At 61.1% G+C, this 57,030-nt stretch carries 45 protein-coding genes; 27 read left to right on the top strand and 18 right to left on the bottom strand.

Translation table 11 applies throughout. The features are described 5' to 3' along the window. Positions 1 to 82: 82 nt before the first annotated feature. Genes PLJ71_04835 through PLJ71_04810 form a run of 6 tightly spaced genes read right to left on the bottom strand, consistent with a single transcriptional unit; the run spans position 83 to position 6,559 of the window. Complete coding sequence (locus PLJ71_04835; protein ID HQM47990.1) at positions 83 to 979, bottom strand: 1,4-dihydroxy-2-naphthoate polyprenyltransferase; 897 nt, start codon at positions 977 to 979, stop codon at positions 83 to 85. A 55-nt stretch (positions 980 to 1,034) separates the two neighbouring features. After that, entirely contained in the window at positions 1,035 to 1,856 is an 822-nt protein-coding gene (menB, locus tag PLJ71_04830) for a 1,4-dihydroxy-2-naphthoyl-CoA synthase (GenBank protein HQM47989.1), read from the bottom strand. A 32-nt stretch (positions 1,857 to 1,888) separates the two neighbouring features. Continuing rightward, positions 1,889 to 2,704 (bottom strand): 2-succinyl-6-hydroxy-2,4-cyclohexadiene-1-carboxylate synthase, encoded by an 816-nt coding sequence (gene menH / locus PLJ71_04825; protein ID HQM47988.1) that lies wholly within the window; start codon positions 2,702 to 2,704, stop codon positions 1,889 to 1,891. A gap of 21 nt (positions 2,705 to 2,725) precedes the next feature. Continuing rightward, the gene (gene menD / locus PLJ71_04820; GenBank protein HQM47987.1) at positions 2,726 to 4,480 is read right to left on the bottom strand and encodes a 2-succinyl-5-enolpyruvyl-6-hydroxy-3-cyclohexene-1-carboxylic-acid synthase; all 1,755 of its coding nucleotides are present in this window, start codon (positions 4,478 to 4,480) and stop codon (positions 2,726 to 2,728) included. Next, complete coding sequence (locus tag PLJ71_04815) at positions 4,473 to 5,858, bottom strand: isochorismate synthase (GenBank protein ID HQM47986.1); 1,386 nt, start codon at positions 5,856 to 5,858, stop codon at positions 4,473 to 4,475. Before PLJ71_04815 ends, menD begins: the two co-directional genes overlap by 8 nt. 17 nt (positions 5,859 to 5,875) lie before the next feature. Then, entirely contained in the window at positions 5,876 to 6,559 is a 684-nt protein-coding gene (locus PLJ71_04810) for a ubiquinone/menaquinone biosynthesis methyltransferase (protein HQM47985.1), read from the bottom strand. 398 nt (positions 6,560 to 6,957) lie between these two features. Between PLJ71_04810 and PLJ71_04805 the strand changes: the two genes are divergently transcribed. Next, complete coding sequence (locus PLJ71_04805; protein HQM47984.1) at positions 6,958 to 7,785, top strand: metallophosphoesterase; 828 nt, start codon at positions 6,958 to 6,960, stop codon at positions 7,783 to 7,785. Between the two features lie 87 nt (positions 7,786 to 7,872). Here PLJ71_04805 and PLJ71_04800 read toward each other — a convergent pair whose 3' ends face one another. Then, entirely contained in the window at positions 7,873 to 11,493 is a 3,621-nt protein-coding gene (locus tag PLJ71_04800) for a homocysteine S-methyltransferase family protein (protein HQM47983.1), read from the bottom strand. Positions 11,494 to 11,706: 213 nt separating this feature from the next. Beyond that, complete coding sequence (locus tag PLJ71_04795) at positions 11,707 to 12,414, bottom strand: metallophosphoesterase (GenBank protein ID HQM47982.1); 708 nt, start codon at positions 12,412 to 12,414, stop codon at positions 11,707 to 11,709. 104 nt (positions 12,415 to 12,518) lie between these two features. Between PLJ71_04795 and PLJ71_04790 the strand changes: the two genes are divergently transcribed. Together PLJ71_04790 and PLJ71_04785 are read left to right on the top strand one after the other, a co-directional pair. After that, positions 12,519 to 13,466 (top strand): SDR family oxidoreductase, encoded by a 948-nt coding sequence (locus tag PLJ71_04790; protein ID HQM47981.1) that lies wholly within the window; start codon positions 12,519 to 12,521, stop codon positions 13,464 to 13,466. 40 nt (positions 13,467 to 13,506) lie between these two features. Further along, a complete protein-coding gene (locus tag PLJ71_04785) occupies positions 13,507 to 14,895 on the top strand; it encodes a sulfatase-like hydrolase/transferase (GenBank protein HQM47980.1) in 1,389 nt (462 codons plus the stop codon). A gap of 29 nt (positions 14,896 to 14,924) precedes the next feature. Here the strand turns inward: PLJ71_04785 and PLJ71_04780 are convergent, their stop codons facing one another. Together PLJ71_04780 and PLJ71_04775 are read right to left on the bottom strand one after the other, a co-directional pair. Continuing rightward, positions 14,925 to 15,836, bottom strand: a complete 912-nt coding sequence (locus PLJ71_04780) for a sensor domain-containing diguanylate cyclase (GenBank protein HQM47979.1) — start codon at positions 15,834 to 15,836, stop codon at positions 14,925 to 14,927. A 127-nt stretch (positions 15,837 to 15,963) separates the two neighbouring features. After that, positions 15,964 to 16,650, bottom strand: a complete 687-nt coding sequence (locus tag PLJ71_04775; GenBank protein HQM47978.1) for a DUF1080 domain-containing protein — start codon at positions 16,648 to 16,650, stop codon at positions 15,964 to 15,966. Positions 16,651 to 16,933: 283 nt separating this feature from the next. Here PLJ71_04775 and PLJ71_04770 point away from each other — a divergent pair, with 283 nt between their 5' ends. Beyond that, positions 16,934 to 17,635, top strand: coding sequence for a DUF1080 domain-containing protein (locus PLJ71_04770; GenBank protein ID HQM47977.1), 702 nt, complete (start codon positions 16,934 to 16,936; stop codon positions 17,633 to 17,635). 32 nt (positions 17,636 to 17,667) lie between these two features. Next, positions 17,668 to 19,563: a glycosyltransferase family 39 protein gene (locus PLJ71_04765; GenBank protein ID HQM47976.1), complete on the top strand. Its 1,896-nt coding sequence runs from the start codon at positions 17,668 to 17,670 to the stop codon at positions 19,561 to 19,563. Positions 19,564 to 19,807: 244 nt separating this feature from the next. On the opposite strand, the gene PLJ71_04760 is transcribed toward PLJ71_04765, so the two are convergent. The 4 genes from PLJ71_04760 to PLJ71_04745 all read right to left on the bottom strand — a co-directional run bounded on the left by PLJ71_04760 (position 19,808) and on the right by PLJ71_04745 (position 24,485). Next, a complete protein-coding gene (locus tag PLJ71_04760; protein ID HQM47975.1) occupies positions 19,808 to 21,178 on the bottom strand; it encodes a hypothetical protein in 1,371 nt (456 codons plus the stop codon). A 9-nt stretch (positions 21,179 to 21,187) separates the two neighbouring features. Beyond that, positions 21,188 to 22,588, bottom strand: a complete 1,401-nt coding sequence (locus PLJ71_04755; GenBank protein ID HQM47974.1) for a neutral/alkaline non-lysosomal ceramidase N-terminal domain-containing protein — start codon at positions 22,586 to 22,588, stop codon at positions 21,188 to 21,190. A 46-nt stretch (positions 22,589 to 22,634) separates the two neighbouring features. Continuing rightward, entirely contained in the window at positions 22,635 to 23,666 is a 1,032-nt protein-coding gene (locus PLJ71_04750) for an NAD(P)-dependent alcohol dehydrogenase (protein ID HQM47973.1), read from the bottom strand. Positions 23,667 to 23,915: 249 nt separating this feature from the next. Beyond that, complete coding sequence (locus PLJ71_04745) at positions 23,916 to 24,485, bottom strand: hypothetical protein (GenBank protein HQM47972.1); 570 nt, start codon at positions 24,483 to 24,485, stop codon at positions 23,916 to 23,918. A gap of 307 nt (positions 24,486 to 24,792) precedes the next feature. On the opposite strand from PLJ71_04745, the gene PLJ71_04740 reads away from it, so the two are divergent. From PLJ71_04740 to PLJ71_04720, 5 genes are all read left to right on the top strand, one after another. Continuing rightward, complete coding sequence (locus PLJ71_04740; protein HQM47971.1) at positions 24,793 to 26,460, top strand: response regulator; 1,668 nt, start codon at positions 24,793 to 24,795, stop codon at positions 26,458 to 26,460. Then, positions 26,457 to 27,878, top strand: coding sequence for a sigma-54 dependent transcriptional regulator (locus tag PLJ71_04735; protein ID HQM47970.1), 1,422 nt, complete (start codon positions 26,457 to 26,459; stop codon positions 27,876 to 27,878). Before PLJ71_04740 ends, PLJ71_04735 begins: the two co-directional genes overlap by 4 nt. Before the next feature lie 1,002 nt (positions 27,879 to 28,880). Further along, positions 28,881 to 29,594, top strand: coding sequence for a PEP-CTERM sorting domain-containing protein (locus PLJ71_04730; protein ID HQM47969.1), 714 nt, complete (start codon positions 28,881 to 28,883; stop codon positions 29,592 to 29,594). A 415-nt stretch (positions 29,595 to 30,009) separates the two neighbouring features. Next, on the top strand, positions 30,010 to 30,630 hold the full coding sequence (locus tag PLJ71_04725; GenBank protein ID HQM47968.1) for a dockerin type I domain-containing protein: 621 nt from the start codon (positions 30,010 to 30,012) through the stop codon (positions 30,628 to 30,630). 64 nt (positions 30,631 to 30,694) lie between these two features. Next, positions 30,695 to 33,241, top strand: a complete 2,547-nt coding sequence (locus PLJ71_04720) for a DUF5011 domain-containing protein (protein ID HQM47967.1) — start codon at positions 30,695 to 30,697, stop codon at positions 33,239 to 33,241. A gap of 108 nt (positions 33,242 to 33,349) precedes the next feature. On the opposite strand, the gene PLJ71_04715 is transcribed toward PLJ71_04720, so the two are convergent. The 3 genes from PLJ71_04715 to PLJ71_04705 form a co-directional block, all read right to left on the bottom strand. Then, entirely contained in the window at positions 33,350 to 35,185 is a 1,836-nt protein-coding gene (locus PLJ71_04715; GenBank protein ID HQM47966.1) for a helicase-associated domain-containing protein, read from the bottom strand. Positions 35,186 to 35,404: 219 nt separating this feature from the next. Then, the gene (locus tag PLJ71_04710) at positions 35,405 to 35,929 is read right to left on the bottom strand and encodes a DinB family protein (GenBank protein ID HQM47965.1); all 525 of its coding nucleotides are present in this window, start codon (positions 35,927 to 35,929) and stop codon (positions 35,405 to 35,407) included. Positions 35,930 to 36,018: 89 nt separating this feature from the next. Next, positions 36,019 to 36,171 (bottom strand): hypothetical protein, encoded by a 153-nt coding sequence (locus PLJ71_04705; GenBank protein HQM47964.1) that lies wholly within the window; start codon positions 36,169 to 36,171, stop codon positions 36,019 to 36,021. A 168-nt stretch (positions 36,172 to 36,339) separates the two neighbouring features. Between PLJ71_04705 and PLJ71_04700 the strand changes: the two genes are divergently transcribed. From PLJ71_04700 to PLJ71_04630, 15 genes are all read left to right on the top strand, one after another. Continuing rightward, positions 36,340 to 37,338, top strand: a complete 999-nt coding sequence (locus PLJ71_04700; protein ID HQM47963.1) for a zinc-binding dehydrogenase — start codon at positions 36,340 to 36,342, stop codon at positions 37,336 to 37,338. 27 nt (positions 37,339 to 37,365) lie between these two features. Further along, complete coding sequence (locus tag PLJ71_04695) at positions 37,366 to 38,349, top strand: alcohol dehydrogenase catalytic domain-containing protein (GenBank protein ID HQM47962.1); 984 nt, start codon at positions 37,366 to 37,368, stop codon at positions 38,347 to 38,349. Then, positions 38,346 to 39,545, top strand: coding sequence for a DegT/DnrJ/EryC1/StrS family aminotransferase (locus PLJ71_04690; GenBank protein HQM47961.1), 1,200 nt, complete (start codon positions 38,346 to 38,348; stop codon positions 39,543 to 39,545). Before PLJ71_04695 ends, PLJ71_04690 begins: the two co-directional genes overlap by 4 nt. Before the next feature lie 244 nt (positions 39,546 to 39,789). After that, complete coding sequence (ffh, locus tag PLJ71_04685; GenBank protein ID HQM47960.1) at positions 39,790 to 41,127, top strand: signal recognition particle protein; 1,338 nt, start codon at positions 39,790 to 39,792, stop codon at positions 41,125 to 41,127. Positions 41,128 to 41,228: 101 nt separating this feature from the next. Next, positions 41,229 to 41,573, top strand: a complete 345-nt coding sequence (gene rpsP, locus PLJ71_04680; GenBank protein ID HQM47959.1) for a 30S ribosomal protein S16 — start codon at positions 41,229 to 41,231, stop codon at positions 41,571 to 41,573. A 92-nt stretch (positions 41,574 to 41,665) separates the two neighbouring features. Continuing rightward, positions 41,666 to 41,896: a KH domain-containing protein gene (locus PLJ71_04675; protein ID HQM47958.1), complete on the top strand. Its 231-nt coding sequence runs from the start codon at positions 41,666 to 41,668 to the stop codon at positions 41,894 to 41,896. 19 nt (positions 41,897 to 41,915) lie between these two features. Then, the gene (locus PLJ71_04670; GenBank protein HQM47957.1) at positions 41,916 to 42,443 is read left to right on the top strand and encodes a hypothetical protein; all 528 of its coding nucleotides are present in this window, start codon (positions 41,916 to 41,918) and stop codon (positions 42,441 to 42,443) included. Beyond that, entirely contained in the window at positions 42,433 to 43,185 is a 753-nt protein-coding gene (trmD, locus tag PLJ71_04665) for a tRNA (guanosine(37)-N1)-methyltransferase TrmD (protein HQM47956.1), read from the top strand. Before PLJ71_04670 ends, trmD begins: the two co-directional genes overlap by 11 nt. After that, on the top strand, positions 43,182 to 43,568 hold the full coding sequence (rplS, locus tag PLJ71_04660; GenBank protein ID HQM47955.1) for a 50S ribosomal protein L19: 387 nt from the start codon (positions 43,182 to 43,184) through the stop codon (positions 43,566 to 43,568). Before trmD ends, rplS begins: the two co-directional genes overlap by 4 nt. Before the next feature lie 154 nt (positions 43,569 to 43,722). Beyond that, positions 43,723 to 44,541, top strand: coding sequence for a ribonuclease HII (locus tag PLJ71_04655; GenBank protein ID HQM47954.1), 819 nt, complete (start codon positions 43,723 to 43,725; stop codon positions 44,539 to 44,541). Further along, positions 44,529 to 46,214, top strand: coding sequence for a tetratricopeptide repeat protein (locus tag PLJ71_04650; GenBank protein ID HQM47953.1), 1,686 nt, complete (start codon positions 44,529 to 44,531; stop codon positions 46,212 to 46,214). Before PLJ71_04655 ends, PLJ71_04650 begins: the two co-directional genes overlap by 13 nt. Before the next feature lie 165 nt (positions 46,215 to 46,379). Further along, the gene (locus PLJ71_04645; GenBank protein HQM47952.1) at positions 46,380 to 47,810 is read left to right on the top strand and encodes a hypothetical protein; all 1,431 of its coding nucleotides are present in this window, start codon (positions 46,380 to 46,382) and stop codon (positions 47,808 to 47,810) included. 226 nt (positions 47,811 to 48,036) lie between these two features. Further along, complete coding sequence (locus PLJ71_04640; protein HQM47951.1) at positions 48,037 to 48,783, top strand: TetR/AcrR family transcriptional regulator; 747 nt, start codon at positions 48,037 to 48,039, stop codon at positions 48,781 to 48,783. A 243-nt stretch (positions 48,784 to 49,026) separates the two neighbouring features. Next, positions 49,027 to 51,135: a hypothetical protein gene (locus tag PLJ71_04635; protein ID HQM47950.1), complete on the top strand. Its 2,109-nt coding sequence runs from the start codon at positions 49,027 to 49,029 to the stop codon at positions 51,133 to 51,135. Positions 51,136 to 51,146: 11 nt separating this feature from the next. After that, entirely contained in the window at positions 51,147 to 51,986 is an 840-nt protein-coding gene (locus PLJ71_04630) for a hypothetical protein (GenBank protein HQM47949.1), read from the top strand. 23 nt (positions 51,987 to 52,009) lie between these two features. Here PLJ71_04630 and PLJ71_04625 read toward each other — a convergent pair whose 3' ends face one another. Next, complete coding sequence (locus PLJ71_04625) at positions 52,010 to 52,345, bottom strand: hypothetical protein (GenBank protein HQM47948.1); 336 nt, start codon at positions 52,343 to 52,345, stop codon at positions 52,010 to 52,012. A 167-nt stretch (positions 52,346 to 52,512) separates the two neighbouring features. Here PLJ71_04625 and PLJ71_04620 point away from each other — a divergent pair, with 167 nt between their 5' ends. Together PLJ71_04620 and PLJ71_04615 are read left to right on the top strand one after the other, a co-directional pair. After that, the gene (locus PLJ71_04620; protein HQM47947.1) at positions 52,513 to 55,137 is read left to right on the top strand and encodes an alpha-N-acetylglucosaminidase TIM-barrel domain-containing protein; all 2,625 of its coding nucleotides are present in this window, start codon (positions 52,513 to 52,515) and stop codon (positions 55,135 to 55,137) included. A 409-nt stretch (positions 55,138 to 55,546) separates the two neighbouring features. Continuing rightward, positions 55,547 to 57,030, top strand: a 1,484-nt coding sequence (locus PLJ71_04615; protein ID HQM47946.1) for a hypothetical protein, incomplete at its 3' end; no start/stop codon positions are given.

Genomic DNA, 57,030 nt, shown 5'->3' with positions numbered 1-57,030 from the left:
CGCGAAGTGCAGATGCCGTTGGGCAGCACCAGCGGCCGCATAAGCGGCAGATCGTAAAGGTAGGTCTCTGCGCGGACAATCCTCATACGAGCCAACCCAGGGAGAATAGAATGCTGAAGAGCAGCAGCAGACCGCCGGTCTGGGCCAGGGTCCGGTTCAGCGCGAGACCGTCACGCTGTGTGAACACGGTGCGAATCGCCGGCGCGGCGAGAAAGACCAGCGCCGCCGGCGTGACCATGAACCACAGGTTGTTCTCGCGCACGTAGAAGTACACCGGCACACCCACGCACGCGCCAATTACGCAAAACAGGTACTCGGCGCGCGCGAATCCCGGGCCGAATCGGACGGCCAGGGTCTTTTTGTTCGCCTTGCGGTCTTCGTCCACGTCCCGCAGATTGTTCACGGTAAGCAAGGCCACCGAGAGCAGGCCGGGGCCTAGACTCGCGACAAATGGCGCCGCGCCGCGCAACTGGAGCGTCTGCAGGTAATACGTCCCGACGACAGCCACAGGCCCAAAGAACACCAGCACAAACAAGTCGGCAAGACCGGTATACCCTAGTGGATATGGTCCCGCCGTATAGAGAATGCCCGACGCAATCGAAAGCAGCCCGATGGCGATGAAAGGCCATCCCCCCCGCCACACAATGTATGTGCCCGGCAGGAAAACGAGCAGAAACGTCACCATGGAAGCGCGCAGCACATGGACAGGCTTGACCAGCCCCGACTGCGCCGCGCGAAGCGGACCTTTCCGTTCCGCGGTGTCGGCCCCCTTCAGATAATCGAAATAGTCGTTGGCGAAATTCGTGGCGATTTGGATCAGCACCGCCCCGAGGAGCGCGCACATCGCCGCGGGCAGATGAATGCCTCCGTCGGGAAATGCGATAGCCGTGCCGACGCAAACGGGGGAGACGGCCGCCGCAAGCGTCTTGGGGCGCGCCGCTTCTATCCAGGCGTCAGCGTGTGTGAATCCGTCAGCCATAGTGCTTTGAACCGCATGAGGCGGCCCGTAACCCCGGCATTGGGGCCTCGCTCCTCTACGGATACCTCGGATACTTGCTGAAATCGGGCGGCCGTTTCTCATTGAACGCATTCCGGCCCTCTTGCGCCTCGGGCGTCTGGTAGAACAGGAGCGTCGCGTTCCCGGCGAGTTCCTGGAGCCCTGCCTGGCCGTCGCAATCCGCATTCAGCGCGGCCTTGAGACACCGCAGCGCGGTCGGCGAGTTGCGCAATATCTCGCGGCACCACTGCACGGTTTCCTCCTCGAGCCGCTCATAAGGCACGACTGCGTTGACGAGCCCCATATCCAGCGCCTCCGAGGCGGTGTACTGACGGCACAGGAACCAGATCTCGCGGGCCTTTTTCTGCCCCACGATCCGGGCCAGGTAGCTGGCCCCATAGCCCCCGTCAAACGAGCCCACTTTCGGGCCGGTCTGCCCGAAGATGGCGTTTTCGGCGGCGATGGTCAAGTCGGCCATCACGTGAAGGACGTGCCCCCCGCCGATGGCATAGCCGGCTACCATGGCGATGATGGGCTTGGGGCAGGTCCGCATCTGGCGCTGAAAATCGAGAACATTCAGGCGGTGCCGGCCCGATTTGTCGACGTACCCCGCCTCGCCCCGGATTCTCTGGTCGCCTCCTGAGCAGAATGCCTTCTCGCCCTCGCCCGTGAGAATGATTACCCCGATAGCATCGTCAAACCGGGCATCCGAAAGGGCCTTCGACATCTCGTCGACAGTCAGCGGCCGGAACGCATTCCGCACCTCCGGCCGGTTGATAGTGATCTTCGCTATCCCTTCCGCCTTCTCGTACGTGATATCCGTAAACTCGCCCGCGGACTTCCATTGAACGCTCAACATACATACAACTCCCGGATTTTGGGGCACAACGGCTACAGCGCGGCGCCTTCGCGCAGATCATCAAGCAGACCCTGCAAGAGCCTAGTATAGTCCGTGGGTTTTTCGAAGTGCACGTTGTGCCCCGCATCGGGCATGACCGCCATCGCCGCGCGGGGGATCATCTCGCACATCGACTCGGCGAGAGTGCGGTATTTCGGGTCGCGTTCCCCAACGACGAGCAAGACGGGGGCGGCTATTCCGTGCAACGCATCCCACAGCGAAGGCTGGGCCCCCGTACCCATCCCGCGCAGGACCCTCGCCAGTTCGCGGGGATTGTTCATGCGCCGGCGCTCGAGCAATTCCTCGAACCGGCTGCCGTGCTTGCGCAGGGTTTCAAACAGGGGCCTGGCATACCACTGACGGAGAAACGTCTCCCAATTCCCTGTCTCCAGCTCCTCCGCGAGGCGGTCATCGCGTTCCCGGCGCTCGGCACGTTCCCTCTCGGTGCGGAGACCCGGCGAGGCCGATTCCATGATCAGTCCCTCGATGCGCTCACCATATTCCACGGCTAGATAGAGCCCGAGCCGGGCGCCCATCGAGTAACCCACAACGAAGAAGCGTCCCGGCGACACGCGGTCCATCAGATGCATCACGTCGCGAGACACCGCCGCCATGGTGTACGCGGCGGAATCGCTGCGCACCGGCGTATACCCATGACCCGGAAGGTCAATGAGAACGCAGCGGCAGGCGCGCGACAAGTCTTGCGCAATGAGACGCCAATCCTCGCCGGAACCCATGAAGCCGTGCAGGAACAGGACCGTCACGTTCCCGGTTGGGTTCAGCACAACGTAATGCAGTTCGCGTGTCATGGCCTTCTGCCCGGTCTTGCGTCAGGCTCGAAGAGCATCGAGCGCCTGCGCATCAATCGTTTCGTGCAGCACCGCATTTTCCGCACGGCTGGTCCGGATTTCGATAAGGGTGGATTGAGAGCGTTCAAGCGCTGCCATGTACTCATCCCTGAACGCCGCGAGCGAGTCCGGTTTCGCATACGCCACTCCGAACATGCCCGCGGCAGATTCAAACGTAAGACCGTGGGGTGTCGCGAAATACGGTTCAAAGGCCTCCTGGTGCGCGGTTACCGGTAGAAAATGAAAAATGCCCCCGCCGTCGTTGTTGAGCACCACAAGAACCACGGGCGTGCGCGTTTCACGCAACAAAGCCAGGCTGTTCAGGTCGTGAAGCGCCGCCAGATCGCCGAGAATCGCCGTGATGGGGCGTTTGGCGCCGAACGCCGCGCCCGCCACCGTGGCGATGTTACCGTCGATGCCGCTTACACCGCGGTTGGCGAAAACCACCGGCCGGGCCCCGTTTGCCTGCGTATAACGTTGCGTGTCCCGGACGGGCATGCTGTTGCCCAGGAACAACCCGTCCGATTCGCGCACGAGCCCTGCGATACAGCGCGCGATCGCCGGCTCCGTCAAACCACGGTCTGCGGCGAAATACGCGTCCAGCGAGCCCGCGACGCGCCTCTCGCACTCGCGCATGTACTCCAGCCACAAGGAGTCTTTCACCTTGAGGCCCGCGGTAGATAGCACCTCGCATGCGCGGGGAATGTCCGCCTCGATTCGTAACGTGACCGTATGGCCGGGGTCGTCGCGCCCGGGATGATCCGCTATCCGCACGTGGTGACGCGGCCGAACGCGCTCAAGCCACGTCTGGAACCATTTCGAAACCATCGATCCACCCAAATGAATCAAGAGGTCGGGCGCAAATCGTGACGCAATTTCAGGAGAAGACAACAACACGTCGAAATGGCTTATGGCGAATTCGGCCTCGAACCCCAGCCGAAGCCCCGAAGCTACCCCCGGCAAGATGGGACATTCCAGTTTACGTGCCAGCGACACGGCCGCGCCGCGCTCGTCTGCACGGTCGAGTTGGCCTATTGCGATGACAGGCCTGTGCGCTTCGTTCGCCGCCGCGCCGAGGAGAAGCGCGGCCTCCTTGCTCACGCTCCGGCACACGGGCGCGTAGGACGTGCGGGGCTCGTTGGACGCACGCCAAAGTGAGTCAGCCCAGACATCCAGCCCGGCTCCCCCATCACTGGAGACCAACGGTTCCCGATACGGGCAGTTGAGATGCACGGGGCCTCTCTCGGGAATCCTGGCACGCTGTACAGCCTGGTCGGCCGTCGTCAGCACAAACGACGGGGGGATCGCCCGGCTCGGACACGGCAAATCAAAGCGCCAGCGGGTGTACGAACCGAACATCCCGGGCTGGCATATCGTTTGATTCGCCCCTGTATCGAGCAGCTCGGGAGGACGGTCGGCCGTGAGCACAATCATGGGGATGCGCGACAGGGCCGCCTCGATAATCGCCGGGTAATAGTTGGCGGCGGCCGTTCCCGACGTGCAAATCAGCGCAGCCGGTCTCTCACAGGCCCGGGCATACCCCAAGGCGAAAAACCCCGCGCCCCGTTCGTCATAATGCGTTACGGAGCGCGCGCCGGCGTTCCTCGCTGCCGCCAGCGCAAGCGGCGCGGAGCGGGAACCGGGGGAAATGCAAAACGTGTCCACGCCGTTGCGCACCAGCTCCTCGACCAGCAGGCCGGCCCAGAGTTGGTTCAGCGTCTCGGCGGTTTCAGTCATTGTGTCCGGTGAGTGCGCCCAGCGCGTTGCTCAGCTTGGTTTCGATTTCACTCCATTCACCCTCTGGCGTGGAACCGTCGACGATTCCCGCGCCAGAGTATAACGACAGGGTGTTCCCATGCACCAGCCCCGAGCGTATCGCCACCGCAAACTCGCCGGATTCCGGTCCGGCCCATCCCACCGGTCCCGCGTACCAGCCCCGGTCGAAGGGTTCGTGTTCCCGAATGCAGGCCAGCGCCTTGTCCGTCGGCATGCCGCCCACCGCCGGGCTCGGATGCAATGCCTGCATTACGGCCGCATCCGAAATATTCTCCCTCAAGATCCCCTCCAACGGGCAGATGAGATGTTGGCACTTGGGCAGCTTCAGCACGGATATCTCAGAAGCGGCGTACACGCTCCTGCACAGGCCGTCGAGCGCCTCGCGGATTGCCCGAGCCACGAACGCGTGTTCGCGGCGGTCCTTATCGCTCGTGAGCAATTCACGGGCCAGGGCATCGTCTTCCGCCTCGGTAGCGCCTCGCGGCCGGGTACTGGCAACGGCTTCGCTTTCAACATGGCGGCCATGCCGGCTGTACAGCCGTTCCGGGGTGGCGCCCAGAAACGCGGTCCCGGGCTCGGGCTCGAAATAGAACTGGTATGTGGCAGCCGTCCGCGCCACAATCCGCGCGAGCAGGGCCAAAGGGTCCATCGGCGCATCGAACGCGAACACGGAGCGTCTGGCCAGAACTACCTTCCCGATATCCCCTCGCCCGATGCCCCGCAAGGCTTCCCGCACGCCCGCTGTCCAACCCGCCAGGTCAGGGATATCGACCCGCTGCCGGGGAGGCGGCATCGCGTCCGCCGAGGTATCCTCGGGAAAAACGAGCGCATCCAGGCCTTCGAGCGCTTCACCGCGTACCCGGTTGCAGTCGTCACCGCTCCGAAGAAGAATATTGCACACCAGGTAGGAATGCGTCCCGTGATTCTCGAGTTGAAACCGCGGCAATACGAAACGGTAGGTGCCGAACGGCGCCCATTCACTGGAGGTCCTATTCGAGGGATCGAACGCCATGCCTCCGTAATATCGAAGATTGGGATGCGCCGACGCCAAGTCACGCTGCAGCTCGGGAAACACGGTTTCAACGTGTCCGTCATTCGAGGTAATGGCGTCCGCGACCCCCGTTCCTGCGGCCTGGACCGTATGTTCGCGGTCTGCCCAGTAGATACGGGCGCCGGCCTCCTGCGCGCGGAGCCATGCCAGCGCGTCTGTATACGCGATGGGCGCCTCGACTCGAAGCCCCTGGGGGAACGCCGGGAGACCGGTACAGGCAGTCCGTACCGCCTGGCATACCAGCGATGCCAACATGTCCTTCGCGCTATCCGGCTCGAGCGCCTTCAAGTGCGGCTCCTTCCCTTTCATGTCATGCCGACCTGACGCTCGCCTTGATAGATCGTCGCGATACCAAACGTCCGGGGCATCGCGCGGGCATTTCGGAAGCCTGCGTCACGCATGAGTTGGCAAAAGGCTTCGCCGCACGGAAAACTCTCTATCGTGCGATCGAGATACTCATAGGCAGCGCTGTCCCCTGAGACGTACCCGGCGATGCGCGGCATGACATGACGCAGATAGAAGAGATGCACCCACCTCACAGGCCGCCGGGGCATCGAAAACTCGAGGATCAGCAAACGGCCTCCGGGTTTCAAGACCCGCCGCGCCTCACGCAACACCCCGACGATATCCTCCATGTTCCGAATGCCGAAACCCATGGTGACCGCATCAAAAATGCCGCTCCTTAGCGCAATGGAGGCGGCATCCCCGCGAATTACGTGCACGGAACCGGCCGTTTGACGGCTACGCAGCTTCTCCATGCACCTCGACAGCATCTTGCCCGCCATGTCCAGCCCCACAACCGGCCGGGCACGCGGCCTTTCGTCAAGGATGGCGAGCAGCATGTCGCCGGTGCCGGTGGCCAAGTCCAGGATTCGCAGTTCCTCGCCGTCCGGCAGCATGCGCGCCACTTGCCTGCGCCAGGCAACGTCGCGCCGCAAAGACAAGACGCGGTTCAGAAAATCGTAACACCCCACGATGCGGTCAAACATGCGCCAGGTTTCCCTTCTCGAGAGAAACGCACGGCTATGGGAAATGACATCATCCGCCACCAACGGGTTTCCTTTCGAACAACATGGGCGGAGGCCGACACCAGACAACGTCCGCGCTCGGCCTTGACTCGGCCAGCTCGAGCGCCTGCCGCCCTCGAAATTCTCGCACGTCACGCCCGCAATGTACAACGCGCGCAGAGCGTAACAGGAAGCCGCTCTCATGACGCCTGCCCGGTTTGCGTTCCGCGCCTCCCTGTTGCCCCGCAAACGGCGAAACGTCCAGTTGACTTCATTGCGGTCCAGAGGAAACAATGGGAAGAAATGGGACTTGAATGAGGTTATACCAGAAATAGGCGGAGCGTAAGGAGCGACACCACTCACATCGGGGGAGCGAACGCATGAGATTCACGCGCAGACAGTTCCTCGGACTCACGGCGGCGCTGGGACTCGCCTCGTGCGCCAAGGTCAAGAAAATCGTCCCGGATATCAACCTCGCCCGGCTCAAACCGAGTTTCGGGGGCGGCAATTTCACGGTGGCCGCCATCAACGACCTCCACGTCCTCGATACCAAGAGCGCCGGCATCGTCAACGAGGCCGTCAAAAGCATCAATTCGGACAAGAGGGTCCAGTTCACGGTAGTCCTGGGCGATATCTCTACGGGCGGCCGCTACGAAGAACTCAAACTTGCAAAGGTGGCGCTCGACCGCCTTGAAAAACCCTGCTTGGCCATCCCCGGAAACCACGACGTCGACATGAGGGCCAAAGACATATTCGGCAACTTCACCACGGCCTACGGCCCCGTCCATTGGGACGAGGGAGAAGAGGGCTGGCTGTTCATCGGGCTGAATTCGTGCGAGGGGTCGGAGAGCGACGTGACCATCCCGCCCAGCGAACTCGACTGGCTCGGGAAGACCCTCGGAAAAGTGAACCGCGGACGGCCAATCGCGCTCTTCGCCCATCATCCCTTCAATCCCAACACAAAGGCGTATCGCGTCAAGAATGCGGACGACGTCCTCGGCATGTTCGCGCAACACAACCTCAAACTGGTCGCCGCGGGTCACTATCACGGAAACCAGGTCGAAGAACAGAATGGCATCCTGTTCACGACCACCGCATGCTGCTCCTCCACCCGCGATAACTTCGATAAGACCCCCGAAAAGGGCTACCGTCTCTTTCATATTGTTGATGAGACCGTAGAAACCGAGTTCGTCGTGGTCCGGAACTGAATCGGCATGGAACCGCCCCGGCCGGGCGAGCCAATGGACGGCAAGAGGGCCCGCCCTGCTCAAGGTCAGGCCTTTGCCCGCGGTTGATCACGTATACCGTGCGTCAGGATGGAAACACACCACCGCCGCGGTGCTGCCCGTAGGAGCGAACTCGCCCGCATCCGTAACGCGGACGCCCACCCGCTCCGTCGCGCCCAAGAGGGCGAGAATCGTCTTGTTGTAATGCGAATCGGCCATGGCCGGATACCCGGGCGACCACCGGATTCCCTGGTCCGGCGCGGCCCCCATACGGTCGCGCAGCATGGCATGCACCCGGTCAGCCATATCTTCCGCGACGCGATCCGACAGCCCTTGCAGATACAACACGGCCTCGGAGTTGCCCTCGGCCTTGAACGCGGCAATCTGAGCCTCGACCTGGGGACCGCTGGTCGTGAGCTGGACGCCGATGGCGTCCACTTTGCCCGACGCGCGCGGGTAGAAGTACTGGGCCGCGCAAATGGTGTCTTTGCGCCGCGACCCGACCACCCGCGTGAACCCGAAACGGCAGACTTCCACGCCGAAATCCTCCGGCTCGTAGACAATGACCTCATCACCGTCGGATTGGCAGGGGTAGATGCCGCATACGCCCTGTGGAACAATCCACTTGCCCTTGTCCGCTTTGTCGATCCATTCCTCGAAGAGCGCCCCGAGCTTCTCGGCGGTCTCGCCGCGTTTCTCACGGCCCACGGTGCCGCCAAACTTCCAGTTCAAACCAAACAAGGTCCTGGTGTCCAGGTAGGGCGCCAGCTGCCGCAGCGAATAGCGTAATACCTCGCAACGGAACCGCGGCGAATCCGGTACGCGGTGTTTCTCAAAGCTGATGGCCCGGGGCGCAAGGTCCCGCAACAGACGTGTCTCCTCGCCGCGCATCTTCTCCGCGCGTTCAAGGTTCGCGAGCAGCTTCTCGCGGTTTGGTTCCAGGATGGCGGCGCGCTCCCGCGTGCCCACCCACTTGTTCATCACGTTCACGCCATCCATGGCCGTGGGGCAATAGAACACGTTGGACCGGAGCTGCGCCGGATCTTCGTGACCGGCCATGGCAACGTACGCCGCGTGCCGCCAGTTCACCGGCGCGCCTCCCACCAGAACCGGCACCTCCGCGATGCCCTGTTCCTCCATCATGCGGGAAACCGCAATCATGTGGTTCGAGGTCTGCACCAAGAGGGCCGACATGCCGATCGCAGTGGCGTTGTATTCTTTCGCCGCGTCGATATACGCCTGGAGAGGCGTCATCACGCCCAGATCGATTACTCGGTACCCGTAGTTCTCAAAGAGCGTCTTTGCGAGATCTTTGCCTATCGAGTGGACGTCCTGGTGGACGGTTCCGAGCACGACCGTACCCTTGTATTCGACCTTGTCGTGCACGTCGATCCCGGCCGACCGTCTCATGTACGCCTCGAGAAATCCCATGACCTGCTTCATCACGTCTGCCGACTTGAGCAGATGCGGCAACGAAACCTCCCCGCGTGCAAAGCCATCGCCAAGCTCGTTCATGGCTTTCATCAGGTAGCTGTTGATGAACTCGAGAGGGTCGCGGCGCTGAATCACTTCCGCCGTTTGCACGACGATACGATCCATGTGCGCGTAACTGTTCCCGCCCACCTCGACGACACCGTCCGCCCGCTCTTTATAGCCGTCCTTGATCTTCTCGCAGATGGCGTCCTCGGCTTCCAGGCCGTCGTACGACGACCGCCGGCGCGCTTCGACGCCCTTCTTGCGGTCGGCAATGTCCTCCAACTCCTCGAAAGCGTCCATGTCGTGTTCAAGGATCACCCGCAGCCCCAGCCTGTAGTCCTCCGGGTCCAGATCCTGCACGAAAACGTAGTGGTTGGGATTGATGATGGCCGCGTCCAGCCCGCGCTTTCGCGCCTCGTCCAGCCATACCGATGTCAAGACCTTGCGCATATACGGCTTGGCGGCAAGGCCGTTCGTCAGGTTGCCTACCCCGCATGTGGTGACCAGGCGCGCGTCAATGGCCTTGATGCCGGGAATGGCTTCGAGAGATTCCAGCGCGAAATTCGCCCCTTCCCGGGACTCCGACCCGATGGGGAACACGTTCATGTCGATCAAGAGCTGGTCGGGCGTGACGCCGTGCCTTGCCGCGCAGTCCACCACCTGCTTCGCCAACGCGATCTTCTGTTCCGCCGTGGCCCCGGGCCCCTCCGGCCCCGTCGCCAGCGCGATATAGACAGGATGATGCGCGGCCGTCGCTGTCAGTATCACGTCGGCCTTGGTCTGGCCTTCCGCGGCCTCCTCCATCGATATCGAGTTGATGATGGGCCTGCCCGGATAGACCTTGACGGCCTCCACAAGCGCGTCTATCGCGAACGAATCCAGGCTCATCGCGCCGTTGAAATCGGCCGTATGCCTGTGGACCACCTCCGTGAGAGCGGCAGCCGTGTTCACGACGTTCGAGTCCATGCATACGTCGATTATCCGCACACCCAGGTCCACGGTCTGTTCGCGGATGACCTCTTCGAGGACGTTGTGCTCGATGGGGCCGTCCCGTTCGACGGCTTCGCGAACCATCTTCGAACCGCGCACATTCAGCCGCTCGCCGATCGTGATAAGCCCGGCGGAACTGTCCAGCGCCACCGTCTGTTGCGGGCCGGAGACGAATACCGTGCGCTCGGGCTCGCGCGGAGTGGGCCGCAGGCCCGCGACCGCCGCCGCCATGGCCTCGGTGTGCTTGTGGGTCGTCCCGCAACACCCGCCGATAATACTGACGCCAAATTCGCGCACGTACCGGACCAGGTGCTCCGCCATTTCCTCCGGCGGGAACTTGAAAACCGTGCGGCCGTTTTCAGACACGGGCAACCCCGCATTCGGGATGACCGATATGGGCAACGGCGAATAGCGCGCGATCTTCTCGACGGTTCTGGCCATCAGGTCGGGACCGATGCTGCAGTTTATGCCGAACGTGTCTATGCCGATACCCGCCACCGTCACGAGGGCAGCGTGGATATCCGTGTTGAAGATCTGCATCTTCGAAAAGGCGTCTACCGTCACCTGGCACATGATGGGTAGCCGCTTGCCCCGTTCTCTCATGGCGTCGAGCGCGCCCATCACGGCGGCCTTCGTTTCCAGAATGTCCTGTTGGGTCTCGAAAAGCACGGCATCGGCGCCGCCATCCACCAGACCCAGCACTTGAACGCGGAAATTCGCCGCTATTTCGTCAAAGGTGGCCCGCTTAAGGTTCGCTTCCGTGCTCGAAACCACCCGGTTAGACGGACCCGCGGAACCGATGACGTACAAGGGCCGCCCGTCGTACGCGGCGTCTTTCGCGTAGCTTTCCCGGGCTTCGCACGCAATCTGTGCGGCGCGAACGTTTAGCCGGTACGCCAGGTCCTCGTACGAAATCGTTCGGATATCGGCATCGAAGGGCAGCGACGCGAAATGCTTCAGTTCCACCTTGCGAAAATCGTATTCGCTCAGCCGGAAAGGGGATGCCCCGAAGGTATTGGTCTCGACGGCATGCGCCCCGGCCGCATAATAGTGACGGTGAATATCAGCCAGAACGTCCGGCCGCGAGAACGTGATTATGTCCGAGAGCATACGGAATTCCGCCCCGCCGAAATCGCGGTCCGTAAGCCCGCGGGCCTGAATTTCGGTACCCATGGCGCCGTCAACAACCAGAATCCGATCTCTTAACGCTTCAAGGAATTGCATGTGCTCCGTGTTCTTTCGCTTGGACCGGCGCGATAAGGCCGGTAACGGGACTATCCGGGCGGTTCATGCCGGCAGGCCCTTCTTCTACTACTGATAGGCTACCCAACGCCTCCCGCGGCCGGCAATGACGCAGCAGTTGACCACGCTGCACACAAGGTTGAGTCGACCTCGAGGCTTGCGCGAGAAACGTCGCGCCCCGCGGGCCCGCGGCGGCTACGGCAATGCGTGCCCCCGCACTGCGACGGCCCCGCACGTCAACGTCACTTCCAGAAAACGAAACGGCTCCTCGCAAAGTGCTGGATTAACAATGCTGACGATGCCGCCGGCGTGCGCGATTTCAACGCCCGGATGGTAGTGGCCGCTGATGGCACACCCCACCCCCGTCGCCCGCATCATATCCAGAATCTCCAAAGCATTGGTGTAATTGTACGGACAACTGCACGCGCCCGGCTGAAATAACGGCACGTGCTGAACCGATACTACCGGCCCGTCGAAACCGGCCCGGGCCTCCTCAAGCCGCCGAAGGGATTCCGCGGGCCGGTACGCATTGTACTCCGGCGCCTCGGGATCCACGAACGGCACGAACCGCACTCCCTTGACATCAAGCCATCGGGGAAGCGGCTCAAACACCGTGTAGAAGGCCTCCGGCCCGGGATCGTGATTGCCCGGAATCGCCAGAACCGGCGCCTCGATGAGGTCGGCCTCCGGCCGCAGTTCCCGCAAGCACCGCAAACCCTCGCCGGTTTCTCCGGCATCCACCAGGTCCCCCAGAACCAGCACTACGTCAGGCGAGATGCGCTCGTTGACGAAATGAACGGCCTCCGCAAACAGCTCCTTCCCTCGCGAGAATTGCCGCTTACTCGAGTCTCGGCCATCCGTATCGAAATGAATGTCCGAGAGGATCGCAACCCTGCATTTCACTGCTCTTCCTTCCCAGGCGCGGGGGGCCGTCTTGTAAGAAATACGCGCTCGTTGCATAGCACCCCAGCCACAGGGATAATAGCGCGAGAACGGGGAGGAAAGGAATGTCACACGTCATCGTAAGCGGCGGAGCGGGGTTCATAGGGTCCCATCTGTGCGACAGGCTGCTCGACGAGGGGTGGGAAGTGACCGCGGTCGACAATCTTCTCACCGGCCGCCTCCAGAATATCAGACACCTAGATTCCAACCCGCGGTTCCACTTCCTCGAACACGACGTCACCCTCCCCTTTACGTGCAACGGACGCGTGGACTGCGTGATGCACCTGGCATCGCCGGCAAGCCCTCCTGATTTCAAAACCCTGCCCTTGCAAACCTTGCGGGCGGGCTCTTTCGGCACCCATTGCATGCTCGATTTGGCTCACGCACAGGGCGCGCGTTTCTTTCTTGCAAGCACCTCCGAGGTCTACGGCGATCCGCCGCCCGAACACCACCCCCAACGGGAAGAATACTGGGGCTACGTAAGCTGCACGGGGCTGCGAAGCGTCTACGACGAGTCCAAACGGTACGCAGAAGCGGCAACCATGGCCTACCACCGGGCCTGCGGCCTCGATACCCGGATCGTGCGCATCTTCAACACCTACGGGCCCCGCATGCGGCCCGACGACGGCCGCATCGTTACCAACTTCGCCTGTCAGGCCCTTCGGGGAGAACCGTTGACCGTATACGGGGAAGGGCAACAAACCCGAAGCTTCTGCTACGTTTCCGACCTGGTCGACGGCTTCGTCCGTCTCCTGCTCTCCGACGAAACCGGCCCCGTGAATCTAGGCACGCCCGAGGAATACACCGTGCTGCAGGTCGCCGAGATGATCATCGAGTTGACCGGAAGTTCGAGCGCGATCGTCTGCGTCCCCCAACCGTTTGAAGACGACCCTCGCCAGCGCAAACCCGATATCAGCAAAGCGCGCCGTGTCCTGGGATGGGAACCCAAAATCTCGTTGCTGGACGGTTTGCGCCGCACCATCGATTTTCTCAAGGGCGAACTGGCATTGTAGTGTTCATCCCGCTTCTATCCGCCGAATAAGGGGAAGAATCGTGACGCGACCGAACATTGTGTTAATCGTAGCCGATGATATGGGCTACGGGGATTTTGGCGTCTTCGGAGATGGCACACCCCGCACGCCCACCCTCGATCGCCTTGTTAGCGAGGGCATCTGCCTCACCCAGCACTATTCGGCCTCCGCCGTGTGCGCCCCGGCGCGGGCCGCGCTCCTGACCGGCCGCTATCCGCACCGCACCGGCGCTATCGACACCCTCGAGGGCAGGGGAAGCGACCGGCTCGCGCTACGCGAGGTCACCGTCGCCGACGCCCTCAAACGCGCCGGATACGCCACCGGACTGGTCGGGAAGTGGCACAACGGCGCTCTCGATCCCCGGTACCACCCCAACCGCCGGGGGTTCGACGAGTTCGCGGGATTCCGGGGCGGATGGCAGGATTACTACCAATGGCGCCTGGACTACAACGGCAGTTTGCACGACGCGGACGGGCGCTACCTGACCGATGTCTTGGCAGAGGAAGCCGCCGGCTTTATTCGCCGCCATCACGCCGGGCCTTTTTTTCTCATGGTCACGTTCAATGCCCCCCATTTCCCTCACCAAGTCCCCGAGGAAGAGAAAGCGCCCTTTGCCGAAACCGGCCGGCTCACGCGGGCCGTCAGCACCATCTACGGCATGAATGCCCGCATGGACAAAGGCGTCGCCCATATCGTCGAAACCCTCGAACGGTGCGGTCTGAGCACGAATACGCTGCTGATGTTTACCAGCGACAACGGCCCGGAGTTCGGCGGTCACGGCGAGGAATGCACTACCCGATACAACTGCAGCTTCAACGGGTGCAAAGGCAATGTCTACGAGGGCGGGATTCGCGTACCAATGATCCTGCGCTGGCCCGGCGGTCTGCCCGCTCGCGTGCGCTGCAACGCCTTCGTGCATTTCTGCGACTGGTTCCCGACGCTGCTTAATGTTGCGGGCGCACGGCATCCAGGACCGTTGCCCCTCGATGGGGTGGACGTACTGCCGGTCTTGCGGGCCGAAAAGGCGCCGGACATGCCACGCCGGTTCTGGCAATGGAACCGCTATACCCCCGTAAGAACCTGCGACGCCGCCGTGCGCGACGGCAACTGGAAACTGGTCCGCCCCTGCATCGCCGAGGCAATGACCCTCACCCAGGCCGATTGCGAAATCGACCGTGCTCTCAAGTACAACCATGGCCGGTTCGACGGTCTCGCCGGCGTGCCCGAACCTGTCCGGAACATCCCCGCGCCGCCCCTGCCCCAGCTCTTCAAGGTCGACGAGGACCCCTTTGAGCGCGAAGACCGAAACGCCGAGGAACCCGCCCGCACCGAGCGCATGCTGCGTGAATTGGACGCGTGGTTCGACGACGTCGAAGGGGAACGGAGACGCCTGCCTGAAGCCTATACCTGACCCGCCCGGCCATTGCGTTCACGGCAACGTCAGCCGCTGACCGTGACCCGGTTGCGCCCGTTCTGTTTGCTTTCGTACAGCATTCGGTCTGCCTGCTTGACGGCGGACGCCGGGGTATCGCCCTTCCCGCACAAATACACGCCCACCGAGATCGTTGCCCGGATCGTGTCTCCATTCAGATCGTGGCTCGCGTGAGCCACCAGCCGGCGAAGCCGGTTAGCGATCCGGACGGCGTTCGCGGCATCGCAAGAAGGGAGCAAGGCGATGAATTCTTCGCCGCCCCACCGCGCCAGGAAGTCGTAGCTGCGCATGGCGGCGCTCATGGTGCTCGCTACCATCTTGAGAACCACGTCGCCTACATCATGCCCAAAGGTGTCGTTAACCTTCTTGAAGTGGTCAATGTCTATCATCACTACCGCGAGACACGTCCCGCCGCGCGCCATTTCATCCAGTTTCTGGGCCAGCATACGCTCAGCGTACCGGCGGTTGCCAATGGCCGTGAGCGGGCAGATCAGCGCCTCTTCCCGCAATCGCTCCGTTTCCTCCAGGGCCGCCATCATCGGAGTCGCATCGAAGAATGTCTCGAGTCCGCCCAGAATGCGCCCCTCCGGGTCGTAAACGGGCGAAACGGTCACCTGCACCGGCAACCGGTGGCCGCTCTTGTGATGCAGATAAACGCGTGCTTCCCGCACTTGGCCGTCCGATATCGTCGCCGCGAGCGGGCACATGCCCTTGCACAGATGGTTGCCCTCTTCGTCAATGTGCACCAGAATATTGTCCGCGCAACACTTCCCCCCCACGTCCTCCGCCGCATATCCCGTGATGCGCTCCGCCGATTTGTTCCAGAACTGAATGCGGCGTTCCGTATCCACGAAATAGACCCCGTCATGCACCTTATCGAGCAGCAGACGCAGCAACGCGTTGTCGAATTCAGAAGCCATCTCTTCCCCTCCCGGATTCCAATGACTACATAGACGGGCCCCGCCGGCGAGCGCAAAGCCCCGCCCAACCCGACACGCCGCATGGCGGCTTCGCCGACTCACCGGCCCCTGACTTCACGCCGCGCAATCACAGCTTCTTCACGCGCATATTCCGGAACCACACCTCGTTTCCGTGGTCCTGCAGAAACAGGCTTCCCGTCACAGGCAACTCGTTGAGCGGCGTGGGAAACTTGCCGATCGGCATCGTCATCTTCGAAACATCCAGGTCCAGCACTTTCCAATTGTTCACGACCGCCACGATGTGCTTGCCCTGCACCGTCAAATCGAGGGAATTCCATTCGCCGGTCTTGTTCACCATGTTGAACATGGGCGCCGCTACGTCGTACAACGCTCCGCAACTGGAGTAGTTGGGATCTTCTCCATACGAATCGATGATCTGGATCTCCATACCCTTGAAGACGGGGTCCTCGGGAGCGGCGCGGAACATGAGCCCGCTGTTGGCTTTCACCGTCAGCTTGAACTCGAGATGCACCTGGAAATCCCCATAGGTGTCTCCGGTGTATTGAATGTAATGCGTCGGTTTGTGCCCGAAAATGTGCATCTGCCCATCTTGGAACTCGAACAGGTTTTCGGCATCTACCTTCCATAGCGTGGCGTTGTTCCCGTCGAACAAGTCCACCCAGCCTTCGCCGCTCGGAACGGACGTTACCTCTCCTGCGGGACGCGGCAGCGGCTCTTTCTCACCCGCGTACACTGTATCCACCCACAGAGCTGTCAACACGGCCAGCATGAGGATCGTGATAACCTTTCGCATGGTTACAGTCCTTTCTTGCCCGGGAACAGGGCACACTTGCCAACAAGAATAGCGCACTTGCCGCAACAAACGCACACCGGCGGCATTCATATCGCAGGGGTTGCCGGCCTTCAAGGGCGTACGCGGCCGCTTGTCTATACCCCATCCGGTTGACCTATACTGTTGCCGGAAATGGGACGGCGCCAAGCGAATGCGCGGCTGGCGGCTCTGCCCGCTTCCGTGCCGTAATCCGAAGGGGGCCGGACGGCTCATACGGGACCTGGCATGTGCGCAAGGATAACCAATGAAACGTAAACTCCTCGTGGAAATCGCCGCCGTCGCGCTGCTCATGGCTCTCCTCGTATGTGCCCTTTGGTTCTTCTGGGGCAAGGACCCCGTCCCCGAGGGCCAACCCACGCCGCCACCCCAAGGCGGCGGCTGGGTCAATCTCCTCGACGAAGAACGAGCCGGCGCATGGAAAAACGTCACCGACGACATGGACATCTTCGAGATCAAGGACGGCATCCTCCACATTTTCGGGCGCACCGTGTATCCCTTACGCTACGTGGGATACACCGCCGAGGATTTCGGCGATTTCGAACTGCATCTCGAGTTCAAGGTCGCCCGAAACGCCAACAGCGGGGTCTTCTTGCGCGCCCAACACGGCGATCCCCTGGCTCGGGGGTTCGAGGTCCAGGTACTCGAGGATTACGGCAAGAAACCTACCAAGAACCGGTCGGGCGCTATCTACGACGTAGTAACTCCCATGTTCAACATGTCGCGCCCGGCCAACGAGTGGAATTCATACGATATCACCGTACAGGGAGACGAGGTCGTCGTCTTCATGAACGGGTGGCGAGTCGTTCACACGGATTTCTCGAAGATGACCGTTCCTCTCGGGAAGTTTGACACGCCATACGCCGAACTCCCCCGCCAGGGTATGCTCATGCTCCAGGACCATGGGGGCGAGGTCTGGTACCGGAACATCGTCGTCAGGAAGCTCTGAATCCAACCGTTTCTGGACAGCGGAGAGGACTATTGAACGCGAAACACGCCCATTTGCTGTTTCTTCTCACCCTGGGAGCCGCGGTCTTCGTCCCGGCCATCGGCACGCACGACCTGTGGCCCGCCGACGAACCCCGCTACGCCCAAGTCGCACGCGAGATGCTCGAGTCCGGCGACTGTCTTACACTCCGGATCAACGCCGAACCCTATCTCGAGAAACCCCCGCTGCTGTTCTGGGCCATCGCCGCTGTGTCAAAACCGTTCGGCGACGTCTCGGCCATTTCAGCGCGCATTCCCTCTGTCGTGTCGGCCCTCGTGGTCGTTGCCCTTACGTACTTGCTTGCCGCACGGCTATACACACCCCGGGTCGCGTTCTGGTCCGCCCTGGTCCTCATGACCGCGAACCGGTTCTGGTGGCAGGCGACACACGCCCAGATCGACATGCTCTTGACCGCGTTCATGACAGGCTGTCTCTACGCGTTCTGGCGATGGCATCACGAGCGGCGCCCGGTCTGGCTGGCGGTCTTCTACGCATGCAGCGCCGCGGGAATGTATGCCAAGGGGCCCGTGGGGGTTATCTTCCCCCTGCTGCTCGTTTTCTCGTTCTATTGGAAACGTCCCGAATCGCGCAAGCAAACGCATTGGGTGCTGGGAATCCTCGCTGTGGCGCTTCTGATCGGGTTGTGGCTTATCCCCGCCCGCATCGTGGCCTCACGCGAAGCCGCCACGGCCGCCGAGGAAGCCATCGCATCGAACCTCTTTCACCAGACCGTCGGCCGGTTCTTACTTGGCGTGAGTAAGGCCCAATGGCCCTGGTACTATCTCGAAACCCTCCCCGTCGACTGGCTGCCGTGGACTCTGTTCCTGCCCTGGACCCTCTACTACGTCTGGAAACGGCGCAAGGAAAGCGCCGAAATGCGTTTCCTGCTCTGCTGGACCGTCCCCGCGTTCATCTTCTTCTCCATCAGTGTCGGGAAACGCGCCCTGTATCTGCTGCCCTTGTTCCCTGCAATGGCGGTGCTCATCGCCCGCAGCGTGCTCGACCTCATGGAAAGCGAGCACTCTATCTGGCGCCGGCGAACCGGCCTGGTCTGGGCCGTCGCGCTCCTCCTCGCCGCTGCCGGACCGTTAGCATTGAGGTTCTCAAAATACCCCGAAGCGTGGTCCCCCAGCCTGCTGGCATTCTCCGTATGCGCCGCGGTTTTCGGTCTCGTCACGCTCTGCCGTTGGGCACGCACCGACATGAAACAGCTCCACACGCTGATCGCCGCCCACTTCGCAGGACTCGCCATCATTGCCGCCCTCGCCGTCTTTCCCGTGGTCAATCAATTCAAATCCGCCCGCCAGTTCTGCCAGCCTGTCCGCCTTCTGGCCGAATCGGGCGCTCAATTCAACCTCTATTCCGTCGGATTCTCCCGCGAGGAATACGTTTTCTATTCCCACCATTTTCACACTGCCGTTCTCACGGACCTGCTCGAACTGGAGACGGACCCGCCCCTCGACCCGCGCGAGAACGCCGAGCTCCAAAAACGCATGAAGAAGAGCATTGCCGACGCCGTTGAAGAAGTGCCCATCAAAATCGCCAACACGGTCACGCCGGAAGAATTGCAGGCCCTCGAGGCCGCCATGAGAACCGCCGCCGACGATGAGGTCCCCCCCGAAATGCTCGAGCGGTTCCGCAACGCCTTGATCCGCGAAACCAACGCGTTTCTCAGCGTATTTGAATCCGACAACCCGGCGTTTCTGTTCGTGATGGAAAACGACTGGCGCTGGGTTCTGCCCATCCACCCGTCGGTCCGCACCTGCCCTATCGTCCGCAGCGAACAGGTAGGCAGCCGCTACGTGCTCCTCATAGCCAACGGCGCCGGCGCCGCACTCCTCGAAAAATACGCCATCGACATCAAGATAAAGCACCCCGGCGCCGCATGAACCGCTCCTGCCCGCCCCCTTGCCCGCGGAGGCCGTTCAGTATGGTGGCGATTCCCTGGCGCGATGATTATTCACTCTTGCGGCCGCAAGGCCTCCAATTGGAAAGATGCAGGCCAGACGCCTGCGCTGCCGTCTGTCCGAGGGTCCCCTCAGCTCCGGCGTCGTCGAGACGGTTCGCAACCATGTCGTCGAGCGGGAAACGGCTCAGTTCGAGCTGACGGTTGCGTCTGTGTTTCGCTCATCCTCAGTTCAGCAGAATCAGCGTAGTCGCCTCGTATGCCGCTGCCAGGGCAAGCATCACGCCGACGACAACCACCGCCCCCGCGATGACGCGCAATCCCGTCACGTATTGGGTCGCCCAAGCACCGCCTTGGAACCCCTCAAACACCCGGAGAGGCAACACGCAGACGGCGAACGACGCGAGCACATACGCCTCGAGTTCAAGCGTCAGCGTGATGCTGTGATAGGTGTTCTGGGCCGCCGTCCCCGTCCACAAAGGCGCCATGACAAGGCCCACGAAGGAAAAACTCAACAGATTCTTGAAAACCCCCGCGAATGGAATGATCAACGACGGCAATACCGTGTAAAAACATGTCCCCATTACGTAATTCTGTTTGAGCGTCGCCAGAGTGGCCATCAAGATGTTTCCGGACTCGTACGCGCGGCCGATGTAGCCCAACTCCCCCTCTGCAAACACGTCTCGCGTAAATCGTACGGCGTTCCACGTTATCCGCGGGTGCAGGTATCCGCCCGTCATCGCGGCAAACAACGCCCCGTAGAGCGCCAGGTGCAGGGCAAATAGCAACCGCGGCCGCGTTGTCAGTTCCGACAGAAACGGCCTGAACACGCCGCCGGCGCGCCCGGCAAGCTGGCGAAGAACGTATACCTGGACCATTGCCCCGCCCGCCGCGACCAGCATCAACCCCAGCATCGTCTCGGTGGTGATACGTCCGGGAAGACGTCCGAACGGCAGCAGGAAACACGCCGCAGCGCCGCCGGAACTCTCTTCAATGTCGGATTTCTCGATGCGGTCCTGGCCCTGCGCATCCAGCCAGCCTCGTGTCACGTCCTCCTTGCTGGCAAACATCGCGCCGAATGTCTCGTGTGCAGGCAAGAAATAGGACGTCAACACGCTGGGAATCAACGGGTCCAGGCGCCCGGTAACTTTGAACTCGACCCCGTCCATCTCGAACGCATCAAAACGGGCAAGGGCGCCCGCCAGCACCTCGGGCTGGCCGGGTTCCGGAAGACGCCCGGACACGAACGCGGGCACGAAAAGCCCGCACGACGCGTCCACCATCAATACGCGCTCCATGCGGGTCAAGCCGGCAAGCTCGACAAGTTCGTCTTGTCCTGGCTGGGCCCGCAGTCGTTCGAGCAATTGCCGCATGTCCGCGGATAGATTGCTTTCCGCCACGGGACGCGCAGACACCGGAAACGCCCCTTCCGGCACATCCGGAGCTTCCACGGCGATCAACAGGGCGCGCAGAGGGTGTTCTGCAATGAGGACCTGCTCGTGCCACGCCGCCAGGAAAACCAGCATCAGCCCGCTGAGCACCAGGAAACCGCCTGCCCGCAGGGCCTTGTAGCCATGAATCGATGCTGGATACTCCATACGAGGAGGTTATTGCCCGGCCGCGCCGGGTTGCGACAGCGCTCCCACCGCTTCCTTGGCAAGATGGGTGAAGAACGCTTCCTGGTTGGGGCCGCACCAACTCATCAGATACATCTCATACGCTTCGTCGCCATCCCGCCGCGCCGTGGCGTAGTACTCATCGGGCGAAATATACCCCGCGTAGTCCCCGTTGAAACTGAGAACCCACAGGTCAACGCCCTGCGAGGCCGCCCACTCCTTAAGCCGAATACTGATCTCCCCGCTGAAATCCGCGGGCATGCCTACAAAATACGCATCGCTCACACGGACGCACTGCAGCCACCCGTCCGAATCGACACCGAGGAGACCAATGAAGAACGGAGACAACCGCCAGGACGGGCTGATGCGAAACTGGAGGGACGGCAAGTCGAGAGGCACTCCGAGCGACGCGATTTCCCTGTTCTTGGCAAGTTCCAGGCCTTTGGCCCCTTCGAGCACCTGCCGCGCAAGCCCTTCGCCAATGGCCGCCGCTTTCTCGAAACCGCTCTCGTTACCGGGATTGCGCACCGACATGCTCCCCACCGCCCCGCCGAGAAACATGGCGAACCCGCCCGTCTCGCGCTCGATGGCCCGCTGAAGATAACCCGGATAATCGCCGCTGAATTCCATATTGCTCCCGCCCAGAACGGTGGCGTGAGCCGAATAACTCACCACATAACAACGCGAGCCGTCATCCTTCTCGACAACCATGTAACTCAATTCAGTATCACACGGCGCTTCACGCGTCCGGTTGCGAATGTACCCATCGGCGTTGACACTGCCGGTCCCAAGAGATGCCTCACCCGTAGCGTTGCCGCTTGCTTCCACTATGGCATCGGTGAATTGCTGCGCCAGGAACTCGAGCACCGTTTCGTCGTATTCGCCTGAAAACTGCTTGCCCACGAAACCCGGCGCCCATCCTCCGGGGCCCGAGTGGCTATGCGAGGCGTTAAAAAGAATGATATCGGCCGGTTTCGCGGTCTGATTAGCCACGCGTTCCCGAACCATTTCCGCCAGGTTCTCGGGAATTATCAGCATGTCGGCCGAAACGAATACCGCCCGGTCGCGCCCATCCGTGAGCAGCAGCGCCTTGACGAAAATGTCGTCGTGCACCCCCGTAGAAGGCTTTCCTCTGCGATCCCCAAATCCGGCAAGAGGAACGCCAACCGGAGGGGCGATCGGACGCTTCGCCCAGCCCGCACGAAGGACTCCCGGCTCACCGTCTAACCCGCACTGGCCGGCACGAGCCTTGATTGCCTCCACGTTGCGTTTGTAGTAGCCCTCTTGCGTCACGTTCCCGGCAGAATAGGCCGGCCATGGCCCTACAACAAGCACAATCAGTACGAGCAACGCCACAATGACAGCCCCGGCAATAAGAAGTTTCTTCTTCATCCGTATCGCTCTCCGCTGCGGCCCCGGGTTTTCGACTCGCGCCGCGCTATTGATCGATCGACGCCTTCAGAACATTGTCGGCGCAATTAAGCACAAGCTCGAACGCCTCCTTGGAACGCTCCAACGGGTAGGAATGGGTCACGAGCGACGCCACGTCCACCCGTCCCAAGGTCAGCAAGGCGATTGACCGGGGGTAATCGAAGCAAAAACGGCGGCACCACTGAACTGTAAGCTCTTTGCGCCGCGCCACGTTCACCGGAAAAGGGTCCTCTTCGGCGCCGGAAATGCCCGTGAGCACGCAGCGCCCCGCCGGACGCACTATGCGGCAGGCAAGAGAAGGCGTGGCCGAACTCCGGGCGCAGTCAAAGGCCACGTCAACGCCCCGGCCGTTCGTTGCCGACACTATCGTCTCTACAGTGTCTTTGCAAGAAGCGTTAAAGGCTTCGTCCACGCCGTACCTCGCGCCCGCCGCCACCCGGTAATCCAGAAGATCGGTCCCGAAAAGCTGGCCCGCCCCTGCAGCTTTGGCCACCTGCGCTACGAGCAGGCCTATCGGGCCAAGACCGAGAATTGCAGCCGTTTCACCGGGTTTCAAGCAGGCCAGTTCTACCGCATGCACGGCCACTGCCAACGGCTCGAGCATGGCCGCTTCCGCGGCGCTCACGGAATCCGGCACCGGAAAACAAAACCGCGCATGTACCGCCTTGTATTCGCACAAAGCCCCGTCGTACGGAGGACCGCCGGGGAACACCATGTCCGGACACACGTTATAGTGGCCGCTATGGCACCATTCGCAGTTCAAACACGGGATACCCGGCTCGACCGCAACTCGTTTGCCCACCAGCGAGGCGTCTGCCTCCGCGCCAACCGACTCCACGACGCCGGCATATTCGTGACCCAGAATCAGCGGTTCGGTAATAACGGTCTGCCCAATACGCCCCTCGGCAAAATAGTGCATGTCGGAGCCGCAGACCCCTGTTGATTCGATCCGAATCAGAGCTTCATGGGGTTTTGGCGCGGGTTTGTCGATATCAACCAGGCGCATGTCGCGCGGCCCAAACCACTTTACAGCTTTCATATCCAGTGACGACTCTCCACAAGCAACACGTGCTCCAAGACATACCGTACGGCGAGCGGGGCAAGCCTTCTCCCCGCTGCGGCTCTCCAACAAGGCACTCCCTGAACATATTCCTCAACGGAGGCGCTGCCAGGGCATGGATATGGATATCAAGAAAGATCGTAGCAGAAATGTGGCCGGAGAGGAAATTCGCGGCACACTGCCCGGGGTTTTGCTACAACCCCTCTCTTCTTCCGCCCGGCCAGCGGGTCAGTGAAGGGTCGGCGCTGCCGGGGAGGAATCGTCTCCCCTGCTCGAATACATCTGGTGGGCCACCCTGTTATGGCGCTCCATGGCGAGGTTCAGGAAATCCTCCGCCAGATTGGCATCCACGGGAAAGCTCGTAACAGAGTAGCCAAAACTCTCGAGGAACTGCTCCAAGTCCGCCGACAAGCGCTGAAGCACTTTGTGCGCGCCTTCCTCCGGCGTTTCCACCAGGAGCACCGCCAGCCCCCCTTCACTTAAACTGAAAACGTGGTCAGTCATACGGAGATCGTTGGTCAACCGCAAGCCTAACTGCGTCACAGCCTCCGCGTCCGTTCGAGGTGAGCAAAATGTCAGCAGTGTGGTCGCGGAAGGGTAGCGGATCGCGCGCTCAATCTCCTCGCGCACCCGCGCATGAAGATAAGTTTCCGTGCGCAAACCTGATACGGGGTCTCGGTAGGCCAGCTTCTCCATCACACGGCACCGCTTCTCCAGTTCCGTGCGCATCCGGGTCTCTTCCTGGAGACGGGTCTGTAAATCCTGGATGGCAGCCTTAAGCTCTGTAGTGTCCTCCACAGCGAGTACTCCTCCTGTCTCGGTTTATGACGCAAATCGTGTGCCAATGAACAGAAAATCAGCGAACTACCCGCTAAATCCATAAGAATCACATATTTCAAGGGAATCGTATACCTTGCACTTCTTTGTCGCCATCCACAGGAATGATAGGAACATTGTCACGGCTGACCACTTTTAGCCCAATTTGTCCCCGCGAGCGACAGTTTTCGCAAATCATTTCTTGACAAGACCGCCCAGCTCAGGTAGCATACCCGAATAGAATCCCGACTTGGGGACCGACTTAATACGCGGAGCGCCAGGTTCTGACGTGCAGCTGAATAGTGCACAAAAACCGACCATTCTCGTCATTGAGGATGAACCGACCCAGCTGGCTTTTCTCGAAGAAGTGCTGCAAGACTGGGACTACGGCTGCGTTTCGGGGGGATCTATTGCAGACGGCCGAGCGCTGTTTCAAAAAGACCTCTTTACCTGCGCACTCATTGACCTCGGCCTTCCGGACGGCAACGGTCTCTCGCTCATTAGTGAATTCGCGAAAGCAGATCCCTGCGTGGTCCCGATTGTATTGACAGGCGCCCGCCAGCCAGAGACCGTCATTGACACCATGCGCGAAGGGGCCTTCGATTATCTGGTCAAACCCATCAATGCCGCGACTCTCAAAGCCGCCTTGACCCGGGCGCTTTCCCATCATACAGTCATACGCGAGCGCGGCGAGTTGTTTGAACTGCTGCTGGAAGAACGCGAACAACTGCGGGCCCGCGTGGACGAGGCAACGGAGGATATCCGGCAATATGCTTCGGCGTGTGAGCGCAGCAGCACCCGCCTCCAGGCGCTCTTGCGCCTGAGCCGCTTCGCTTCCGGCTATTTCAGCGAGGAAGCGTTGCTTCGAGGGCTCTTCGCCGAATTGGGAGAGCATATACCCTTGCGCGCCGTCGTCGTCTGCGACATCACCGCCGAGCGCCTGGTCGGCACGTTCCGGAACGCGCAGGAAGAAACAGAATTCATCGGCACCAATGGCGAACTCGACCTCGAGGAAACGGGGATGCTCCTTCTGGAAGCGGAACCGGCGACCCTTCTTCAGACGTGGCTGGAGCGCAATACCGACATGGGGAAAATGGCCCTCCGGCCTTTTGTGTTTTCACAACAGCAACAAAGCACCATGCGGTACATTGTCGGCTTTTATACCGACGCGGGGTTTGGCAATCTCCAGGGCGACCGCGAATTCCTCGACACCTGCGCACGGTTTCTTGTGTTCGAATGGGAGCAGGCCAAGTTGCTCCTTCACGTTGCGCATCATGCCAGTTTGGGCAACATCGGAGTTGAAGTCGCGCGAAATTTCATCCAGCCATTGACCGCCATCCGAACCGCGGCCGACCTCGTGCAGGAGACCGTGATCTCCCCTGAAGCCGCCGAGGGCCTCGCCATAATCCAGCAGAACGTGGAAAGACTGCACCGGCAGACACAGGAGTTTCGCAAGCTCTCGCTCCTGCGCGAGGGGTCCGTGGAAACCGTCCGGCTGGATGAGTTCATCGACCGCGCGCTTGATGTGCTCGCCGTGGCCATCCAGAACCGGAGAGTCAGCATTCACCGGCTGTTTGAAACGGACAGCGAGTGCATCTTGCTCAACGGTACAACCCTGGCGCGCACCTTTCTCGACCTTATTCTGGATGCGCTCCGTATGGTGGATACCGGCGCGGAGATCTCGTTAGCCCTGCGCCAGGCCGGTTCCGAGTACATCGCCTTCGAAATGTCTTACGAAACTACCGATTCCCACCCCCTGCAAACGCTCGCCGTGTTCGCCTCTCCTCTATCGGGAAGGGACATGGGCAATCCCGGGCTGCAGCTCGCAGAACGAACCGTTCATAGCTGCGGCGGCACTCTCAGCCTCGAATTGCACGAGGGACATGAAGTGCGGCTGCGAATTGTCTTGCCGCGCAACGTCACACTTCTGGCCCGCCGGAGGGAGGTGCTTCGGTGAACCAGCGCACCGCAACCTCCATATCTGAAGATAAAATCCAAAGCCATCCGGGCACGGTCGTTGTGCTGGACACAGACCCCGGTGTGCTGTGGGCGCTGGAAAAGGGCCTGAAACGGTCAGGATACGACGTGCGCATCTTCGGCATATTGGGGGAAGCCCTGGGCTTCCTCTACGCGGTGCCCGTGCGTGCGGTGGTCATGGAGATCCTCCCGGAAGCCGGCCTGACACCCGATGTGCTGGAATCTATCCTGGACACCCCTTCAAAACCCAAGGTAATCTGCGTATCTCTCGAGTCGGAGCCCAAGGCCATTATCGAATGTGTTCGCCGGGGCGCCGCCGACTTCATCCCGAAGCCATTCAACCTTAATGATATTCGCGCGGTACTGCGGCGCGCCCTGGCCAGCGAAGCCGAACAACGGATGCTGCACCGCCCGTGGTCAGGCAAGGCAGATACCGAAACGTCCTATCTGGTGGGCATAAGCCCGGCAATGCAGGAATTGCGCACAATCATCACTCAGGTCGCGCGGACCGACCTCAACTGCCTTATCCGGGGTGAAAGCGGCACCGGTAAGGACCTTGTGGCGAGGGAAATCCACCGCCTGTCCCAGCGGCGGGATCGGCCTTTTGTGAAGGTCAATTGCACGGCCTTGCCCGAACAACTGCTCGAAAGCGAATTGTTCGGCTATGAAAAGGGCGCGTTTACGGGCGCGCTATCGTCTAAACCGGGCCGGTTCGAACTCGCCAACAACGGCATCATCTTCCTCGATGAGATCGGCGAAATGTACCCCAACCTTCAGGCCAAGCTCCTCCAGGTCATCGAACACAAGGAGTTCACCAAACTCGGCGGAAGAAAGCATATCCGTGTAGATGTCCAAATCATTGCCGCCACGAATGCAGACCTCGAGGCGAAAACGAAAGAGGGGACCTTTCGCCACGACCTCTATTTTCGGCTGAATGAGGTGTGCATCTGGGTCCCGCCGCTTTCCTCACGCCCGGAGGATATCCCCCTCCTGGTGCGCCATTTCATCGAGAAGCACGGAGGGCTCGGCCTGGACGCAAGCATGGGCGTCTCCGGAGAGGAATTGGCCCGTTTGACCAGCCAACCATGGCCCGGCAACGTACGCGAACTCGAAAGCACCGTGAAACGCTGGATGGCATTGGGAAAAGGCGCCATGCCGCAGGCCGCTCGAGCCCAAGAGGCCAACGCCAAATCCGGTCATGAGAATGTGCCTGAATCAATCCCGGCGCCGCGGGCCCCGAAGATCCCTCCCATTTCCCGAAGATCCGAATCGGAACGCATTCGGGAAGCCCTCGAAAAGCACCGATGGAACCGCCGCAAAGTTTCCGAAGAGCTAGGCATCAGTTACCAGACTCTGCGCAGACGGATTGAAAAATACAATCTGAACCGTCCTCGTTAGCCAGAGTACTGCGCGAACTCCGTTCACCCCGCGCCGATTTCAAGGATTTCTGGCCCAGGTCCATGCCCTTTAACCCAGTGCCTACACCCACGGATGCGTGAGCCGCAGATGGTGGAATACGGCGGCCCACAACAGTGTTTTTTATATTGTCAAGAATAATTTGGGCGCGGTTGCGGGTTTCCGGAGTAAACAAGCCGTGCAGGGGCCCCTGAGTCCACCGGTAGGGAAGGAAGCACCGCATCCCACCAAACAAGGCTGGATGGTACGTCCGCGGATTGGAAAACAAACATGGGTGAGCTGCTGGGGAGCATCGTAAACGCCTCACGAAGCTGGGATATGCGTATGGGGCGTTTCGCACGCGGCTCTTCTGAGCTCAATGCGGCGCGGAAGGGCCTCCTCTGAACATCATGCGGACAGAACATTTCAACGACAGCATGAAACGCCAGGTACCGGCGCGGGACACGTGGAAGCGGTGCACTAAGTATACCTCTTGTTCTCTTGACAAGCAGCGGAGAGTACCTGCGAGCGGAGTTCTTCCCTTCAGATGCAAAACCTGCTGCGTTCGCGCGGAAAACCGGGAAAATCCTCATTGGGCTGGGCTTCGGTCTTTGTGCGAATCTGATGTCTCAGGTCCCAGCTCGCGGACGCACCGCAAAACCGCAGCTTCGGGTTTTGAAATTCGAATGAACCGCGAGTCCAACCCCAAACACGCGCCTCAGTATAGAAAAATGTATCGCGGCGATGAACAATGTTTGATCAGATCGTTAGATTTCACAAGGGTCTGCCCAGACGCTGAAGCCATTATAAATGATTATGAACAAACAACTTAATCGAGATGACCCAAGATTGGCACGGAATCTGCTCATTGCAGATGGGCACTCGGAAAGGACTCATAGCGGTCGAGTCGATTTGAAGTATGTGAAGCCGTTGTGAAGCAGAGGCAATACGCATCGAGAAAACATGTGACGTGTTCACATCAACGCGCCGAAAGGAGACAGTGAGATGAGGTACGCAACGATTTTAGGGATTCTGGGGATGGCTTTGATTTCTGCGCCGGCTATGGCCATTTACATTCCGAACGAGACGCCGCACGCCGCCGAACTCAGCGTGTGGCAAGTCTACAACAACCTTTACGGTACTGTTTACACAAGCAATGCGAACTTGGATGTCATGCGCGTCGTCGATTTGCAGACCTTCCTGATTCCGATCGGAGAGAGCTGGCTTATCGAGGCACAGGCCAGGTACGCGTCGATAGTATCGGAATTCGGCTACTACACCCCCGCCGGGGCACCCGTGAACTATAACCCCCTGTTCTCAGTCACGCAAATCGGGGATGTCTCGGGACTCGGCTACGATGCCACCCTCACTACCCTTGACGTTAATCAGTTGTTTGGGTTCTACCTGGACCCAGCCGGCCGGGGCGCCATATGGCATTCGGAGCAAGCTCTCAATTGGCAGATAGGCGAGGTTCCGGGGTGGATCGAAGACCACATGGTCGCCTACACAGTCGCGGCTGACCCAAACGTCCTTCTGCTGGCATGGGAAGACCTGCCCCTGCCCGGCGGATATAATAACCCCTCGAGTTCATACGACGCGGACTACAATGACCTGATCGTGGAACTGCGCTTCGAGCAGATTGTTCCCGAGCCTGCCACGATGGTGTTGATTGCCTTGGGAATCGCGGGCTTGGCGGTGCGCCGGTTCGTCTTGGTCTAAAGAGCGGCGTTTGACATTCGGTATCACGCTTTCTGTGCTGTAGGTAGAGACATCTCACTGTTGGTGACGGCAGCGAACGGGGGACGCCCGTTCGCTGCCGTCGTCCTCTCCCCCTGAATGGGCCCAGTAATGCCCCACTCCTCCCCCCGGAACACGGGGCCTGCGAAGGCCGGCACGGCCCGCCGCCGCCTGGCGTCATCTTGACAAGCCATCGTCATTACGACAAGGACCCGTCACCTCCCGCGGCATGTACAAGTTCTTCGGGTCAAGCCGTCCGGCCCATGTAACTTATTGGAAAGCAATGATTTAGCGCCATCCATCCAGCTGGGAGCGCACTGCCCCTTCCTTGGCACCCGCTTTGCGTTGAAGGTCTTACGACGCAACACGAGCCTTCCACAAACAGGGAGACCTTGGAATGGACAATATGGCGCCTCTATCGGTCTGTGCCCGAATCACCCTTGCCATGACATTGGCGAGTACGGTTGCCATCGTGCCCGCATTGGCGAATCCGACCAGCGCCGGTGACGCAATTCTGGTCGTGGTAGCCGCTGCGACGTACAACGACACCGACGGTGACGGCCTCTCAGACGAGGTTGAAATCGCGCTGGGTACGAATCCCCTTGATTTCGACAGCGACAATGATGGAATGCCGGACGGGTGGGAGGTGTGGAACGGCCTGAACCCCCGCGATGGGGATGACGCCCAGGAAGATGCAAACGGCGACGGCCTGACGAATCTCGAGAAATTCGAGCTGGGACTCGACCCCTATCAGTATGATTCTGACGCTGATGGCTACTGGGACGTCATTGAGACGGCCCGCGGCACCGACGCCGCTTCCGCGAGTTCTTTTCCCCAAAGCGGGATTCCCTGCGACGTGAATCAAGACGGAATCGTCGATGCGACAGACCTGCAGCTCGTGATCAATGGCGCACTCGGAATACAGACGCCGGTCCCGCCAGATGTAAATGCAGTGGGAAAGGTGGACGCTATTGACGTGCAGATGACAGTTCTCAGCGTGTTGGGTGTCAATTCGTGATATGTTTGATAGCAATAGCGCTCATTGCCTTGGGCGTAAACGCGGGCAGATGGGGGTTCCCAAAATGAACCAATATCGTTGGCCGGCTACCGGCGAGTATCGTGTGTCTAATTGGAGGGCGATCGGTTCGATTCTCCTCCTCGCGGCCGCATGTTTTCCGGCATCCGCATTTGATGAGTCGGGTCTTCCCACGGTCTCCGAAACAACCGCGGTGGCGCTCAAGAATCTCTCCGCAGGCGCCACCGAGTTAGCGGTGCCGTACGCGTCCATGACAATCTACGACATCACCCCCCCGGCGATTGGAACAGCCCAATCACCCTCGTACGCGCCCCCAACAGGCGTCTCCGTTAGTTACAGCGGCATGAGCGACACCATCAGCGGCCTGAAAACCGTTGCCCTATGGGTGCGTGCCAATGATGCCGGATGGGCCCGGACCGGACAAACCCTTTCGGCAGGGTCTGGAACTCTAAGCTTTAACCCCTTCGGCGTTGAGGGCAGTTACTATTTCGCGGTACGCTTGGAGGACAATGCGGGCAATCTCAGCCCGGAGCCATCGGGAATCGGCTTGACACATACCCGTGTCGACGGCACCCCGCCCGTCCTTACCCTGAACGGCGCCAGCGAGATCACCATTCAGACGGGTGAAACATACAACGATCCCGGCGCATCGGCTACAGACGCACTGGAAGGCGATCTGACTAGCCGGATCGCCGTGTCAGGCAGCGTAGACACCGCGAAGAGCGGCACATATACCTTGCGCTACAATGTCTCCGACACTGCCGGCAACGCCGCTCCCGAAGTGACGCGCACCGTTACGGTCGAGGGCGTCGCGAGGACATACGCGTTGTCAATTCCCACCGATCTGAAGGGGCGGGCGGGATATACGTTGCCCTGCCCGGTAAACATCGCGGATGCCCAGGGCCTCACCGCCTACAATCTCACCGTGTCGGTCGATACAACCGTGCTCCAGATCGTCAGGGTCGCAGCGGGCACCATTGCCGGCGGATGGGGTGACCCGGTGGCCAATGTCGGAGCCGGCTCGGCCTCGTTCTCCGCATCGGGCGCCGAACTCAACTCTGGCTCGGGGTCTGTAGCCATCGTCTACGTCACCGTAAAGAAGAACATACAGAATGGCAAGACCTCGCCGTTGGCCTTCTCCAACGTGCAGATGAACAACGGGGCGGCTCAGGCTACCACTCAAGACGGGCTATTCACCGTCAACAACGACACCTATCTTTGGGGCGATGTTAACGGCGACGGCGTCGTAGACAACGCGGACTCCACAGCCATCCTCAAAGGCCGCGCCAGCATCAACAAGCCTAACCCGAAATCCGCTGATTCCGGGGAAGACACCGTGTTTTATGCGGCGGGCGACGTCAGCGGCGACGAACCGAGTTTTGTGGGTACGGTGGATGCGTCGCTCATTATGCGCTTCAGCGAAGGAGCGATCAGCTCGTTCCCGGCCGATATCGACGGTGACGGCATCGGCCCTGAACTGACCGGCGCAAAAACACAGGCAAAGGAGGCTGTATCTCAGGAGTATGGAGACCGCTCCTCGGCCAAGCGCCTGCTCAGCATTCCCGGCAAACTCAAGCTGGACCCGGAGGCTGTCTACCAAGTGCCCGTGAGTATTGACTCAGCCAATCTGGTGCGCGGGTATTACTTCGAGTTGCTCTACGACTCGCGCGCACTTGAATATCTGAGTATCCAGAGCGGGTCCCTCACCGGCGAATGGCTTGATCCCATCGTGAATCCTCTTACGGGCAAGATAATGGTGGCGGGAGCAAACACCGATGCGCTCTCCGGGCAGGGAACTCTGGCTATTCTGACCTTCCGCGCCAAACCAACTGTCACCCCAGGCGCGGCAACGCGACTCAAGTTCGACACCGTTGAATTGAACGACGGACTTCTAACTGCCGAACAATCCACGGGCGCGGGAGAGCCGGTAATTGCCGCGCTGGAGCCGAAGACCGGCGCCGAGACCGGCGGAACCGTCGTGCAGATCACGGGCGCCAACCTTGCCGACGTCTCGCGCGTCCTGTTCGGACAAGTGGAATCCCCTTACGTCTGGGTTGATGCCACCGGCAGCGCCGTGTTTGCGGTAACACCGCCCGGTAGCGGAAAAACCGATGTGACGGTGGAGAGCCCCGCCGGCAAGTCCACCCTGAAGAAGAGCTTCACGTACTTCCGGCCCCAAGTCCATCTGACCATGACGCCGGAGAAGGCGGTTGCATCCAGCAAGCAGGTTGACATACCGGTGTGGATGGTCGATCTGAGCGGCGGACAGGTGAGCACGGTCGCGTTCGACCTGCGCTTCGATCCTACTGTGTTCACCCCCAAGGCCGTGAACAATTTGTTTGCCACGGCTGAAGATTCGGCCAATCAGGCGAACAAGAGGGTAACCGCGACTCTGTCCGCGCCCGGACGGCTGCACATCACGGTTGACGGTTCGGTCGGCCGAAATATCGAGAGCGGATTGCTTGTGACATGCCATCTGCTCGCCATCGCGAGCGAAGAAGAGGCCCAGGGATTGGTCTATATCGCGGATACGACCGCTGAGAACGTTAAAGCCAAGGCTTTGCCCGCGGCGGCAAGCTTTGTCTCCGAGTAGATCTTGCGGCCCACCGCAGGTTGAAGATGGCGGGCATGCTTCTCCGGAGAGGGCATGCCCGCCGCAATTCTATCCCTGAAAGCCGGGTTCCTGAACGCGCCGGACGCCCTATTCGACTACGAACCCTTCTCTTTCGAGCAACTTCTTCAATTCGCTCTTTCGGGTCTTCTTCAAGATCACCATGCGGTCGGCCTCGATAGTGTCCACGTGTTTCGCGACCCGTTTTCTGTGGCGCACATCGGCCATCACCAGCGGATCTTCAGCCTCGAGGATCTGAACGGTGCGCAGCCGCACGCGTTTCATGCCTCCGCGCCAGCCTTCAAGGGTGGTCAGCACGTTTCGGGGCAAGGTTGCCCCTTTGTTGTGCGCCAGGAGAAATTCGATGAATGCGCCGCTGCTCCGCCCCTGCTGAACAGCGCGGGTGAAGGTCTCTTTAGTCAGGTGGTAGACCGCAACCTGGCTGGCACTCACGCGCTCGCAGAACTGGTCAAGAGGCACCGTGATCAAGGGATCGGCCGCGTTCATGTCGACCACAATGTCGAAATTCGGCTGAACCACAAGTTCTGACTTGCGAGAGGGGAAGAGACGCTTGACGCACTCTGCCTCGGCCCCGCGCAGAACTGCGGCCCCGAGCTCGGTTACCCGAAACACGCTTTCGCCTTCACACTCCGCCCTGTCCACAAGCCCGAGCCAAGGCATGACCTCTTCGAGTGAACGCGCCAATCCCCGCCGCGAGGCCATCGAGGCGCTCGGCGCCACATAATGCCAATGCCCCCCCGCGGAACGAAGCACCGGCTCGTCGTTGTCTTCGTTCCGCTGCAACGCATAGTCGATAAAACCCATCACCGAATACCACGCCCCCACGGTGAGTTCGTCGAGCAACGGCACCATGGCCCGGCGGGAAACGCCTTCGTTGCTGCGCGTAAGCAGCCAGTCGCAAAGGCGCAGATGACGCTCAATGCGTTCCGTGGCCACCAGTTTTTCCACGTCGTTTGCGCGCAGTTCATTATCGACGCGCGCAAGCCATCCGACCCCCTGCGCGGCCCAAATGCAGATATCCAGAGACGGTTCGCCCTCTTCAGACACGATTTCGGAAAGCCTGCGGCGATCCTCCCGGAAAAGATCGCCATCGCTCCGCAAACGGGCGGATTTCGCGGCTATGGCGGCGACAAGGCACGAAACACAGTCGCTGAGCGATACCCCGCGGGCATCCACGGACTCGACCGTGCCCTTGACCGGCTTTAACCGTCCAATGGTGGTGCGGCGCGTCTCGGCCTCAACGCGCCATTGGCGCAACTCCTGCAACAGACTGACGACGCGGAGCAGGCGGTCCTCGGCGTCGAATCGGAACAGTTCGAATAGCGCAAATCCACGAAACAACTCCCAGAGACCTTGTTCGATGTCATACTCCGAGCCGCCATGAATCATCCGAAGCTGCGCAACGGGCATAATGCCGGTTTCCGACTGCCAGACGATGTCGAACAACGCGCGCGCAACGGGCGAGAAACCGCGGGTGGCCACATATTCCACGATGGAATCGGGATGGCGGTAATGACGCTCGATCAATTGTTCTCCCGCGCTCTTCTTCCCCCCGGGCTTCTCGATGCCGATTTGTTCCTCGAGACGCCGGAACCCGTGGGCATCCATGGCTCTGATGCTCTGAAACAGCGCCGGCGCATCGCCATGATTCTCGAGCGCAGCGATCACCCGTTTGATGGCTTCCGGGGCTTCGGTAACCAGCTTCACCTTCGTGAGGTCCGTGAAGAAAACCCTGTCGTGGACATCCACCAGGTACTCGATCTCCTCCAGCGGAAGGTCCAGTTTTTTGGCCAGGAACCGGGTGGTAAGACCGGATCGGCTGTTCTGCGATAGTTCCCGGGCAATATCGAACGCGGGACGGCTCATGCCTTCCATGTCTACCACAAGACTGACCCGATGCCTCATAGAGAACCCCTGTTTACGGGTGTTTTGTCCCGAAAACAAAAAGAAAAACCAGTATAGTACACAAAACTACCTTTGACAAGACATGGTTCGCATTTTTGTGTCGCGACTCTTTGATTAGGACACCACCGCGAACGCGGGGGCAAGGCCGGGGCCTCTCTGGCAACTGCGCGGTGTTCCACATGGCGCGCGAGGCGAGGATGGGCTGCAACGGGAAGATAATCAGTACTTCGGCGGTTCCAGGTCCACGCCGGCATAGTACCCCGTATCGATGTTCTTCCGGGTCTTCACGAAATAGGTGATCTGGCCTAGATGGTACGAGAAATGCTCCACCACGTGAAGCAATACGCCGACCCCATTCACCTCGAAATCCTGCACTTTCCGAGGCCGCACAAGTTCGGCCTCTGACAGCCCCTCGATGACCCTCCGCGCGTCCGCTATCGTTTGCTCCAGCCGTTCCAAAAGGGCTTCCGCGGGAATGGGCCCCTGTTCGGAAAACTCCTCCGAGCGTTTGCGAATATCCGGCTCGTTGCCCAGCCCGGAAACAACCCATTGGCGCACATTGCCGCAAAGGTGGAGTGTCAAGTTACCCACGCTCACCGTGTTCTCGTTGGGCCGGTGCCAGATCTCCTCTTCGGAAAGGGTAGACAGGCATTTCTTCATCCGCGGCAGGTACACGTCGGCGAGTTGATACACCGCTTCCCGCCGCAGGACATCTCCGAGCGATGTTTCTGAATCGTTTCCCATGGGATTCTCTTTCGATTGATCGGTTTCGCTTCTGTTGTAGCAGGTTCATTGAGCCGCAATCAGATTCCTTCCAGTCCCGCCCGCCGCGCCTAACTCGCCTTCTTGATGATCGTATCGATCTCGCCGAGGATCTTGTGTCCCACTTCTTTGCGGAGGTTATCGGGGATTTTGTAGTGCTGGGTTTCTTCGAGTAATTCGATGGTGCGCATGGCGACCTGATAGGCGAAATCCTGTACTTTCACGGCATTCCCCTCCGTTTCCTTGACAGTTCCCACGTCCTTTTCAGCATCTGGTATAGCACATTCAGGGGTCAGGATACCGCCTCGAAAGCCCCGGTCGCTTGAAGCGCGAGGGCGTCTGCTGCATGATAGGCCCCTGGCGCAGCACCACAACTTCAGGGGGAAACCAGCGTGAAGGGTCATGCAGTTGTCTTCACAGACCGGCTCAAGGTTGAATACATGCCGGTCACTATTCCCGAGCCCGGCCCCAACGACGTAGTCGTCGATACGCGGTTCTCGTGGATCAGTAACGGCACCGAAGGGTCGTTCTTGCGCGGAGAACGCATCAACGGCGAGACGCCCTACCGCGAAGGCGATCCGTGGCCGTTTCCCATTGCGGCCGGCTACCAGAGCACGGGTATCGTGACCGCCGCCGGGGCGAACGTGGCCGGCCTTGAACCCGGAGAATGGGTGTTCAGCGCGCTCGGCCATATCGAGGGGATGTACGAACCCGCCGGAGGTCATATCTCGCCCAAGGTCTGCCACAAATCCCAGATCTGGAAACTGCCCCAAGGCCTGTCGCCGGTCGCGGCCAGCGGACTGGTCCTGACGCAAGTAGGCTACAATTGCGGCACGCGCCCCCCAGTGCGCGTGGGCGACAAGGCGCTAGTCATCGGCGACGGCATGGTCGGCCACTGGTCTGCCCAGACTCTCGAATGGCGGGGCGCCGAGGTGATGCTCGCCGGAAAACACGACGAACGGCTCGCCATGTTTTCGGAAACGCACGGCGGAAAGCGCCTCAATATCGCGAAAAATGATTTGAAAACGCAGGTCAACACATGGGCGCCCGAGGGCATTCAGGTCCTCGTGGATACGGTCGGTTCAATCGACACCGTCCTGGCCTGCCGCCCTCTCTGCTGTCACAATGGGCACATTGTCTCAGCGGGATTCTACGGGACCGAATCGTTGCTGGACGTGCAGCAGGTGCGGTTTGGCGAGCTTACGCTTCACACGCCGTCGGGCTGGCAGCAGCAACGCATGGACGACACCCTCGCGCTCATTGCCGCGGGGCATCTGCAAACCCTGCCGCTCATCACCCATCACTTCCCGGCGGCACGGGCCGCGGACGCATGGGAGCTGATTGTGAAGCGCACGAAGCCTGTACTGGGCGTCATTCTGGACTGGGAATAATGCTCTTCGAGGAGGAGGAATGATTCCGTGAAAGCCCTGCAGATTCTCGAGCCCGGGCGCTCCGCCATCGTGGATATTCCAGCCCCGAAACCGGAGCCGAACGAAGCCCTGGTGCAGATCGAGGCGGTGACAACTTGCCCCCACTGGGACATGCACATCCTGGGCGGTCAGCCCATGTTCGCGGGAGGCGCCCTCGATTATCCCTACACCGTCGGCCAGCCCGGTCATGAGGCCGTCGGCCGCGTAGTGGCCACGGGCTCGAAGGTGACCACGGTATCCGAGGGCCAGCGGGTCTGCGTGTGGCGCGACCGCGGTCACGACGTCCAAGGCTGTTATGCGGAATACGTGGCCGCGGACGAAGCCGTGCTGATTCCCGCGCCTGAGGGCCTGCCCTCCGAGGCGCTCGCCCCCCTCGAACTCGCCATGTGCGTTTCAGTGCATATCCTGTTCGCCGAAAAGCTCGCCGCGTTGCGGGGCAAGCGCGTAGGGGTGTTTGGGCTGGGTCCCGCGGGGCTGGTGTGCGTCCAGCTCGCACGTGCTGGCGGGGCCGCCGACGTGCTCGCTTTCGACCCGCTGCCGCAACGGCGCGCCCTGGCCAGCGGGTTCGGAGCCGCTTGTGCGCTCGACCCGACAGACCCCAAGGCGATGGCCCAGGTCCCTCCGCGCAACGCGAACGGCGCGCTTGATGCCTGCTTCGACTGCGCGGGTACTGTTGGGGCCGTTCGGGCCGCCATGGCCATCACGCGCGAGCTGGTCGTGCTGTTTGCGGTACAGCGCGAGCCCTATACGTTCTTGCCCGAGTATTGGGGCGGCCTGGTGTTGGCGGGCGCGCAACCCCATACGCGGGAGGGCGCCGAACGCGCCATGACCCATATTCGGAACGGCGAGCTGGATCTACGTACACTGGTCACCCACACGCTGCCGCTCAGCGAGTACAGCCGCGCCGTCGCGCTGTTGAAGAATCAGGAAGCCCTCAAAATAGCCCTGGTACCCGGAGACGTTGTCCAATGATCAGCCCCGAGAAACGAAAGAATCTCCTCGCCAAATCCCGCAGCGAGGTGCAGTGGCAGGGAGAGCCCCTGCTGGGCAGTGTATACGGAGAAGACGAGGTCGACGCGGCGGTACAGGCCATGCGGCGCGCGTCTGATGTAAGCCTCGGATTCGGGTTCAGTGCGCAACCCATTCCTGAGTTCGAGACGGCCTTCGCGGCGTATACAGGCACGAAACATGCCGTCGCAATCAACAGCGCCGGACCCGGTCTCGACATGGCCATGCGCTATCTGGAACTCGAGCAGGGCGATGAGGTCATCGTGCCGGCCGTCAATTTCGTAGCCGCTCCGCTTGCCGTGATTGGCGCGGGGGGACAGGTGGTCTGGGGCGAGGTCGACCCCCGTACGTTCGAACTCGACCCCAACGACGTCGAGAAAAAGATTACCCCCCGCACCCGCGCGATATTCCCGGTCCACATGAACGGACTTTCGGCGCCCATGGACGACTACCTCGAACTGGCCAGGCGGCATCCCCACGATAAACACGGGCCGCTGGCTGTCATCGGCGACGGCGCGCGGGCGTGCGGCGGGGAATACAAGGACACGAAAATCGGCAAACGCGGGCTCATGAATGTCTTCTCATTCCATACCATGAAGAACATGACGACCCTCGGCGAAGGCGGCATGATCACGACCGACGATGACGGCGTCGCGGAGTTCTGCCGTTCCACGCGCTTCTATGGGATGACCACGGACATCTGGGGCACCTCGAACGTCATGACGACAGTGCAGGCGGCCGTGGGGCTTGTCCAGCTTGGCCGCCTCGACGGCTTCGTCGAGGCGCGCCGGACCCTCGCCTGCCGCCGCCACGAACTGCTCGAGGGTGTCGAGGGCCTCACGCTCCCCCTCGAACCTGCTGACTGTAAACACTCGTTCTATCTCTACACAAGCCTTGCGCCGAAAGAATGGGCGGGCGAAAAGCGCGATTCGCTGATGCAGATGCTGGCGGAGGTGTACGGCGTACATTGCGTGGTCGCCAACAGACCGGTCTACGAGTACCGCAAATTCCTGCGCGACCAGACGCCCGGACAGCGGCTGCCCCTGTCTGAACAGATTGGCGGACGGCTGTTCTGCATCCCCATCCATCCCATCATGTCGGCGGCGGACAACGAATTCATCTGCGCCGCGGTCATTGAATGCATGGAGCAGCTACGCTGAGCCGTCGCGCCCGGAACGAAGCGGTCATTCAGCGGCGTAGACCTCGAGTTCGGCGATGCTCATCCGGCTGCCTTCGATCAGGGTCGAAGCCTGTAACATGCCGCTCTTGCCGTAGCGGCCGGAGTGACAGCGGCGGGAGTGAGAATTGCATTGGTCTGTGTCCGTATGTTAATATGCGCCCTCGACTTCGGGTGAGATCTGCCCTTTTTCAGATCGTGGCCAGGTTTCAAAACGTGCGAGAACTATGTTCGAATCGCTGACAAAACGGCTGGAAGCCGCCTTCAAGAATATTCGCGGTCAGGGAAAACTGACCGAGAAAAACATGAAGGACAGCCTCCAGGAAATCCGCCGGGCGCTGCTCGAGGCCGACGTTAACTATAAGGTTGTCAAGCAGTTCATCGCGGACGTCCAGGAGGAGGCGCTCGGGCAGAAAGTGCTCGAGAGCATCCAGCCGGGCCAGCAGATCGTCAAGATTGTTCACGACGCGCTCGTGCGGACCATGGGCGGCTCGAATGAACCCCTGAGATTTGCCGAGAACCCGCCGACCCTCATCATGATGGTGGGGTTGCAGGGTCAAGGAAAAACGACCAGCGCAGGCAAGATCGCGCTGCATTTGAAGAAAAAGGGCCACAAACCCCTCCTGGTGGCCGCGGATGTGTACCGCCCGGCGGCCATCAAGCAGTTGGAAGTCGTGGCGCAGCAAGCCGGAGTCGAGTGTTTCAGCCTCGGGGAACACGCCGACCCCGTGGACACGTGCGTGATGGCGCGCGGGGAAGCCCAGATGCGCCAGTGCGACGTCATCATCATGGACACCGCCGGCCGTTTGCACGTGGACGAGCAGATGATGGCCGAGGTCCGCCGCATCCAGAGCCAGGTGTCGCCTCACGAAATCCTGTTTGTCGCCAACGCCATGACCGGGCAGGACGCCGTCAACAGCGCGAAGCAATTCCACGATGCGCTGCCCTTGACGGGCGTCGTGTTGACCCAGTTGGACGGCGATGCGCGCGGCGGCGCGGCCATCAGCCTGATCAGCGTTACCGGTTGCCCGATCAAGTTCGTGGGCACCGGTGAGAAGCTCGAGGCGCTCGAGCCGTTCCATCCCAAGCGCATGGCCGATCAAATCCTGGGCATGGGCGACATCGTCTCGCTCGTCGAAAAGGCCCAGGAGGTCGTCGACAGGGAGCAGGCCCTCAAGTTTCAGGAAAAGGCGCGCAAGGCCACCTGGGACCTCGAGGATTTCCTGCAGCAGATGCAGCAACTCAAGAAGATGGGGTCCATTGGCGACCTGGTCCAGAAAATTCCCGGCATGAAGAAGATGATGGGCAAGGCGGCGATGGATGTGGACGAAGACGAGATGAAATATGTCGAGGCGATCATCTATTCGATGACGCCCGAGGAGCGGCATAAACCCAAGCTCATCAACGGCAGCCGCCGCCGCCGCATTGCGGATGGCAGCGGGACCTCGGTGCAGGAGGTCAACAGGCTCCTCAAAGATTTCGAGCAGATGCGGACGATGATGAAGAAGATGATGAAAGGCGGGAAAAAGGGCCGCAAGGGCATGCCGATCATGCCCGGTTTCTAGCGTGTGGCGTTCGATATGGCATTTCATGACTAATGGCGCCCTGACTGATACGGCATAAGAGCAGGGCCGCGCGAAGAACGCGGCCAGGAGTGAAAGGAACAATGGCAACAGTAATACGTCTGAAGCGAGGCGGCCGCACCAATGCCCCCTACTACCGCGTGGTGGTGGTGGACGGACGGACCCGCACCCAGGGCCGCGTAATCGAGGAAATCGGCTTCTATCATCCCTGCGCACGGCCCGAACCGCGCTTGGAAATCGATGCAAAGCGCGCCCTGAAGTGGTTGTGCCAAGGCGCACGCCCCTCGGATACCGTGCGGTCATTTCTGGCCAAGAAAGGCGTCATGGAGATGTACGCCAAAGGCGCGAAGCCAGAAGATCTGAAGGAAGCAACGCCGGCGGAAGAACCGGCCGCGGCAGCCGAAACGGCAGAAACTGCGGCAACGTGAACCCCCGGGCCCCCGGTGCGAACCGGGGGTAAAGCGGAGCGGGACTGGAGAATGCCTGCTCCGGGGAACGCGCCGCGAAGAGGATTCGCAACGTGAAGCAACTCATCGAGTTCATTGCGAAAAAGCTGGTCGATCATCCCGAGGATGTGCAGATAACGGTCATCGAGAACGAGGATGGCCAGTGTTTTGAACTGCGGGTCCACCCGGACGATATGGGCAAGGTTATCGGCAGGGATGGGCGCACGGCGAAAGCCATCCGCACCATCCTGAATACTGCCGCCAACAAACAGGACACGCGGGCAACGCTCCAAATCGTGGAGTAGGCTTGCGTCTCGAGGATTCATGACCAGGCGCGTCGTCGTGGCCGGCACGGTTCATTCGGTGAACCCAGCCAAACGGCAGGTGCGCGTTCGCGCGGCAGCCGGGGACGTTCCCGACGAGGCCTTTCTGGGCCGGCTGCGTTTGCGCTTGACGGACGGCCGCGAAGTGCGGCCGCTTGTGGCCGCGTTGCGGCGGCCGGGCGGGGCGGTTGTGGTGGAATTCACGCCGGGAACGCCGCGCGACAGCGTAGCCGGCATGCGAGGAGCGGAGGTCTTGTGGGAAGCGGATGAGGCCGCAATCGCTCTTCTGGGGCGCCTCGAGACGGATGCTCTAATCGGCATGCGCTTGGTCGGACCCGGCGGAACCGCAATAGGCAAGGTCGTGGGCGCGTTAGAAACGCCGGCCCACGGTGTGATTGAAGTGAAGTGCCCGGATGGACGCAGCATCATGCTGCCGGTGATCAGGGAAGCAGTTGAACGCATAGATTGGGAATCCGGGGCGATTTTCGTGCGAGATATTGCCCCGTTTGCGGTGGACGATGCGCATTGATGTGCTCACGCTGTTTCCGGAGTTCTTCGAGGCGCCGCTTCGGGCGAGCCTGTTAGGCAAAGCCATTGAACAGGGGCTGCTCGAGGTCTCCGTGACGAATGTGCGCGATTTTGCCGCCGACCGTCACCGCACCGTGGACGACGCCCCGTACGGGGGCGGTCCGGGCATGGTGATGCGGTGTGAGCCGATCGCGGCGGCGATAGAAAGCCTGGCCGGCCGCAATTCATTGCGGCGGGTGGCGCTGATGTCGCCACGAGGCCGCAGGCTGGACCAGGAACTGGTCCGCGAACTGGCAGCCGAGCCGGACCTTGTCCTGGTGTGCGCGCGGTATGAAGGGGTGGACGAGCGCGTGAGCACGGCGCTGTGCACCGAAGAGATATCGATTGGCGATTACGTGCTCAGCGGAGGCGAGTTGCCTGCGCTGGTGATAATTGAAGCGATAAGCCGGATGGTGCCCGGGGTGGTGGGCGACTGGGAATCCGTCACAACGGACTCGTTTTACGAAAGCCTCTTGGGACCGCCCCAGTATACGCGCCCGCCCATTTTTCGCGGCATCGGGGCGCCAATGGTCTTGCGTGAGGGCAACCATGCCGCCATCCAGCGTTGGCGGCGCAAAGAGGCGCTCCGCGTGACGCGCGCGCGCCGTCCGGACTTGTTGAAACTGTGTAGTGAAGAGGACCGTCTGCTCCTGGAGGAAATCGACCGGGAAGAAGCAGAACGGAAGCGAGGAGAACAGCCGTGAAATTCCCGAAGGTAGTCGAAGAACTCAGCCAGGGGCAAAAAAAGGCCGCGGAGAACGTGCCGCAATTCAACGTTGGCGACACCGTGCGGGTCCACTTTCGGATCGTGGAAGGCGAGAAGGAACGCATTCAGGTGTTTGAAGGGGTCGTCATTGGTCGCAAGGGCGGCGAAGGCCCCACCGCCAAGTTCACGGTGCGCCGTGTGGCGTTCGGCGAGGGCGTCGAACGCGTCTTCCCGCTCCACTCGCCGCGCGTCGAGAAAGTCGATGTCATCCGCGAGGGTCACGTGCGCCGCGCCAAGTTGTACTATCTGCGCGAGCGCGCCGGCAAGGCTGCGCGCGTGAAAGCGAAGGCCCGTTCCACAAGCGGCGCGGAGAATCGATAGGCGCGGCTTTTTGACGGCGGCTGTTCCCGACTGGATGATGAAGTGATGCCCGCATTCGCCCATCCTTGCGGTTGGCGCGCATGCGGGCTATTCTACTGGCGTGACGCCATCTGGATGAATTCCCCGAGCGGCTGCTGTGGCCGGGACAGGAGCGATGCCGAAACGCACCATAAACGACCTGCGTGCCCGTGTTGAGGCGGGTCCTCCGTATGCCCACGCCTTCCTCGCGGCATTGCGCTACGACCCCAGAACCGGCGCCCGGGAGCTGTATGGCGCGTGTATGCGCCAAATCCGCCGGCAGGCGGCGCACTGGCGCGAGGAATTGCAGGCCTTCACCTTCGAGCGCGCGGCGAACGAGCAGGGATTTGTCCGGGTAGCGGGGGTTGATGAAGCCGGGCGCGGCCCGCTGGCTGGCCCGATTGTTGCCGCGGCCGTCGTGCTGGGCCACCCCATAGACGGCCTCAATGATTCCAAACAAGTCGCCCCGGCCGAGCGGAGCCTGTTCTTCGAGCTGCTGTACAACGGGCCTCACGCCATCGGGGTTTCGGTCGTGTCCCCCGCGGAAATCGACCGGGTGGGCATTCAGTCCGCGAATTATGCTGCCATGTACCGTGCCGTCGCCCAGCTGGCGCCCCCGCCGGACTATCTCCTCGTCGACGGTTTCGAAATCGCCGGCTGTCCCATTCCCCAGTGCCGCATTGTCAAAGGAGACTGCCGTTCCCAGTCCATCGCGGCCGCGAGCATTGTGGCAAAGGTCACGCGCGACCGGATCATGGATGAGCTGGACGGTCAGTTCCCTCAATACGGATTCGCCCAGCACAAGGGATACGCAACAAGCGAACACCTCGAGGCCATCGAACGATGCGGGGCGTGTCCTCACCACCGCAAATCCTTCGCTCCGTTTGCTCGCCCCCTTGAGACAGGACTTCTGTTTACCGAACCGGATGAGGATTCGTATTCATGCGCACATTGACCGCCGCGTTCTGCCTCCTGGCGGTGCTGGGGTGCAGCACATTAAGCTCCACTCCGCCGGAAATCAGTCCCCGGGCAAGAGCGTTCAATCATTATCTGATGGGGGATATCCATTACCGGAACGGCCGTTTCGAGGAAGCCATCGACGAATTCGTTCAAGCCTATAAATGCGCTCCCGACGAGCCGTTTCTCGCGAAGCAGATCATCCGTGGCTATCTTATGGTTCATGATCTCGAGAACGCCCGCGGCTATGCCGAGAACCTTGTCGCGGAGTATCCGGACGACCCGGGCGCCTGGTTCATCCTCGGGCGCATCTGCCGCCAACAAGAGCTCTACGACGAAGCGTCCAATGCCTTTAACAAAGCGCTCAGCCTGACATCGTTCAATGTGTTCATCTACGACGAACTGCTCAAGGCCGAAGAAGAGTCCAATGATCTTGTCTCGGTAGTTGATATCTACCTGAAACTCGTGCAAATGCATCCTGATTCCGCCATGCTGCTCGAGCGGCTGGGGCTCAGCCTGGCCCGTATCGGCCAAAACGACGAAGCGAAGGCCTGCTTGCAGAAAGCGCTCGAGCTTGACTCGGGTCTGACCGATGCCCGCAATATCCTGGGCCTGATTCATCTGGAGTTGGACGAGAACGAGTCGGCGGCGGCCCAGCTCCGGCGGTATCTCGCATCCTCGCCCGACGACGCGTCCGCCCGCGAGCATTTTGCCGCGGCCCTCGCCCGTCTGGGCCGGTATGACGACGCCCTCGAAGAATTCAACGTGTTGTGTGAGCAGGAGAACGCGGAGCCCCTGCACCACCTCGCACGCATGTTCCTGTGGATGCGCTCCGGCAATCCCATGGAAGCCGGGCGCGTGGCGCCGCCAAACGACGCCCCCATCATGGGGACCCTGTTCCGGGCAATCGCGCGCAAGCTGTCCGGCGAACCCTACCTGCCTCTGCTCGAGTCCCTCGATGAAGTGGATGGCGATATCGACCTTGAAAGCCAGGCCTACCTCCAGGACCTGCTGTTTCTCTTCGGCGTGAACCCCACGGGCGATTTCCTTTTCGAGAACATGGACGATATTGCCAAAACCGGATTTCAGTCACAGCGATTCGACATTCTTCGCGCGCGCATTCTCATGGCGCAGAAGCGCAACCGGCCGGCAGAGCGCATCTTGACTGAAACCCTCGGCCGGTTCGGCCCGGACAAATGGGTGCATTACTACCTGGCCATCCTCTATGAAGAGATGAACGACCTGGCCAACACCGAACAGCATCTGGAAGCGTGCCTCGAACTGGACCCCAACGACCCCGATGTGCTGAATTTTCTCGGGTACTTCTATGCGGACCACAATCTCAAGCTCGATCGCGCCGAAGAGCTGGTCGAGCGGGCTTTGGAGATTTCTCCGGAGAACGGGTTTTATCTGGACAGCCTCGGGTGGGTGTACTACCGGCAGGGCAGGGCCGATTTGGCGGTCGAATACATTCGGCGGTCCATCCTGCGGCTCGAAACCGATGACGCCGTGGTGCGCGACCACCTGGGCGATGCCTACTTCCTACAAGGCGAGGTCGAGAAAGCGCTCGAGGAGTGGGAACGGGCGCACCGCCTCGATCCCGAACTCCTCGGCGTCGCCGACAAACTCCAGAAATACCGCCAAGAAGAAAAGCAGGGCGGGACGAACTGAGCGCGCCGTTGCCGGAGCGCAGTCATTTCTGTGGATTCGTACCGGCCGCTTGAAATCGCCTGTCCCGTGCCACAGAATGCGCCCGCTACCGCGTGCATCTCACGGGAGAACTTCGGACAACCGCCCCGACGGCGGCGATGGCGGGTGGAAGGAGGATTCATTGCCATGACTATGCTTGTGTTGTTGGAGATGGCCCGTTGCTTTCTCGGGCTGGCCAGCCCGGCGCTCTGCGAACCCCATGCCCGCTTGAGTCACGAGGTGCAGCTTTCAAGTCTGGGCCTCGGCGCCGCGGGTCCCGCCGCAACGGACGTTCTCGCCGCCGTGCCGGCGGCGCTTAAGATCGAAGTTACCTGCGAAGAAACGCTCTACACCCATACCCCGGCCAACAACGGGTCGGGGCCGTTCTGGAGTTCCGGCTGCACTACCGTCAGTCGTGTTGGCGACGCCGTTGTCGTGTCGGAGATGGAAACAGGGAAAGACGTGCCTTTGCTGTGCAACACCCGCTGGCGGCTGCACAAGCGAACCCAGACCGGGTGGAGCGTGTTCGCCGAGGCGGAGGGGTATCGCCAGCGTGAACCCGCCGTACTGGCGACGACGGGCCCCGATTCGTTCTATCTGAATGTCAACGACTCCACGCAACCTCCCGGAACCAAGTACGGCCCCTGTACTCCCTACTTGCTGAAGTTCGGCGTGGACAACCCGGCCGAAACCCGGAAGCTGAGCCCGGTTTGGGAAGGCGAACCCAGTTTTACGGACCATTCTTACCGGGGATTCGCGGCGGACCGGGACGCGAAGGAGATGCTCATGCTCAATATTGACGCCAAGACGAGCGAGCAGAACTGGTGCCATATGACTGCGGAAGGCGAGACTCTGGGCAAGGGCAAGGTCACGTTCCCCATTCGCTCGTGCTACCCGCAAGCGGCCCTGAAAAACAGCGCCGCCTATATCCTCGCCATCGGCGATATCCAGGAACCCGTCAAGGAATGGGCCGCGTATAAGTTCGAACAGACCCAGCAGACGTGGGACTATGTCTTCCGAATACTTCACTTCACGTGGACCCCCGACATCCGCTCGCGGAATTTCGCCGCGCCCATCGAGATCGCGAACGTAGACGCCACCGCGGGCCACATCTTTAACCAGGACCTCTGGATCGCGCCCAATGGCGACGCCTATATTCTGTACACCCAACGGCCTGTATGTTCCGCACTCATGCGTGACAAATTCTTCCCCGGACTTTCGGTCATAGACTCGCTGTATCTGGCCGTCGTGCGCGATGGCCAGGTGGTCGCCCGGGACGTTCTTTTCGAAGGGACAGACACCCGGCAGCCGGGTTGCGCACGGTTCCATGTCACTGCAGACGGCGACGTGTACGCGCTCCTCTACGCCGGGATCGATGGTGCGCCGGGCAATTATCTCCTGCCCATATTTCCGCCGCAGGCCGAACGCGCGCTCATCCCTGTGCCGATGCCTCTGCCGCTGGGCTCGTTTCTGCTGGCAAACACCCGCTCCGGAAATGCGCCATCGGATACCATCGATCTCGTCGGGGCGGGCACAGGCGATACCATCGTGTATGCCCAGATTGTCCTTGGCGAATGACCGGTGACGGGACACCAAAGGCCTCTTTCCCCGAAAAACACTGCTCCGTGCCCGCCGGAAACGGCGTGTGCGCGTCACATCCACGGCACCCACATCGGCGGGAACGCTGGCATTACCCCGGCTATTTTGGCTATACTTTCGGCGAACCGCGCCCGTCGCGAGCCGGCCGGGAATTGGGGGCCTTGACGGGTTGAAAAACCCTGACGCTTCGTCATAGAATCGAGACATGAGCGTACATGCACGAAAACAGCGGGAACTCCGCGAGCGGGAAGACCTTTTCCTTAAAGTAGCCCGGCGCTTGTTGCTTGATAAAGGGTTTCACGGTCTTACCATGGACCGCATTGCCGAGGAAACCGAGTATTCGAAGGGGACCATCTATCTCCATTTTGGCTGCAAAGAGGAATTGATACTCGAACTCGGCAAGCGTTCTCGCAAGCAGCGGCTCGACCTGATTGCCCGTGGGGCGGCCTTTGACGGACGCCCCCGTGAGCGCGTGGTGGCCGTCGGCGTAGGCGTAGAGCTGCACGCGCGCCTGTATCCCGACGACGTCCGCATCTGGGAGATCATGAACGCCGAGTCCATCATTGAAAAGATACCCGCCGAGAGACAACCCGATCTCAAGACGTCGGACATCGCGGTAAACGAGATTCTCATTGGATTGGTTCAGGAAGCGGTCGCGTGCGGAGACCTGGTATTGCGGCCGGATGATTCGCCCCAGGAAATCACCTTCGGACTCTGGGCCATCACGGACGGCGGTTTCGCGGCGATACTTGGCGGCGCGCCACTTGATCACCTTGGTTTGCGCGATCCGTACGCGGCAATCTTCAAGAATTGCCATGTTCTGGGCGACGGCTACGGGTGGAAGCCGTTGTCATCGGAGTGGGATTACGGAAAGACTGTGGCACGAATCCGGAAAGAGGTCTTTGAGGAGGAATCGATACTGGCTTACGGGAGCTCGTCTCTCGAGGGATGAGGGGCGATTATTTTTTTCACTGCGTTTGACGGATCGTAGGAACGTGACTGATAGTCAGATATGAAAAGGGGGTGAGGGCGGCGCTGGACCAGGGATGCGACAACACGGGTGGGGCAAGGTGCCGCTCCTCGGCTTTGTACCGGACGCGCTTGCGTTTGTTCTGCTATTCTGTCGGCGAATCGTACGAGGGTTGCGCAACCGGAAACCGGGGCAAACACCATGCACGGATGTCTCCGAACCCAGATGACATTTCTCCTATTGGCAGCGGCGTTGGGGCTTGCCGGGATTCAAACCGCCGCTCTTGAGAACGGCAATGTGCTGGCTCTGGAACGCTTCGGGGCTGGCGCCCCGGGAGGATGGCTGGTCAGCGGCGAGAACTACGCCTGGGACGCAGAGACAGGGACCGGCCAACTCGGTCCGGGGGCGGGATGCATTCGCTTCGGCGAAGCCGGGACGGTGGAGCTTGCCTCACCCGCACGCCGCCTCGATGATGGCAAACCGTACACGCTCCTCCTCTGGTTTCGCGGCGAGCCGGCCGGCGCCCAAGTGTCGGTTTCCCTTCACGACAATGAAACCCGCCATACGCTCGCGTTCGAGAAGACCGCCGCCGCCTCGCAGGACTGGCAGCAGCTGCGGATGACGCAGGCGCTGCCGGAAGCGGTCAAGGGCTGTTACTACCTGCGCCTCGCTGCCAAGGGCGCCAACACTACCCTGTGGCTGGACGGCCTCTGGCTGGGCGTTACGGAGCCGCAACCACCGGCGGACTGGCAGCCCGACTGGCATTCGGCATCGGTTGCCCTGGCGCCCGAGGAGCCGTGGGGCGTGGTCGCCGGGGCCGCCCCCTTGCGCTATCAGGCGCGCGTGGCGGGCGTCACCGCACGAGGGGCGCAACTCAAGACGCGCGTCGTCTCCACAACCGGCGAATGCGCCGAACAGCCCGCGATTCCATTGGACGCGGCGGGCACGTGGAGCAGCATATGCGAAATCCATGGAGACATCGCAAACCGTTTCGGCATGTTTCGCGTGGAGGCGGCCGTTGTCGACGAGAGCGGCAAACCCCTCTCGCCAATGACGGAGACTTTGCTGGCGCGGGCCCCGGACCCGTTTCCGGCGCCCTTCCGCGACTCGTACTTTGGCATTCACGTGAAACTCATCGCGCCCGACCTCGAAGCGATGTCCCGTCTGGGCTACAAGTGGCTGCGGATTCACGACGCGTCCGGCATTACGAAATGGGGCATGATCGAACCCGAGCCCGGCCAATGGATTTGGCACGACGACGAGGTCGCGCTGGCTCACGAGAAAGGGTTCTGCATTCTTGGCATGCTCGATAGCGCGCCTCCCTGGGAATCGGGCGCCGAGGAACAAGGCTACTTCAGCATCTACAGCGCTCCCAAAGACCCCGAGAAATGGCGCAATTACGTGCAAAAGGTGGTCGAACATTACAAGGGCGCCATAGACGATTGGGAAGTCTGGAACGAACCATGGAATCCGATAGGCTTCTTCAAGGGGGGTAACCCGCAACTCTACACCGAGCTACTCAAGATCGCCTATACGGAGACCAAGGCCATCAATCCCAACGCGGTTGTCATCGGGCTCGACACCTGGCCACCTTACTGGGACGCCATGACCCTCGCCGCCGGGGCGTATGACTACTATGACGTGCTGTCGTTCCACCGCTACGACCCCAGCATGCACGGCTACCCCAACGACCCCATCGACCGCATCGCAAAGCGTCTGCGAAATGCCCAGGAGCAATACGGCCAACCCAAACCTCTTATGTTCAGCGAGGGCGGACCCGACGTGACGATCTTCCACGGTTCCTTCTTCTCCTTCGCAGAACCCGTGCTCACCGGCGACTGGTCGTGGTGCGCCGACCAGTACGCGCGGATGTACCTGACGACCATCGCCTCGGACGTCCAACGATTCTTTGCGTACTCGGTCCATAACTACACGCACCACGGCTATTCGACGCACATGATCGTTGAGCCCGGGCCGTTGTTGCGTCCTCTTCACCTCACATTGGCCGCCCTCGCGCATTTCGTTGACGGCGCGGACTACGTCGAACGGCTCTTGCCAGACCACGACATCAGCGCGCACGTGTTTGCCCAGTCTCATGACCGGCCTTATGCGAAAGGGCCCAGCACGGTAGTGGTGTTGCACGCGAACGGATTGGACCCCGAGCCCCTGCCGCAGGCGATTCCCGAAGGCGTGGCCTGTTACGACCGCTGGGGCAATCCTGCTGCGCTGCCAACGGAGGCGGTACGCAGCCCGGTCTACCTGGTGGCAACCGGCGACGCCGCAACTGCCCTGATGTCCGCCCTGGCAACCAACAACCCGGTCCCGCAACCATAGGAGCGCGCGCCATGCTGCGAACTGCTCTTGTTCTGGTACTTGTCGGCGACGTGGGCGCCTGCGCGTGCGCTCAGGTGTTTCCCGAGGAACGCGAGGGTCTTGAAACCCTTCTCGGCCAGATCGAAACCTCCCTGACAACCCAGACTCCGCCCCTGTGGTCGCTGTTTTCGCCTCTTGGTTCGCTTGCGATAGCAGGCAAGGGCGATGGAAGCTATACTGTCGTCCGCCGCGACAATCTCAGACACAATCCTGACGCGTCCGCCGCGTTCGCTTTGCCCGCGGGCACGGCCGCTACGTTCCGCGTATTTGAAAGCGCCCGCGAACTGACCACCGGCCGGGCCATTCTTGAGGGCCCCGGTAACGAGCATTGGCTGGCTGCCTTCACGGCCCTTCCCGACGGTCCCGGTGGAGCGTATCGTCTTACCGCCCTCTGCATTTTCCCCGCGGACCAGCTGCTTCCCGCTGAAGCCGCCCGGGATGCCGTGATGGTGGTGAAGGAATGGGAGCGGGTGGTCCGGGAAGGCCAGATGACCGATCTGCGCAGGTACCTCTATCCGGAGCCGTTCCTGAGCATTATGGGCAAGGGCGGCATGGAGCTGTTTCTCTACGTGGACCCCGAACACTATCTCACCATGGCGCGCTACGCCATTGAAGTGGGCCGGCCCGAGATTTCTGAGATGTCCGAGATCCACGCCGTTACCAACGGAACCATCACGGTCGTAACCGGCAAATGGAAAGCGCCCAACGTCGTGTTCGGTCTCGGCGACTACCGGTTCACCGCGTTCCTGGTCAAATCCGCCAAAGCGTGGAAGGTTGCCGGCATGTTCATGGGCACGCAGACGCAGTACTGACGGCCTTTGAAAACCGGCCCGTCTTACGCAACGAAGAAGTAATACAGGACACCGCCTGCCAGCAAACTTATAACCCAGCAGCCGTTAGCGATGACCTTCAGATGCAGCGGGTACCCGTAAGAGTTGGGCAAGATCGAACTCGGCACGCGAGGGTCGATAATTCCGATGACTCCCAAAAGCAGCGCCCCGGGAATGATGAACAAACACGTAACCTCTATAAGACCATCGTGCACAATCGAGTAATATTCCATCCCCGACAGTCCGAGCCCGCAAACGAGCAGCGTGATGGGTATCGCGTACGTGGGACGAGGGTGCAAATCTTCGCGCTCTCCCGGCAGAAGGCGCACCGGACCACTCATTGTTCTGTTCCCCTTGATTCCCAGGGTCTGCCTGTTATGACAAGAACAGCGTTGCCTCCCCACGAATCTAGCATCTGGTTTCCCGCGTGACAAGCCCCACGCTGGGGGCCTCCTGGGTTGACAACGCCTTCCTTCGCCCACCAGAGTGAACGTGGAGGGAGACAGATATGTCACGAATGCACCAGTCACTTGTGATGGCCATTGTTGCGTGGGCAGCTATCGCAATCGGTACCGCATCCCCGGCAGAATCCTCGCCCGAGGACGCTGTGGCGGGTCTCGCCGCGCGCCTTCTAGGGGACCGCGCGAAGGCGTTCGCCTTCGAGACCATACTCCCCGACAACGGCCGCGATGTCTTCGAGGTCGAGGCAAGCGCGGGGCGGGTTACCGTACGCGGGTCAAGCGGCGTTGCCATGGCTTCCGGACTCCACTGGTACCTCAAGTACCCGTGCCAATGCCACGTATCCTGGTGCGGGAACCAACTGGCGCTGCCGGAGCCTTTGCCGGACGCGGCCCCGTTCCGGCACGTGAGCCCTTACAAATACCGCTATTACTTCAACTACTGCACGTTCTCCTATTCCATGGCGTGGTGGGACTGGGAACGCTGGGAACGCGAGGTCGACTGGATGGCCCTGAACGGCATCAACATGCCCCTGTCGGTGACCGGCCAGGAAGCCATCTGGCAGACCGTCTATCGAAACATGGGGTTCACCGGCAGCGAGCTCGATGCCTTCTTCGTCGGCCCAGCTTTTCTGCCTTTCGGATGGATGGGATGCATGGACGGCTGGTGCGGCCCCTCGTCCCAGGCATGGCTCGACCGGCACCTGGCACTGCAGAAGCGCATTGTCGAACGCGAGCGCGAACTGGGCATGACCCCCGTGCTGCAGGGGTTCACGGGGCATGTTCCCGAGGCCATCACGCGCATCTACCCGGACGTGAAACTCCAGCAATTGCCGAGCTGGTGCGGGTTTCCGGGAACCTGGTTTGTCGATCCGCGGGATCCCCGGTTTGTTGAGATCGGCAAGGCGTTCGTCGAGGAACAGACACGGCAGTTCGGAACCGACCACTTTTATGCCGCCGACACGTTCATCGAGATGCGGCCGCCCAGTTCCGACCCCGAATTCCTTGCCGCCATGGGAAGGGGCGTATACGATGCCATGAAGGCCGCGGACCCGGATGCGGTGTGGGTCATGCAAGGGTGGATCTTCGTCAACGCCCCCGATTTCTGGAAGCCGCCGCAAACCCGGGCCCTGCTCACGGCCGTGCCCGACGAGCGCATGGTGGTGCTCGACCTGTTCTGCGACGTCAATCCCGCATGGACAAAGACCGAAGCGTTCTACGGCAAACCCTGGGTGTGGAGCGTGGTCCACAGTTTCGGGCGCCGCGATGGGATGTTTGGCAATCTCCGGGACATCGCGTCCGCCACAGCCGCGGCCCGCAACGACCCCGCACGCCGCAAACTGGTTGGACTTGGCCTTATCATGGAGGGAATCGAGAATAACCCGGTCTATTACGACCTCTTCACGGAGATGGCCTGGCGCGAGGACGCCCCCGGCGTCGACTCGTGGGTGACGGACTACGCGCGGCGCAGATACGGGAAAGCCCTGCCCGAGGCCAGCGAAGCGTGGCGGCTCATCGAGGAAAGCCTGTACCGCCGGACAGGCCCCTACGCCCCCGTGGTTTGCGCACGGCCCAACGTGTCCGACTGGCCCGGCGGCCTGCCGGAAGCTTCGCTGAAGTCGCTCTATGATGCGTGGGGGCGTTTGCTGGCGTGCGCCGATGCCCTGGGAAACCAGGATACTTACCAGCACGATCTCGTGGACGTCACCCGCGAGATATTGGCGCTGTACAGCGCTGACGCCCACGCCGATATGCTTCAAGCCTACCGCGAAAGAAGCCCCGAAGAGTTTCGCGATGCGGCAGAACGATTCCTGACGTTGATCCGCGATTTGGACACGTTGCTGGCCACCCGGCAGGAGTTCCTGCTCGGCAGATGGCTTGCCGACGCCAGCCGCTGGGCAACGAACGAGGCCGAGCAGCAGCATTACGAGTATAACGCCCGTATCCAGATCACCTCATGGGATAATCCGGGCGGACACCTCAACGAATACGCCCAGAAACAATGGTCGGGATTGCTGCGGGGATTCTATCTGAAACGGTACGAGCTCTTCGTGGACCATCTGAGGGCCGATCTCGAGGACGGAAACGCGTTCAGCCAGCAGCGGTTCAAGGAAGACGTCCTCCGTTTTGAAAACGAGTGGCTGCACGGACGGGAACCGTACCCGGCCGAACCCGTGGGCGACCCGATACCCGAGGCGCGCCGGGTGCATGAAGTCTACGGACCGCGCCTCGCCAAACGCGGGGAACCCGACGCCGTCAGTCTGACCACCGGCAAACCGGTTTCGTGCTCGCACGCCCTTCCGCAGTACCCGGCCGAGTTCGCCAATGACGGGCGAACCCGCAACACCGAGCGGTACTGGGCAACCGACGCCGGGATCGGGCCTGAACCTGCCTGGTGGCAGGTTGACCTCGGGATGCCCACCTCTGTCGGACGCGTCGTCGTTGTCGGCTACTATGGCGACACCCGGCACTACGGATTCCTGGTCGAGACATCCTCCGATGGAGAAACATGGGAGATCGCCGCGGACCGCAGAGACAACGCCGCTGAGTCCACCCGCTCGGGATACACCTGCGTTTTCCCGCCGCGCGAAGCGCGCTTCATTCGCGTGACCCAGACAAGCAACTCCGCCAATACCGGACGCCACCTGGTCGAGGTCATGGCCTATCCCGAGTGATGGTTGAATGTGTTCTTGCCGCACAGGTTTCCTCTTGCGGGCAGGGCGTTCTTGAGGTACCAGGACGGACAAGCGCAGGAAACTCGATGCGAGTGAAGATGACGTGGCAGGGCCTGTCGTTTGTTCCGCTTGTTTGCGTGCTTGCTCTGCCCAGCGGCAATCAAGAGATAGCGTCTTATTCTGAACATCGCCTTGCCCACTCCGCTGTGCCACAGTCTCCTCCGCTGTGGCACGGTCTCCTGACCGGGCCACTCTTCCGACCGCTAGGTCTCCATCGCCTCCATTCACAATTGACTTCCTCATGGGAGCGCCAGACGTCAGCCCCGCATCCCTCCCCTTCGCCCTTCATTCAAGTCCGATTGACATTGCCCCTGCCAAACATCCAGAGTGCGGGGGGAGGATTCTGCCCATGGCGCGTTCATTTTGTTTTGTGGCTGCAACGGTCTTTGTCGGTCTGGCCTCGGGAGTGGCTGTCGCGGAAGAAGCATCGCCTCTCTTCACGCCCCCGGCGGACCTGGCCGACAACGTCCCCGCGGAGTTTCCCCGGTTTCACTTCGCGGGCCACGATGAAGACGCGGCCTTGCTTAACCGGTATCTCTGGCACCATTTCAGCACGCGTCTCGGCCATTCGCCGGTGCTGTTCAACAAGGAATACTTGACCACTTCCGACGAATGGATGGGCGGGGCGGTGCATCCCGGCTGGCCCGCGCCCATTCAAGACATTCAGCGCGGCGACCTTCTCGCTATTCGGCTCAATCCGGACGGCTACGTGTGGACGTTCCAGCACTTCTCGCATGCCCATGAGCAAGGATGGCCCTTCCCCATGTGGACCCAGGGACCAACCGGGCCCGACGGCTTCGGCGCGGGCTGGTATTTTCAGGACGACGGACCGGGCTGGGTGTGGGACTCGCTCCGCAACCATCCTGATTCGCCGTTCGCACGCCAGAAGGCCCTCGACGGATGGGAACTCATCAACTGCGAATCCCAGGGCATTGCAGACAAGAAGTGGCGTCTGACCTCTACGGGCTCATCGCCCATGATCGTAACGCCGGAAGGGCCGCGCATCATGGCCTTCAACGCCCCGTTTCTGCAGTTGCGCTGGACCCGTTCAGGGGCCCCGCTGCACGGGCAACTGCCCTATGTCGAGTGGATGCGCAAGGAAGACGACGCCTTCAGTGCGGCACGCCGCGTGTATTTCGGATTCGACTCGGGGAATCCCGATTACGAGCATGCCACCGGCTCTACCCATTCGATGATCACCATGCACACGCACCCCCAGTGGGATGGCGAGATCAAGCGTATCCGCATCGCCCTCGCGCCCGGCGAATCCGGCGTGGAATTCAACATTGATTCGTTCTTCACCGTCTATGACACCCGCCACACCATCAACAACCCAATCTACATCTTGGCGTGCTGGAACTATTTCCGGTGGAACCGCGACCTCGCGTTCCTGCGCACCGTCATTAACGACATGCGCCGGGCGTTGCGCTACCAGGCAACCACCATGGGCGGCCAGACACACGACCGCATCCGAAACGAATGGACCGGCCATACCGGGATCTCGGGACTCGAACTCATGCCCGACGGCAAGAAGATCATCCACTACGGTCAGGGTATTGGCAGCAACTACTGGGACCTCCTCCCTTTCGGCTGGGACGACCTTTACGCCACGAACCAGTACTTTGCGTCGCTTCTCGTCATGAGCAGACTTGAGGACGCGCTTCGGGCCAACCCCGGGTGGGGCGTGCCTGGCGGGGCACTGGCGTTTGAGCCCGAGGCGCTGGACCGGCACGCGGCGGACGTGAAGGACTTGGCCAACCGCATGTTCTGGAATCCTGAAACCGGGCGGTTCTCCGCGGTCATCGACAAGAACGGCCAGGCCCATGACTATGG

Source organism: Candidatus Hydrogenedentota bacterium (genome assembly GCA_035416745.1).
In the GTDB taxonomy this organism is placed as follows: Bacteria; Hydrogenedentota; Hydrogenedentia; order Hydrogenedentales; family SLHB01; genus UBA2224.
The sequence above is the reverse complement of the archived record's forward strand: the minus strand, read 5'-3'. Positions and strand labels throughout refer to the sequence as shown.

Excerpts from the sequence above, each read along its gene's own strand:
- PLJ71_04725 (HQM47968.1), top strand. The coding sequence starts at position 30,010 with ATGGACAATATGGCGCCTCTATCGGTCTGTGCCCGAATCACCCTTGCC.
- rpsP (HQM47959.1), top strand. The coding sequence starts at position 41,229 with ATGGCAACAGTAATACGTCTGAAGCGAGGCGGCCGCACCAATGCCCCC.
- PLJ71_04690 (HQM47961.1), top strand. The coding sequence starts at position 38,346 with ATGATCAGCCCCGAGAAACGAAAGAATCTCCTCGCCAAATCCCGCAGC.
- PLJ71_04620 (HQM47947.1), top strand. The coding sequence starts at position 52,513 with ATGTCACGAATGCACCAGTCACTTGTGATGGCCATTGTTGCGTGGGCA.
- trmD (HQM47956.1), top strand. The coding sequence starts at position 42,433 with ATGCGCATTGATGTGCTCACGCTGTTTCCGGAGTTCTTCGAGGCGCCG.
- PLJ71_04760 (HQM47975.1), bottom strand. The coding sequence starts at position 21,178 with ATGGAGTATCCAGCATCGATTCATGGCTACAAGGCCCTGCGGGCAGGC.
- menD (HQM47987.1), bottom strand. The coding sequence starts at position 4,480 with ATGACTGAAACCGCCGAGACGCTGAACCAACTCTGGGCCGGCCTGCTG.
- PLJ71_04625 (HQM47948.1), bottom strand. The coding sequence starts at position 52,345 with ATGAGTGGTCCGGTGCGCCTTCTGCCGGGAGAGCGCGAAGATTTGCAC.
- PLJ71_04755 (HQM47974.1), bottom strand. The coding sequence starts at position 22,588 with ATGAAGAAGAAACTTCTTATTGCCGGGGCTGTCATTGTGGCGTTGCTC.
- PLJ71_04670 (HQM47957.1), top strand. The coding sequence starts at position 41,916 with ATGACCAGGCGCGTCGTCGTGGCCGGCACGGTTCATTCGGTGAACCCA.
- PLJ71_04635 (HQM47950.1), top strand. The coding sequence starts at position 49,027 with ATGACATTTCTCCTATTGGCAGCGGCGTTGGGGCTTGCCGGGATTCAA.
- PLJ71_04650 (HQM47953.1), top strand. The coding sequence starts at position 44,529 with ATGCGCACATTGACCGCCGCGTTCTGCCTCCTGGCGGTGCTGGGGTGC.
- PLJ71_04810 (HQM47985.1), bottom strand. The coding sequence starts at position 6,559 with ATGTTTGACCGCATCGTGGGGTGTTACGATTTTCTGAACCGCGTCTTG.
- PLJ71_04715 (HQM47966.1), bottom strand. The coding sequence starts at position 35,185 with ATGAGGCATCGGGTCAGTCTTGTGGTAGACATGGAAGGCATGAGCCGT.
- PLJ71_04630 (HQM47949.1), top strand. The coding sequence starts at position 51,147 with ATGCTGCGAACTGCTCTTGTTCTGGTACTTGTCGGCGACGTGGGCGCC.
- ffh (HQM47960.1), top strand. The coding sequence starts at position 39,790 with ATGTTCGAATCGCTGACAAAACGGCTGGAAGCCGCCTTCAAGAATATT.
- PLJ71_04720 (HQM47967.1), top strand. The coding sequence starts at position 30,695 with ATGAACCAATATCGTTGGCCGGCTACCGGCGAGTATCGTGTGTCTAAT.
- PLJ71_04730 (HQM47969.1), top strand. The coding sequence starts at position 28,881 with ATGAGGTACGCAACGATTTTAGGGATTCTGGGGATGGCTTTGATTTCT.
- PLJ71_04640 (HQM47951.1), top strand. The coding sequence starts at position 48,037 with ATGAGCGTACATGCACGAAAACAGCGGGAACTCCGCGAGCGGGAAGAC.
- PLJ71_04775 (HQM47978.1), bottom strand. The coding sequence starts at position 16,650 with ATGCGAAAGGTTATCACGATCCTCATGCTGGCCGTGTTGACAGCTCTG.
- PLJ71_04645 (HQM47952.1), top strand. The coding sequence starts at position 46,380 with ATGACTATGCTTGTGTTGTTGGAGATGGCCCGTTGCTTTCTCGGGCTG.
- menB (HQM47989.1), bottom strand. The coding sequence starts at position 1,856 with ATGTTGAGCGTTCAATGGAAGTCCGCGGGCGAGTTTACGGATATCACG.
- PLJ71_04750 (HQM47973.1), bottom strand. The coding sequence starts at position 23,666 with ATGAAAGCTGTAAAGTGGTTTGGGCCGCGCGACATGCGCCTGGTTGAT.
- PLJ71_04805 (HQM47984.1), top strand. The coding sequence starts at position 6,958 with ATGAGATTCACGCGCAGACAGTTCCTCGGACTCACGGCGGCGCTGGGA.
- PLJ71_04780 (HQM47979.1), bottom strand. The coding sequence starts at position 15,836 with ATGGCTTCTGAATTCGACAACGCGTTGCTGCGTCTGCTGCTCGATAAG.
- PLJ71_04770 (HQM47977.1), top strand. The coding sequence starts at position 16,934 with ATGAAACGTAAACTCCTCGTGGAAATCGCCGCCGTCGCGCTGCTCATG.
- PLJ71_04800 (HQM47983.1), bottom strand. The coding sequence starts at position 11,493 with ATGCAATTCCTTGAAGCGTTAAGAGATCGGATTCTGGTTGTTGACGGC.
- menH (HQM47988.1), bottom strand. The coding sequence starts at position 2,704 with ATGACACGCGAACTGCATTACGTTGTGCTGAACCCAACCGGGAACGTG.
- PLJ71_04790 (HQM47981.1), top strand. The coding sequence starts at position 12,519 with ATGTCACACGTCATCGTAAGCGGCGGAGCGGGGTTCATAGGGTCCCAT.
- PLJ71_04655 (HQM47954.1), top strand. The coding sequence starts at position 43,723 with ATGCCGAAACGCACCATAAACGACCTGCGTGCCCGTGTTGAGGCGGGT.
- PLJ71_04710 (HQM47965.1), bottom strand. The coding sequence starts at position 35,929 with ATGGGAAACGATTCAGAAACATCGCTCGGAGATGTCCTGCGGCGGGAA.
- PLJ71_04835 (HQM47990.1), bottom strand. The coding sequence starts at position 979 with ATGGCTGACGGATTCACACACGCTGACGCCTGGATAGAAGCGGCGCGC.